Consider the following 55,653-nt stretch of genomic DNA (forward strand, 5'->3'; position numbering starts at 1 on the left):
TCTGGAGGACGACAAATCCGTCCAGCCGGTCTATCAGCCGACGCCGATCATCCGCGAGGCGGCGCTGAAGGAGCATCCCGAGATCGAAACGCTGCTGAAGCCGGTGTTCGAGAAGCTGGACCTGACGACGCTGCAGGAACTGAACGGCCGCGTCCAGGTGGGTGGCGAACCGGCCAAGTCGGTGGCGGCGGACTTTTTGAAGAAGAATGGCTTTCTGAAATAAGCTGCCTCGAGTTCAAGGCCGGTTTCGTGACCGGAACCGGCCTTTTCCACTCTGCAAGGATGCCGGTTTGAGCCTTCGATTGGATAAGTTGGGCGTGGTGATCGCGCTTCTGGTTGCCTATGGCACGCTCGTCGCGCCATTTGCGACCTTTCGCGCAAATCGTATCGTGCCGGGAGAGGCGAAATCGATCCTTGCGGCGCTGCCTGTGGGCGCCGGCGTTGTGCTGCTCGGCCTTATGGTTGTCGCCGCCGCGATCATCCTTCTGAAAACGCCGGCGCTGCTCAGGCTCGCTGCAGCGGCGGTTTCGCTTGGCGCGATTGCGCTTTTCATCGGCTTGACGGCTACGTATCTGACGCCGCCTGAAAACACCTATGCCCGCGTGTCGCCGGCTTCCGGGTTCTGGGTCCTTTTGTTTGCCAACGCCCTGCTCGCCGCCGATTCGATCACGCGGCTGAGGCCGAGGCCGGGCGTACGGGTCCTGCTGCTGCTCGCGACCCTCGCTGGCGCCACCGCGATCCTGGTGTCGGGGCTCTGGGACGGACTGTCGATCCTCAAGGAATATGCCGGCCGCGCCGACGTGTTCTGGCTGGAGGCGGGCAGGCACGTGGCGCTGGCGCTCGGCTCGCTGTTTGCCTCGGTCGTCGTCGGCCTGCCACTCGGCATTCTCTGCCATCGCGTCGAGCCCTTGCGCGCCGGTGTGCTCAACACGCTGAACCTCATCCAGACGATCCCGTCGATCGCGCTGTTCGGCATTCTGATCGCACCGCTCGGCTGGATTGCCGTGAATGTGCCGGGGGCGGCCGCGATCGGCATTCGCGGCATCGGTGCGGCTCCGGCTTTCGTGGCGCTATTTCTCTATTCGCTGCTGCCGGTGGTCGCCAATACCGTGGTCGGGCTTGCCGGCGTGCCGCGCGAGGCCAATGAGGCGGCACGCGGCATCGGCATGACGGACCGACAGCGACTTTTCGGCATCGAGCTGCCGCTCGCCATGCCGGTCATTCTCACCGGCATCCGCATCGTGCTCGTGCAGAATATCGGCCTTGCGACCATCGCGGCCCTGATCGGCGGCGGCGGCTTCGGCGTTTTCGTGTTCCAGGGGATCGGCCAGACGGCGATGGATCTGGTGCTTCTCGGCGCAGTGCCGACGGTGGTGCTTGCCTTTGCTGCAGCCATCGTGCTCGACGCCCTCATCGAAATGAACACTCCGTCGCAAAACCGAGGCAGGACCGCATGATCGAGATCGACGGCATCACCAAGCGCTACGATGGCACCGCGGTCGTCGACAATGTGACGATGACGATTGCGCCGCGCACGGTGACGGTCATTGTCGGCACCTCCGGTTCCGGCAAGACGACGCTGTTGCGCATGATCAACCGGCTGGTCGAGCCGAGCGCCGGCGCCATTCGGCTCGACGGTGACGACAACCGCTCGATGCCGGGCTACGAGCTGCGCCGCCGCATCGGCTATGCCATCCAGGGGCATGGGCTTTTTCCGCATCGCACCGTTGCGCAGAATATCGCCACCGTGCCGGTGCTGCTCGGCTGGGACAAGGGGCGCATAGATGCCAAGGTGAGGGAACTGCTGGCGTTGTTCCAGCTCGACCCCGCTATCTTCGCCGCGCGGTTTCCGCATGAGTTGTCCGGCGGGCAGCAGCAGCGGGTCGGCGTGGCACGGGCGCTGGCGGCGGAGCCGAAGGTTCTCCTGATGGACGAGCCGTTCGGCGCGCTCGACCCGATCATCAGGGCCAAGGCGCAGGCCGATCTTCTCGACATCCAGAGGCTCCTGAAAACGACGATCGTGCTGGTGACGCACGATATGGACGAGGCGTTTCATCTCGCCGACAAGATCGCCGTCATGGACAAGGGCGAACTCGTCCAATACGGCACGCCCGCCGAGCTGGTGACGAACCCGGCGACGGAGTTCGTCCAGACGCTGATCGGCGCCAGCGAGCGGCCTTTCCGGCTTTTGTCGATCGAGACGGCGGGGCAGGCGGTGGAGCCTGGCACAGCCGATGGACAGCCCGTTGACGCGGCAACCAGCCAGCGCGACGTGCTTTCCGAACTGCTGTGGACCGGCCGCGATGCGTTGCCGGTGGCGGCCGCTGACGGCACGCTTATCGGGAAAGTGACCTTGGAAGGGCTCGCCCGGCGCGCAGCAAGGCCGCAATGAGGGCCTGGCTTCCCTCTCTCCTGCGTGCCGCTCTGCTGGCAATCCTGCTTGCATTCCTTGTCTCGCCCGGCTGGTTCGAACCGCTCCTGAAGCCGCTGGTGCAGGACAATGCGCCGGCGATCTACAATCAGGGCAGCCTGCTGACCCTGACGCTTCTGCACCTGCGCACCGTGGCAATCGCCACAATCGCCGCCATCATCGTCGCCGTGACGCTCGCCATTCTCGTCACGCGGCCCTTCGGGGCGGAATTCCTGCCTTTGTCGCGCAGCCTGGTGAATGTCGGCCAGACATTTCCGCCGGTAGCGGTTCTGGCGCTGGCGGTGCCGGCCCTCGGTTTCGGCGAGAAGCCGACGCTGGTGGCGCTGTTTCTCTACGGCCTTCTGCCGATCTTCGAGAATACGCTGACGGGTCTGACGACCCTGCCGCCCTCGGTGATGGAGGCGGCGCGCGGCGCCGGCATGACGGATCGCCAGCGCCTCTTCAGGGTGGAACTACCGCTGGCGATGCCGGTGATCCTCGCAGGCGTTCGCCTGTCGGTGGTGATCAGCCTGGCCACCGCGACGATCGGCTCGACGGTCGCGGCCAAGACGCTCGGCGAAGTTATCATCGCCGGGCTGCAATCCAACAATATCGCTTTCGTGCTACAGGGCGGGCTGATCGTCGGGGCGCTGGCCGTGCTGATCTATGACGGGCTGTCGGCGATTGAGGCCGTCCTGGCGCGACGGGCGGGCCTGTAGATCACGCCCTTTGGTCGTCGACCATTTAGAGGGGTTTGGCTATTGCCGACGTAAAATGGCTTACAGGGGCTGGAGAAATTCGGTTTGCCTCTTAGTTTCAGCGAGAGACGGGAAACCAAGAGCGAAAGGACCCCACGCAATGGCAAAGAACACCATCTGCCTATGGTATGACAAGGACGCTGAAGCTGCCGCCCGATTCTACGCCGAAACCTTCCCCGACAGCGCAGTGGGTACTGTCATTCGCGCGCCTGGAGACTATCCAAGCGGCAAGCAGGGAGACGCCTTGGTTGTTGAATTCACCGTCGCCGGTATTCCTTGTATCGGTTTGAACGGCGGTTCCGCGTTCAAACACAACGAAGCCTTTTCATTTCAGATCGCAACTGACGATCAGGAAGAAACCGACCGTTACTGGAACGCCATCGTCGGCAATGGAGGCCAGGAAAGTGAGTGCGGCTGGTGCAAAGACAAATGGGGTGTGTCCTGGCAGATCACGCCACGCGTACTGACCGAAGCGCTTGCGGTCGGCGGTGATCAAGCGAAGCGTGCTTTTGATGCGATGATGACGATGAGGAAGATCGACGTTGGGGCGATCGAAGCTGCGCGGCGTGGTTGAGACGCCCATCGCGCCGGAGCGTCCGCTTCTGGCCGCGCAAGGCGGGCATCTGCACCGCCTTCAGGTCGGCTGGTGACCCACATGAAATCTCGCACGTCGAGGCCGCCGTCAGGTTCGATCAGCGAGCGGAAGAGCGCCGGATTTCGTGCCGGTCAGCGTCCGGACAATTGTCGCGCTGGCGTTTCGACGGCGGAACTGGCGGGCATCTCTGTCTTCTGGGTAAGCGGCGGTGCCTCATTCATTTCGATCACACTCGGCATGAAAGGAAAACCCCGGAATTGTTGTTCCGGGGTTTCCTCGTCGCGCAACCGGGAGAAGAGTTACGCGGCTTGGACCTTTTTGGAGACCCGGGCCCATTCCGGGATCCACTGGCCGTGTGCGGCCAAAAGATCATCGGTCAGCGACCAGATCTGGTCGAGATCGAGCTCGGCGGCCGTATGCGGGTCCATCATCGCGGCATGATAGAGGTGCTCGCGGTTCTCTGTCATCAGGGCGGCGACCGTCAGTTCCTGCACGTTGATGTTGGTGCGGATCAGCGCCGTCAACTGAGGCGGCAGGTCGCCGATGAAAGTCGGCTGGATGCCGTTTTCATCGACGAGGCAGGGGACTTCGGCGGCGCAATTGTCCGGCAGCGACGTGATGCAGCCATTGTTGCGCAGGTTGCCGTAGATCACCGACGGCTCGCCGGTCCAGACGGAGTTCATGATCGAGGAGGCGTATTCCTTCGACTGAGCGACCTCGATCTTGTCGGCCGTGCGGTAAGCGGCTGCCTCGCCCTTCCATCTCTCGACCTGCTCGATGCAGCGCTTGGGATATTCGTCGAGCGGAATGCCGAATTTCTCGATCAGGTCCTCGCGGCCTTCCTTGATGAAATAAGGTGTGTATTCGGCGAAGTGCTCAGAGCTCTCGGTGACGAAATAGCCGAGCCGGGTCAGCATCTCGTAGCGCACCTTGTTGGGGCAGCGCGGGTTCCAGGTCGGCTTCGGCGCCCGGCCTTCGCGGTAGCCGCGCACGAGATCCGGATAGAGGTTGCGGTAGGAGCCGTCCGGTTGGCGATGCTCGAACTTCAGGAAGAAAGCCATGTGGTTGATGCCGGCCGAGCGGTAGCGGATTTCCTCATAGGGGATGTCGAGGTCGTGGGCGAGTTCCATCGCCGTGCCCTGCACCGAGTGGCAGAGGCCGACCTGCTTGATCTTCGGGTATTTCTCGGCGATCGCCCAGGTGTTGATCGCCATCGGGTTGACGTATTGCAAGAGGATCGCCTCGGGGCAGACCTGCATCATGTCTTCGCAGATCTTCCAGAGATGCGGCACGGTTCTGAGCCCACGCATGATGCCGCCGACGCCGAGCGTGTCGGCGATCGTCTGGCGCAGCCCGTATTTCTTCGGCACCTCGAAATCGGTGACGGTGCAGGGCTCGTAACCGCCGATCTGGAAGGCGACGACGACGAAATCGGCACCCTCGAGAGCTTTGCGCTGGTTGGAATGCAACTCGATGGTTGCCTTTGCACCGAGCGTCGAGATCAGTTTCCTGACGACGATCTCGCTTTCTTCAAGCCGCTGCGGGTTGATGTCCATCAGCGCGATCTTCGCGCCTGATAGCGCCGGACGCTGCAGCACGTCGCCGATGATGTTCTTCATGAAGACCGTCGAGCCGGCGCCGATGAAGGTGATTTTGGGTTGTCTCGCCATGGAATAAGCCTCTTGTCTAGCGATTATGCGGCCACCTCGAAGGCGGCTCTGACGAGCCGTTCGGTGTAGGCGGTCTTGGGATGGGATAGAACGTCTTCGACCGGGCCTTCTTCAACGATCTTGCCGTGCTGCATGACCACCACACGGTGGCAAAGCGCGCGCACGACCTTCAGATCGTGGGAGATGAAGAGATAGCTCAGTCCCTTCTCGTCCTGCAGCTTGCGCAGCAGTTCGATGATCTGCGCTTGCACCGAAAGATCAAGCGCCGAGGTCGGCTCGTCGAGCAGGATGAATTCGGGTTCGAGCGCGATCGCGCGGGCGATCGCGATGCGCTGGCGCTGGCCGCCGGAGAATTCATGCGGGAAGCGTGACAGGATGTTGTTCGGCAGGCCGGCGTTGTTCAGCGCTTCCTTCACCCGCTCCAGCCGCTCGCTGCGGGTTGCGCCGAGCCTGTTGACGATCAGGCCTTCCTCGATGATCTGGCCGACCGACATGCGCGGATTGAGCGACGAGAACGGGTCCTGGAAAACGATCTGCATGCGCGAGCGCAGCGGCCGCATCTCGTCGCGGGTCTTGTCCTGGATCGGTTGGCCGTCGAACAGGATCTCGCCGCCTTCCGCCTTCAGAAGCTTGACCAGCGCCTGGCCGAACGTCGTTTTTCCCGAGCCGGATTCCCCGACGAGGCCAAGTGTCTCGTGGCGGTGAAGCTTGATGCTGAGGCTGTCCACCGCAACGAGCTCCTTCAACTGCGGCCTGAAGAAGCCGCCGGCCTTCAGCATGAACGAAACGCGGACACTTCGCCCTTCGAGAATGGCGGCGGAATCGACCGGCAGCGGGTTGGCATTGCCCTTTGGTTCGGAATTGAGCAGGTGGCGGGTATAGGGATGCTGCGGGTTCTGGAACAGGGACGTTGTGGTGTTGTGTTCCTTCACCTCGCCGTTCTGCATGACATAGACATAGTCCGAGAACTGGCGCACCACGGTCAGGTCGTGGGTGATCAGGATCACCGCCATGCCGAGTTTTTTCTGCAGGTCGCGGATGAGGTTGAGGATCTGCGCCTGAACGGTAACGTCGAGCGCCGTCGTCGGCTCGTCGGCGATCAGCACGTCCGGATTGTTGGCGAGCGCCATGGCGATCATGATGCGCTGGCGCTGGCCACCGGAGAGCTGGTGCGGATACTGGTTGAGGCGGGATTCCGGATCGGGAATCTGCACCTGGCGCAACAGCTCCAGCGTCCGCTCTCTGGCCTGGCTGCGGCTCACCTTCTGGTGCACCCGGATCGCCTCGATGATCTGGGCGCCGATGGTATAGACCGGGTTCAGCGAGCTCATCGGCTCCTGGAAGATCATCGAGATGCGGTCGCCGCGCAGCGCCCGGCGCTGGCGATCGGAGAATTTCAGGACGTTCTTGCCGTCATAGGCGATGCTGGAGCGATCCGAGACGGTGGCGCGCTTGGTCAACAGGCCCATGACGGTGCGCGCCGTCACCGATTTTCCCGAACCGGATTCGCCGACGACGGCAATCGTCTCGCCCCGGTAGAGCTGGAATGAGACGTCCTTGACGGCATCGACCGTGCCATGCTCGACCTTGAATTTCACGCCCACATGGCGGGCGTCGATGATGGGGGTGCCGACTGCAGCGGCATAATCGTGCCGTTGTTCGGGCGCCAAAGTGCTGATGTCCACGAGTGCCATGGGTCGTCTCCTCAGTATGGATCGACGGCGTCGCGCAGGCCATCGCCCAGCGCATTGAACGCAAAGACGGTGACGAGCACGAAGGCCACGGGGGAAAGGATCCAGGGATAGGATCCGATGACGGAATAGGTCGAGGTGTCCTGCAGCATCAGCCCCCAGGAGATCAGCGGCGGCTTTACCGCAAAGCCGAGGAAGCCGAGGAAGGATTCAAGCAGCACCACGCTCGGGATCGCCAACGTGACGGAGACGATCACATGGCTCATGACGTTGGGGAAGATATGCTGGAAGATGATGCGCCGGTCTGTGGCGCCGATCGCCATGGCCGCGCGGACATAGTCGATCCGAGCAAGCGCCAGCGTCTTGCCGCGCACTTCGCGTGACATCTGCGCCCAGCCGAGTGCCGACATCACGACGATGACGAAGGCGAGGAAGACGTTTGTCGGCGCCGTTACCGGGATCAACGAGGTTAGCGCTAGGTAGAGCGGCAATTGCGGAAAGGCGAGCACGAGTTCGACGAAGCGCTGCATCCAGTTATCGAAACGGCCCCCGAAATAGCCCGACACCATGCCGATGGTGGTGCCGACGACCGTGACGATGAAGACCACCGTCAATGCGATCATGAGAGAGACGCGCGAGCCGTAGAAGATGCGTGACAGCACATCGCGGCCGAACTTGTCGGTGCCGAGGAAATTGACCGGCGTGCCATCGACGGCGCCGAAGAAGTGCCGGTCGGTGGGGATCAGACCGAGGAGCCGGTAGCTGAAACCCTTGACGAAAAAGCCGAGGTCTTTCGGATTGGTATAGTCCGGGCCGACGATCGGCTGGAAGGTGATCGGGTCAAGCTCTGTGCCCTCGCCGACCTGATAGGTGCGCGGCCAGACGAGGTTGCCCTCCTGATCGGTGATGCTGATCGTCTGCGGCGGCGCAAAGCCAACGCCTGTCAGCTTCGGATCGACAGGTGAAAAGAACTCGGCAAAGATCGTCATGATCATCAACAGGCACACGAAGATCAGCCCGATCATGCCGGTCCAGGACCGCTTCAGACGGCGCCAGACGAGGGCGCGATACGTTTCGTTGCCGTGATGCGGTGCCGGCACCGGCACTGTGACGGTTGTTTGAACGTCGGCTTTCATGCGTGTGCCCCTCCACCAAGGCGGACCCGAGGATCGAGCATGGCCAAAAGCATGTCGGCGATGATGTTGCCGACGATGAGTGTTGCCGACAGGACCAGCATGAACGTGGCCGTGACATAGACGTCGCCCACCCACATCGAGCCGACGATGGCCGGGCCGACAGTCGGCAGCGCGAAGATGATTGCCGTCTCGATCTCGCCGGTCAGCATGTAAGGCAGCACGACGCCCTGGTACATGACCAGCGGATGCAGCGCGTTCGGGACGGCGTGGCGCAGGATGACGGCGCGTTCGGAGAGGCCCTTTGCGCGCGCGGTTTCGACATATTGGGCGTTCAGCGTATCGAGCAGATTGCCGCGCATCACCCGCATATTGTAGGCGAGGCCGCCGAAGGTGGCGATGGCGATCACCGGCCAGACGTGCTTCACCAGATCGACGAACTTGTCCCAGGACCAGGGCGCGCCGCCGTAGCGGGCCGAGTGGAAACTGTTGATCTCGGTGACGTTGAAATGAAACACCATGATGTAGACGATGATCAGCGCCATCAGGAAGCGCGGCACCGTCATGCCGAGGAACGAAATGCCGGATAGCAGGCTATCGACCCAGGAATATTGCCGGGTGGCGGCGAGAATACCGAAGGTGATGCCGATCACCGAGGCGAGGATATGGCAGACAAGAGCCAGCGCCAGTGTGCGGGGCAGGCGTTCGCCCACAACCTCGGCCACCGGCTTGTTGTAGAACAGGCTATGGCCGAAATCGCCGCGCGTGACGATGCCCGTGACCCAGTTGACGTATTGCACGGGTAGCGGCTTATCAAGGCCGTTGGCGATCCTGTAGGCCTGAGCCTGGGCGTCGGCTTCCTCGAAGGAGGCGCCACCCTGGTTGATCATTTGCGAGCGGATATAGTCGCTGTAGTCGCCCGGCGGCGCCTGGATGATCGCGAAGGTCACGACGCTCAGCACGAAGAGCACCGGGATTGCGGATGCGATGCGCACAAGCAGAAATCGGAACATGGCTGTTGGGTTCTCTTGTGTGTTCGTGGGGCTGCTCCGGCCGAGATCGGCGGCCGGAGCGTGTTTTGGGACAGATCAGTTGATCGGGCCGCTTTCGCCCGGCTTGCCCGGAAGCTGCTCAGGGAACAGTTCGTAGTCTCCCTGCTTGTCGGCGGCGACGAAGACCCGTTCGCGGATGATCGTATCCTCCGCCCAGTTGAACATGAAGATCGGGGCGCCGACGGGAATGTTGGAGAAGCGCTTGTTGATGATCAGCGCACCCGGGTATTCCGTGAGGCCGACCGAATCGACATTCTCAGTTGCGACCTTCTGGTACTGTTTCATCAGTTCGGTACGCTCGGTGTTGTCGTTCGAGGCGATGAACTTGTTGACGATGTCTACGAGTTCCTTCTCATAGGGCAGGAGGTCGACCGTGCCGTCCGTGCCGGCGCGATGATGCCAGCTGGTGCGCGGTCCCGTCGGAGCGAGCTGGGTGGTGTTCTGCACCACCGATGTCAGCTCCGGATCGTTGCGGCGGATCGTCCAGTCGAACTGGCCGGCATAATGGGCATTGTCCTTCTTGGTGCCGTCGAGCGCATTGAGCGTGACTTTCAAGCCGAGTTGCTCCATCTGGCCGATGACGCCCTCCGCAAGATTGCGGTCGGTGCCGTAGTCGCCATTGCTCAAGAGCACGATCTGAACATCCTGACCGCCTTCCGTTCCGGCCGGGAAGTTCACGAAACCGTTGCCGTCCGAGTCCCTCAGTCCGACCTTTTCGAGAAGCGCCTTTGCGCCTTCGAGATCAAAGGGATAGTAAACCGTCGACTGACGGTCGTAGAAACTCGTGCCTGACGACAGGCCGCCGGGATAGATCGCCGTGAACGGACCCTTGACCAGCGATTCCCCGATCTTCTTGCGGTCGAGCGCCATGGTGACCGCCTTGCGGAAGTCCTCGTTGCGGTTCAACTCCCGTACGGCCTTGCCGCGCGAGTCGGGCTCGCCCCAACCGTTGGCGGAGAGATTCATCCGCAGATTGTAGCCGATCAGGCGGGCGCCGAAGGCAAGGCGTGCCGGTGCGGCGTCGGACGCGGCGCGCTTGAGCGATTCAACGAAGTTTTCCGGCTGCTCGAGGTTGGAGAAGTCACCGGAACCGGCAATCGCCTGCACGTCGCGGTCGGCCCAGGTCGACAGCTTATAGTGCATCTCATTGAGGTAGGGCAGCTGATGGCCCTGCTCGTCGACCTTCCAGTAATAGGGGTTGCGGCGCAGCACGATGATGTCGTCGGGCCGATAGGAGACCGGGACCCAGGCGCCCATGACGGGAATGTTCATGTACTCGGCCGGAAATCCGTTCTTGTACTGGTCGTAAGTCACATCCTTGTTATACTTGGGATGCTTGGTCTTCAGGATATGCGCCGGACCGGGGCAGAACGTGCCGTAGGCCATGGCATAGAGATATTGGCGCGGGAAGGCTTCCTTGAACGTCCATTCGACGGTGTTGGCGTCAATGGCTTTCAGCGTCGTGCCTTCGCCGAAGGTTTCAGGCGTCGCTCCATTGAGCGGCGATACGTTGGGATCGACGACATTGTCCTCCCAGTAGAACATCACGTCGTCGGAGGAAAAGGGGACGCCATCGGACCATTTCGCGCCTTCGATCAGGTGCATGGTCAGCTTGTGGCCATCTTCCGACCAATCCCAGCTCTTGGCCAGGTTGGGCAGCGGCTCGACGTCGCTCGCCTCGACTTGATAAAGCGGCGCAGTTCGGGTCAGGCATTCGGATAAGCCGATATCGATGCCGCCCCAGCCTTGAGTCTGGCCGGCCGAATAGTTCCAGCCTTCCGGGCGGCCGCCGATGACGTGGCGCATCGTGTCGCCATAGACGCCAATGCCGTCGGGCATGTTGCCGGTCTTGAAGACCATCGGCTCCTTCGGCAGGCGTTCGGCCACCGGCGGCAGCTTGCCGGTCTTGACGAATTTCTCGGTCACCCAGTCGGGCTCGTGGTATTCCGGCAGCGCCTTGAATTCGACGATCGAATCGCGCGGCACATAGGTGATCTTGCCCTGCGCCGGGAATGGCGGCTGCTCGGGCACGACGGTCGGCTCGGAAGCCCAGGCCGTTACGGCAAATGCCGACACGCCCAAGAGAAGGGCGGTGGTCGTCTTCAGATGGCGAAAGCGTTTCATTGTCGTTGTTTCTCCCTCATGCTTCGGCCTGCCCGGTATGGGCGGCTCTCCTCCTACCAGCACGGCCGGACGGCATCATGCCGCCTGCCGGAAGAGAGCGGGCAACGGATTGCCCACTCCCAGACCTGCCTCCTCCTCAGGAAAACGGGCCTCGCATCTTTCGCTGAAGCCGTTCAGCTTGCCGCTTTCAGCTTGGTTGCTTCCTTTTCGGCGCGCAGTTCCTCGACCGAACGGACTTCGCGACGGGCGACACCGTTCCACTCGCGGGTCTTGATGGTTGCCTTGCTCAGGCGCTCCTTGGCGGCCGGAACGGCATGGGCATATTGCGGCAGCCACTCAGCCTGGGCGACGACCATTTCGTCGACCATCTGCCAGACTTCCTCCGGGGTGCAGATCGCGCCGACCAGCGGATCGTGAAGCACCGCCAGTTTCAGAAGATCGATATCGCCTGACACGGCGGCATGGACAGACATGCGCTGGACGTTGATGGATGAAATGCAGGTGGCGGCGCAGGCTTCCGGAAGCGTAATGCCGGCGACCATGTTGATGCCGAAGCGATCGACGAAGCCAGGGGATTCGATGACCGCGTCCGATGGCAGGTTGGTGATGACGCCATTGTTCCTGACGTTGAAGTGGCCGCGATAGACGCGCCCGGTTTCCAGCGCCTCGAGGATGTGGCTGGCATGTTCGTTGGAGCGGCGGGCCGGATCGATCGGCTTTTCGGCATCCTTGAGGAACTGCGGAAATTCGGTTTCGAACCAGTTGCGGGTCTCGGTCGAATAGCGCAGGTAGCCGCCGGTTTCGCCATGGATCCAGTCGGACATGTCGATCCAGCGGGTAATTTCCTCCGGCCGTTTGCGGTACCAGGGCAGGTATTCCGACAGGTGGCCGTTGCTTTCGGTGGAATAGACGCCGAAACGCTTCAGAACGTCGATCCTGAGCTTTTCCTGCTGCGAGAAGACCGGATGCGCCTCGAAAGCGGCGACGAGCTCATCCTTGCCTATTCTGCGGCCCTTGAGACGCACATCGACGAACCAAGTCTGGTGGTTGATGCCTGAGCAGATGTAGTCGAGTTCGCCATCCTTGGCGCCGAGGATCTCGGCGATCTGTTCGCCGCCGTGCTGGACGCCATGGCAAAGACCGATCGTATCGACCTTGCCATATTCCAGCGCCGCCCAGGTGTTCATCGCCATCGGGTTTGCGTAGTTGAGGAACTTCGCGCCGGGTTCGGCGAGTTCGCGGATATCCTTGCAGAAATCGAGGATCACCGGGATGTTGCGCTGACCATAGAGAATGCCGCCGGCGCAGATCGTATCACCGACGCACTGGTCGACGCCGTATTTCAACGGGATGCGGATATCGTCCGCGTAGGCGGCGAGGCCACCGACGCGCACGCAGGAAATGATATAGCGCGCACCGGCGATTGCCTCGCGACGGTCGGTCGAAGCGGTCACCTTGGCCGGCAGGTTGTTGGATTCAACGATCTTGTCGAGGATCGACTTGATCATGCTTAGATTGTGCTCGCTGATGTCCGTAAGCGCGACCTCGACATCGCGGAATTCCGGAACGCAGAGAATGTCGGTGAAGAGTTTCTTGGTGAAGCCGACACTGCCGGCGCCAATAATGGCAATCTTGAAGCTGCTCATGCTGTCCTCGTCGCTGGTCATTCGGCTGGGAAACGGACAGGGTAAAATCAATGCGCGGGGGGATGAGGCGCTCTGGCGCTCTTATCTCCCAGTCCTCCCTGTCGATGCCGCTCCAACCCGGTCATCTTGCTTTGTTGAGGTGCATTATGCGTATAATGTCCGGTGTCGCCAGAGAGGTATTGTGCTTTCATGGGTAATTCTGTGCTGAAACAGTTGATCGAGAATGGCCCCGTCATGCGGACGGTTTCGCTGCCCCGCGGCCGCCACAGCCTGCACACCATGCCGACCAGCACGGGCTACGAGATCCGCACCGATCCGAGCTATGACTGGGATGGCCGAAAACGTGGCCAGACGCCGTTCACCGTGCTGCAGCACACGATCGCGGGCGCGGGCAATCTTCGCTACGAGAGCCGCAACTACCGGGTTCGCGAGGGTGAGACATTGCTCGTGCTCGTGCCGCACAACCACCGCTACTGGCTCGAACAGAACGGTCGCTGGGAATTCTTCTGGATATCGATGAACGGCGAGGAGGCGCTGCGCATCCACAAGGCCATCCTGTCGATAACCGGGCCGATCCTCACGCTGAAGCCGGAGACGATCGAGCACCTGGCAGATTGCAGCCTGCGGCTCATCTCGGGCGGTGCCGACGCCCCGGGCAGTGCCTCGGCCATAGCCTACGAGGCGGCGATGGCGCTTTATGACGACGTCTTCGGCGCACATCCGGTGTTCAGCCAGGAATACCGCACGATGCAGCACGTCATCGATCACATCATGGCCAATCTCGAGCATCCGCTTCCGGTCGAGAAACTGGCGGATGTTTCCGGCCTCAGTCGCGCGCACTTCTCCCGGGTCTTTGCCGCCAGCGAGGGTATGCCGCCGGCCGAATTCGTGCTGCGCAAGCGGCTGCAGCGGGCGACCAAGCTTCTGACGAAGGCGGCGGACCTGTCGGTCAAGGAAGTGGCGATCATGTCCGGCTTCGAGGATCCGAATTACTTCGCCAAGGTGTTCAGGCGCTACTTCGGCGCGAGCCCGACGGAGTTCCGCACCACCGGCATGTATTCCAGCGTTGCCACCAACGCCCGCAGTGGGTCTGCCTCATCGGCAGCGCAGCCGCAATGAGGTCGGGAAATGAACGGGAAGGTCAGTAGAAAAGGTGCCAGGGCGTGAGAAAGGCGCGGCTCAGTTCCTGATCGCGTTGCTGCTCGATGTCGATGGCTTCCTCCCGGTCCTTGCGCGCCGATATGTCGACGCGAACTGTCTTTTCCGGCTTGGCGGGCGGCGTCAGGTAACCGAGTGTCATTCCACCGTGATAAAACATTCGTTCTCCGCTGTTCCCTTGGATTTGTTAACGGCTGTTAACACAATCCTGCCACAATTGAGGAGGCTGTCAATAGTCTACGAAAATCGTGCCTTATTGCCGGAGGCTGCATTTCGGCAGCACATCACTGTCGCAAAATCCGGCCTCTGCGGGAAAATAATTTAATCTATAAACTTTATGAAGATTGAAAAATCGATCCGGGGCCGCGGGCATGCGCGGGCGTTCTTTGCTTGAGAAAACCGGGCCTTCCGTGCGTAAATCCCGCACCATGGACGAAACGGCAAAAGAGTGGACGCGCATGACCCTTGCCTTGCGAAATACGATCGACCCGGTCGTCACCACACGGGAAAAGCCCTTCGAGCATGTGGCTGATCAGGACGCCCTGAAAGCAGCCATGCGGCGGATGTCGGGCGGCGTATCCGTCATCACCGCCGGGGTCGGTGACGAGCGCACGGGCGCGACCGTAACGTCGGCGACTGCCCTTTCGGTCGATCCGCCGACGATGATCGTCAATATCAACCGCAGCTCTTCCAGCTGGCCGGTGATCAGCCGCTATGGCCATTTCTGCGTCAACATCCTGTCTGCCGACCAGCAGGCGGTTGCCGACCGCTTCGCCGGCAAGGGCGGAGTGAAGGGCGCCGAGCGGTATGATGGGGCCGAATGGTTCACGCTTGCCAGCGGCGCCTCCGTGCTGCGTGGCGCGCTGGCTGGCATCGACTGCGAGGTCGACGAGGTGATCGAGCGGCATAGCCATGCCATTATTCTCGGCCGTGTCGTCTCGATCGTTGCCGGCGACGGTCAGTCGCTCGTCTACAGCAATGGCCGTTACGGCCGGTTTTCTTTCTGAACAGAAGGAAACCCTGCCTATAATTGCGTGAATCGCCCTCCGGCGGTTTCAAAACACTAAGGCGTCCTTTGCTCGTCATGTCTGGCGCGCCGCGGTGTAGCGGCATTGCCTTGTTCTCGTCGGACATGCTCAGGCGGCGCGCGTTTCGTGGCGGCCTTCTTCGATTTCCTCGATGATCTTGTTGACGAAGGGCTGAAGATCGCCCGGGTTGCGGGAGGTAATGATGCCCTTGTCGGTGACGACGGGCTCATCCGACCAGTGTGCTCCCGCGTTTTTCATGTCTGTCTTGATGGAAGCATAGGAAGTTGCGTCAAGGTCGCGCACGGCATCCGCCTCGATCAGCAGCCACGGCGCATGGCAGATGGCCGCCACGACCTTGCCGGATCTCACGAATTCGCGCACGACGCGCATGGCTTCCTCGTCAAGGCGCAAGATGTCCGGATTGATCTGACCACCGGGCAGGACAAGTGCATCGAAATCATCGATGTTCACGTCCTTGGCCAGCAGATCGACATCCACGGTGTCGCCCCAATTCTTGTTGTCCCAGCTCTTGATCGGCTCCTTCTTGACGGATGCGACCTTCACCTGTGCGCCACGCTTTTTCAGTTCGTCCAGCGGCACGCGCAGTTCCGAACGCTCGTAGCCATGAGTCGCGAGAATGAGGATTTTCGATTTGTCGATGAAAGGCATTTCGCCGGCTCCTTCTGACATCATAAGGGAGGATTCGCGCTTACAACGGACGCGTCCGGCAATCGTTCCAGGGTTTGTGAATTTGCCAGTCGAGGGAAAGGGCGGGCAGGGGAAGAGCTGTCAGATCAGCTCCGGAATCTCGCCGGGTTGAAATGTTGCGGGTCGAGTGCCTGCACCTTGAAGCCTTCCGGTTGCGCGCCGCCGGTGAGGAGGCTTGCCGCCAAGGCGCCAAGGGCCGGTGAGGTCAGGATGCCATAGCCGCCCTGGCCGGCCAGCCAGAAGAAATCCGGGCGGTCGGCAGCGGGACCGACAACCGGCAGTCTATCGGGTGAAAAGCTGCGCATGCCGGCCCAGCTCCTGGCCACGCGGCGGACCGGAATGATGGTCGCTTCCTCGACGTAATGCGCGGCCCAGGCGATGTCGATTTCCTCCGGCTGCACGTCGCCCGGTTCACAAGGGGTTGCGTCGGCCGGCGAAGCCAAAAGCCGGCCGGCGTCGGGCTTCATGTAGAAATCCTCGTCGATCTCGTTGATCGCCGGCAGGCACGACGTGTCGATCCCTTCGGGCAGGTCGACGGTGATGGCCGTGCGGCGGTGCGGGACGATACCCAGCCCCTTCACGCCGAAGATCTCCGCCATGGGATCGGCCCAGCCGCCCGCCGCGTCGACGGCGATCCTTGCCCGCACGGTGTCCGACGAGGTCTCGATCACCCAGGCGCTCCCGTCATGGCGCGCGGAAACGACATCGTGGCGCTCGCGGATTTCCGCACCAGAGCGCCGCGCGCCTTTGACATAACCTTGCAGCAGGCTTTCGACCTCGATGTCCCAGAAGTTCGGATCGTAGAAGGCGGCGGCCGCATAACCGGGCTTCAGGATCGGAGCCCGCTGCAGCAATTCCTCCTCTTCAAGCGGTTCGAGTTCCGGCGTGAAGGCAAGGCTTGCGCGAAAAACCTCTGCCAGCCGCGCGGCTTTTTGCGCATTGGCGAACATCACGCCACCGCGCTGCTTCAGGAGCGAGATGTCGCAGAAGCCATCCGGCGGATTGTCGAAGAAGTCCTTGGCGATCGCCGCCAGCGCACAGACTTCATCGGCGTTGTAGCGCAGCACGAATTCCGCAGCGGAGCGGCCGGTGCTGTGATAGCCGAGCGCCGTTTCGCGTTCCAGAACGACGACCGAACGGTGCGGGCTGAGGAAATAGGCGAGCGACAAGCCGGCAATGCCGCCGCCGATGATCGCCACGTCGAAAGTCTGCATGGGTGTGCTCCGCCCCTTGGTCGGCGCAGCTCTCCGGAAGCGTTCTCTGCCGGCTGTTATCTTGCGCTCTTGGTGCGAAGACCTTACGGGCGTCTTTACCGGCGTTCAAATTTATAGTCATAAAGGTGGCTATAAAACTCATTGATGCTGTGCGCTGTGATCCAGCGGCTCGACATCCTCGACATATTTGAGAAAGGCCGCCTCGGCCGGGTTGAGAATGGTATTGGGGTTCGAAATGCGGAAAACATCCGTCGTCGGCAACCGGTCGTAGGGCGGCAACTGCCAGAGTTCGCCGGCCGCCAGTCCCGCCGCTGCCAAGTGGTTCGGCAGCATGCCGATGCCAATATTGGCGACGATCAAGCGCACGACCTCCTCGACATTGCTGGAGACGGCGCGAACCTGCTGGCCGAAGGAGCCGATGGCGCGCACCGCCGTCACCGCGTTCATATGCTGTCCGCCGAGAATATCTGCGGTGAAGGCGACATAGGGATCACCGCGCAGGCATTGAAGCGTCGCGCCCTTGACGCCGAACAGCCTGTGGCCGCGTCCGCAATAGAGGGCATATTGCTCGCGGATGTGGAGAGCCTTGGCGAGACCGTCGGGAATATTGCCGTCGCAGAGGCCCATGGTCGCGATGTTGCGCTCCACCGAGCTGATGACGCTGACGGTGGTCTCGATCGTAATGCTGATCGTCACCTTCGGATGCAGCCGAAAGAAACCTTCGAGTTGCCGGTCCCAGGCGGGGTTGTGAGCATGGCTGACCGAATGGATGCTGACATGGCCCGTCACGTCCTCGCCTGCGGTTTCCAGGGTGTTGGGCAGCCGGACAACGGCGGCGAAGATATCGCGACATTGGCGATGCAGCCTTTCGCCGGCTTCGGTGAGGTCGAAACGCCCGGGGCGACGGTCGATCAGCTTCTGGCCGACGGTCTGTTCCAGTCGTTTCAGCGCCATGCTGACGGCAGGCTGTTGCAGGAGCAGCCGGTTGGCCGCTGCCGTGATGCTGCCTTCCTCGACCAGCACGACGAAGGTTCGCAGGAGGTTCCAGTCGAGGTTGTGGGCGAAGCGTTCCAGGCGATTGTCAGGCATGGCTTGTCCAGCACGGTGTTTCATCGACGACAGCCCCGAAATCCGGGATCGCAGGGCCGGCGGCATTCCGGCAGCGCATGAGGCAGTGCGCCATTTTCGTTTGTATCGTTCCGTCTGGCTTGCCATAACCGTTGCAAGAAGGAAAGCGAAGGGAGGACGGCATGGCCAGACAGGAATTCCAATGGGACGATCCCTTTCTGCTGGAGGAGCAGCTTTCCGAAGACGAGCGGATGATCCGCGATACGGCGCGCGCGTATGCCCAGGAAAAGCTGCAGCCGCGCGTGATCGAGGCCTATCGCAATGAGGCGACCGATCCTTCGATCTTCCGCGAGATGGGCGAACTCGGCCTGCTCGGCGTCACCGTGCCGGATATCTATGGCGGCGTCGGTGCCTCCTATGTCGCCTATGGCCTGGTTGCCCGCGAAGTCGAACGGGTTGATTCCGGTTATCGCTCGATGATGAGCGTGCAGTCCTCCCTGGTGATCTATCCGATCCACGCCTATGGCTCCGAGGCACAGCGCCAAAAATATCTGCCGAAGCTGATCAGCGGCGAATGGATCGGTTGCTTCGGCCTGACCGAGCCGGATGCCGGTTCCGATCCGGGCGGCATGAAGACGCGGGCGGTGAAGACCGAGGGCGGTTACCGGCTCATTGGCTCGAAGATGTGGATCTCCAACGCACCGATCGCCGACGTCTTCGTCGTCTGGGCGAAATCCGAGGCGCATGGCAATGCCATCCGTGGCTTCGTGCTGGAAAAGGGCACGAAGGGACTGAGCGCGCCGAAGATTGGCGGCAAGCTGTCGCTGCGTGCCTCGATCACCGGCGAGATCGTGCTCGACAATGTCGAGGTCGGCGAAGACGCGCTGCTGCCGGAGGTCGAGGGGCTGAAAGGGCCGTTCGGCTGCCTCAATCGCGCCCGCTACGGCATTTCCTGGGGCGTGCTCGGCTCGGCGGAATTCTGCTGGCATGCGGCGCGGCAATATGGCCTCGACCGCAAGCAGTTCGGCCGGCCGCTGGCGCAGACGCAGCTTTTCCAGAAGAAGCTTGCCGACATGCAGACGGAAATTGCCCTTGGCCTTCAGGCCTCGCTCAGGGTTGGCCAATTGATGGATGCCGGCCGCATGGCGCCGGAAATGATCTCGATCGTCAAGCGCAACAACTGCGGCAAGGCCCTGGACATTGCCCGCGCGGCCCGCGACATGCATGGCGGCAATGGCATTTCCGAGGACTACCAGGTGATGCGTCACATGATAAACCTCGAAACGGTCAACACCTATGAAGGCACCCACGACGTGCACGCCCTGATCCTCGGCCGCGCCCAGACCGGGCTGCAGGCCTTCTTCTGAGTGAAGTGATGGAAACGCCGCTCAAGGGCCTGAAGGTCCTCGAACTCGCCCGCATCCTCGCCGGGCCGTGGATCGGCCAGACCCTCGCCGATCTCGGCGCGGACGTCATCAAGGTGGAAAGCCCGGCCGGCGATGATACCCGTACCTGGGGGCCGCCCTTCGTCGAGGGCGATGGCGGCGACCATCTGGATGCCGCCTATTTCCACGCCTGCAACCGCGGCAAGCGGTCGGTCGTTCTCGACTTCACCACCGAGGAGGGGCAGGAGGCGGTGCGCCGGCTGGCAGCGCAATCGGACGTGCTTCTGGAGAATTTCAAGGTCGGCGGCCTTTCGAAATACGGTCTCGACTATGAAAGCCTGAAGAAGATCAACCCGCGGCTGATCTACTGTTCGGTCACCGGCTTCGGCCAGGACGGGCCCTATGCGCACCGCGCCGGCTACGACTTCATCATCCAGGGCATGAGCGGCATCATGGACCTGACCGGAGATCCGCAAGGGGAGCCGCAGAAGATCGGTGTCGCCTTTGCCGATATCTTCACCGGGCTCTATGGCGTCATTGCCGTCCAGGCGGCGCTTCACATGCGCGAACGGACCGGTGTGGGCCAGCAGATCGACATGGCGCTGTTCGACAGCATGACCGGCGTGCTGGCCAACCAGGCGCTGAATTTCCTTGTCTCCGGAAAATCGCCCCGCCGTCTCGGCAATGCGCATCCGAACATCGCGCCCTATCAGGTCTTCCCGGCCTCGGACGGTCACCTGATCGTCGCCGTCGGCAATGACCGGCAATTCGTCAAGTTGTGTCAGTTGCTAGGGCTGGACGATCTGGCGACGGACCCGCGCTACCTGACCAATGCGGCTCGCGTGAAACATCGCGACAACCTGACTCCGCAACTGGCCGCGCGGACGGCAACCTTCAGCCGAGACACGCTGCTTGCCATGCTGGAAGCGGGCGGTGTGCCCGCCGGGCCGATCAATACCGTGGCGGATGTCTTTTCCGATCCGCAGATCGTTCACCGCGGCATGCGGATCGACACGCCGCATACCGGCGCCGCCTCAGGAACGGCGCCAGGCGTGCGTACGCCGTTGATGTTTTCGGGGGCTGAACTCGCTCTCGATCGCGGCGCTCCGCGGCTGGGCGAGCATACGGACGTGGTCTTGACGGAGATCGGGATGGAATCGGATTAATTCAATTAGCGATTGTTCCGTGGTAATCTGCGTCTAAATATTCCCCATGCAGAGATACTTCATCTCCAGATAATCCTCCGCGCCATGGCGGGAGCCTTCGCGGCCGATGCCGGATTGCTTGAGGCCGCCGAAAGGGGCAGCTTCGGAAGACATGCGGCCGGTATTGATGCCGATCATGCCGTATTCCAGCGCTTCGGCCACACGCCAGACCTTTTTCAGTTCGGTTGCGTAGAAATAGGCGGCGAGGCCATAGATCGTGTCGTTCGCCTGCAGGATGACGTCTTCCATCGTCTCGAAGCGGATGATCGGCGCCACCGGTCCGAAGGTTTCGTCGCAGGCGACCAGCATGCTCTTGTCGACATTGGAAAGCACGGTCGGCTCGAAGAAGGCGCCGGAGACACGCTTTCCGCCGCACAGAAGCAATGCCCCCTTCGCGGTCGCATCGTTCACATGCGTCTCGACCTTCTCGATTGCCCGGTCGTCAATCAGCGGGCCGATCGTCACGCCGGGCGAAAAGCCGTCGCCGACCGCAAGCTTGCCGACCTGTGCGGCCAGCTTGCGGGCAAATTCGTCATGAACGCCGCTCTGCACGTAAATGCGGTTCGCCGAGGTGCAGGTCTGGCCGGCATTGCGATATTTCGCCTGGATGGCGCCGTCGACGGCGGCATCGATATCCGCGTCGTCGAAGACGATGAAGGGCGCGCTGCCGCCGAGCTCGAGGCTGATTTTCTTGATCTGGTCGGAGCATTGCCGCATCAGGATGCGGCCGACCTCGGTCGAGCCGGTGAAGCTGATCTTGCGTACCCTGGGATTGGCGCAGAGTTCGCGGCCGATCGCGTCGCCTTGCGAAGCGAGGATGAGATTGAAGACGCCCTTGGGAAAGCCGGCGCGGATCGCCAGCGCGTGCATGGCAAGCGCAATGAGCGGCGTCTGTTCGGCGGGCTTGAGAATGACCGTGCAGCCGACGGCAAGCGCCGGCGATATCTTGCGCGCGACCATCGAGGCTGGAAAGTTCCAGGGCGTGATCGTTCCGACGACCCCGACCGGCTGCTTGATCACCAGCATGCGGCGGTCGGTCGAGGGTGCGGGAATAGTCTCGCCGTAGATGCGTTTGGCTTCTTCAGCATACCATTCGATATAGGCCGCCGCGTGCTGCAGTTCGGAACGGGATTCGGGCAGCGGCTTGCCCATTTCCGCGGTCAGGATTGCGGAGAGATCATCGAGATGGGCAATGACGAGATCATGCCAGCGGCGAAGAATCGCGCTGCGGTCGCCGGCCGGGCGTTCCGCCCAGGGAAACTGTGCCGCATAGGCCGCGTCGATCGCGGTTCGCGTTTCTGCCACGCCCATATCGGGCAATGTCGCCAGCAACGCGCCATTCGACGGATTGTGCACGCCGAAGGTCTTCGCCGCGGTCGTTCCGGCCGCGCTGACCAGCCCGAGCAAATGCGGCTCCTTCACATGGGCGATCAGCGTCTCGGTAAAGATCATCGGTGATCCTTTCTGGCGGTCCACGCGTCAGGGCGCGGCGCGGCACATGTCGTCGCGGGACGATGCCGATAGCCGATAAACGCGGCTTGGTCCACCGGGCAGCGGCAGAACTGCTGCCCGGTGCGATTTTCACTAATGTCGAGTCCGGGTCAGGCTCGCGCTGCCATGATCGACGCTTCGAGGATGTCGAGCGCCTCGGCGAAGACATCGTCCTGGATGGTGATCGGCGCGAGGAAACGGATGACATTGCCGTGGACGCCGCAGGTCAAGAGGATCAGCCCCTTTTCCAGGGCGATCAGGCGCACGCGGTTGGCAAAATCCGCGCTCGGCAGATTGGTCTTCGCATCGTTGAACTCGACGGCGTTCATGAAGCCCGGTCCGCGGATGTCGACGATTTCCGGAGCCTGCTCGCGAATGGCCGCAAGGCGCTGCTTGAGGCGGCTGCCGAGCTGCTCGGCGCGCTCGCAAAGCTTTTCATCCTCGATGACGTCGAGCACGGCGTGGGCGGCGGCGATGCCGATCGGATTGCCGCCATAGGTGCCGCCGAGACCGCCCGGTGCCGGCGCGTCCATGATTTCCGCGCGGCCGGTGACGGCGGCGAGCGGAAAGCCGCCGGCAAGGCTCTTTGCCATGGTCATCAGGTCGGGCGCCACGTCATGGTGCTCCATGGCAAACAGCTTGCCGGTGCGGGCAAAGCCGGTCTGCACTTCGTCGGCGATCAGGAGGATGCCGTGCTGGTCGCAGATCTCGCGAAGGGCGCGCATGAAAGTGGTCGGCGCCGGATAGAAACCGCCCTCCCCCTGCACCGGCTCGAGGATGATGGCGGCAACGCGGCCCGGGTCGACATCGGCGGCGAACAGCTTCTTCAGGGCGGCAATCGACTGCTCGACGCTGACGCCGTGCAGCTCGATCGGGAAGGGGGCATGGAAGACATCGCCAGGCATTGCGCCGAAACCGACCTTGTAGGGCACGACCTTGCCGGTCAGCGCCATGCCCATGAAGGTGCGCCCATGGAAGCCGCCGCCAAAGGCGATGATGGCCTGGCGACCTGTCGCGGCGCGGGCGATCTTGACGGCATTTTCGACGGCTTCCGCACCGGTGGTGACGAAAATCGTCTTCTTGGCGAAACTGCCGGGCGTCAGCGCGTTGAGGCGCTCGGCGAGGTGAACGTAGCTCTCGTAGGGCACGACCTGATGGCAGGTATGGGTGAAGCGGTCGATCTGCGCCTTGACGGCCTCGATGATGCGGGGATGACGGTGGCCGGTGTTGACCACGGCGATGCCGGCGGCAAAATCGATATAGCGGTTGCCTTCCTTGTCCCAGATTTCGGAATTTTCCGCCCGGTCCGCGTAAATCTGCGTGGTCATGCCAACGCCGCGGGAAATGGCTGCATTCTTGCGATCGGTCAAACTGGTCACGGTCGTTATCCTGAGGTGAGAGGAATAATTTGCAATTCCTACATTTTTTCTGTAAGTTTGCAAATCAAATATGGTGATCACAAATACACCGGCTGTGATGCTTTTTCTTGTCACCCGGCGGCATGTGTGGCTACATTGATGCGTGGAGCATTGACGAATATTTTTCTGATAGTTCGGACACTTAGAATTTTCGCATCGATGGCCGAGTGGCCTGTTTCCGGGATTCGCGCCGCATCAGTGTAAAGCGTAGCAACAGGAGAATGATGCCGATGACTGCTGATGCCATTATCCGTGCCCGCATCGATTCCGCAACGAAACAGAAGGCGATCGCGGCACTGGACGCCATGGGCCTTTCCGTTTCGGACGCAATTCGTCTCCTGATGCTGCGCATTGCCGAAGAAAAGCGCCTGCCATTCGAACTGAAGGTGCCGAATGGCGATCCGCTGCCAGCCGGCGAGCGTGGCTCTCGCCATCTGGACAGCGGCGAAGACCTGTTTCGCGATCTGGAACATTGACGGCATGAGAATTCCCAGTGGTGGCCCATGAGCAACGCCATCCCCGTTCGATACAAGGTGGCGGAGGCGGCCCGGCTGGCCGGCGTCTCGGCCTCGACCCTGCGGCTCTGGGAGACGCAGGGGCTCGTGGTGCCGGAGCGGTCCGCCACCGGACACCGGCAATATAGCGAGAGCGATGTTGCCCAGCTGAAGCGTGTTTCCTGGTTCCGCGCCGAGCGCGGCCTCAATCCGGCGGCCATTCGCGAAGCGCTGGAGGCGGAAGCCGGCGAGACCGATGACGCCAGCCCCGCCGCAGATGCCAATCCGGCAGCGCAGGTCGGACGCAAGCTCAGGAGCCTGCGCCACGCGGCGGGCAAAACGCTCGAGCAGGTGGCCGGCGATATCGGTATTGCGGCCTCGGTCCTCTCGACGCTGGAGCGCACCTCACAGGGTGTGTCCGTCGCCGTGCTGCACAATCTTGCCGAATATTTCGGAACGACGGTCTCCAGCCTGTCCGGCGAGGACGAGCCGGAGGTCCGGGCGCTGGTCCGCGCCGGCGAATGGCGCACCTGGCCGCGCACGACGCCGGGCGTGACGGTTCAGCTTCTCGCAGAAGGTCGCAACCAGATGGATTGCCATCGCTTCGTGCTCGAACCCGGAGCTTCCAGCGAAGGCGCCTACAAGCATGAAGGCGAGGAGTTCGTCCATGTGCTGTCGGGACGGGTGGAGTTCGTGCTCGATTCTGATCAGTTCCATGACCTGAACGCCGGCGATTCGCTATATTTCGACAGCCGGCGGCATCACGCCTGGTCGAACCGGCACGACGGCGAGACGGTGCTGTTGTGGATCAACACGCCGCCGACATTCTGACGCGTCTTCCTCGCGTGAAGGCGAAACACCATCATGCTGATTTATACCAGCTATTGTCGTTATCTATTTCGTTTATGCAGTCGTCAGCCCTACAGTTCGTTGAAGCATCGAGGAACGGTGCGCCAAAGGGGAACTGAAGAGATGAGAGAGAAAATCATTGCGCTGGTGCTCGCCTGTGCCGCGGCTTTTTCAGCAACATCGGCAACGGCGGCCGAAAAGTTGAAGATCGGCACGGAGGGCGCCTATCCGCCATTCAATTTCGTCGATTCCGCCGGCAAGATCGGCGGCTTCGACGTCGATATCGGCCTTGCGCTCTGCGCCAAGATGCAGGTCGAGTGCGAAGTGGTGGCGCAGGATTGGGATGGCATCATCCCCGGCCTGATCGCCAGGAAATACGACCTTATCATCGCCTCGATGTTCATCACCGAGGAACGCAAGAAACAGGTAGCCTTCACCGACCCCTATTACCTCGCCGCCATGACCCATGTGGCACCGAAGGGCGCCGGCATCACAGCGTTCACCAATGAAGCGCTGAAGGGCAAGGTGATCGGCGCGCAATCCGGCACGACGCAGGCCGATTTTATCGCCGCCACCTATCCGGACGCCGAGATCAAGCTCTACCCGACGCAGGACGAAGCCAATCTGGACATGGTCAATGGCCGCCTCGACATGCAGGTGGGCGACATGCTGCCTATGCTCGACTGGGTGAACAAGAACGATGACGGCAAGTGCTGCGAACTGATCGGCACACCGATCACCGATCCGAAGTTCGTCGGCGAGGGCGTCGGCATCGCCGTGCGCCAGGATGACAGTGATCTGCGCGAAAAGCTGAACAAGGCACTGGCCGATATTCGCGCCGACGGAACCTACAAGGCGATCAACGACAAGTATTTCACCATCGACGTCTATACGATGCAGTGAGCGGTCGGCCATTTTCGGCCGTGGAGCCTCGGCCAGCCCCCGGCTGATCCATGGTGGCGGTTGCCAGAACTAGTTTAATAGCCGGAGTTGCCTCCGCCAGACCCGTGGTCGGCGGGGCGGCTACCGTAGCTCGGCCCGCTCTGGCATGCAGATACCGAGACAATCGAAAGTGCTATCGCGAGCGCAGTGACAAAAGACCGGAGCTTCATGGTGGTCTCCATAGATAGCAGGCATGGCGGCCGGCGCGACGCCACACCAAGGATTGTCACCCCGCTGCGCACCAAAGGCAATCGCTCCGGCGCCGTCCGTCGACGCGAAATTCCCACGGCATCACCGGCGCCACCGTCGCTGCCGGCATCTGCCGCCTATCCAGCCAGATGCCGGAAAGCCGCCACCACGTCCTCATAGACCTTGCGCTTGAACGCGACGATCAGGCCGGGCAGCTCGTGCATCGGTTTCCAGGCCCATTCGTCGAATTCCGGATCGTGATCGCCAGGCGGCGGGTTGATGGCGATTTCGGACTCGTCGCCCTCGAAGCGGAAGGCGAACCAGCGCTGGGTCTGGCCGCGGTATTTGCCCTTGAGGCCGATGCCGATCAGATGGTCGGGCAGGTCGTAGTTGATCCAGTCCGGCGCTTGCGCAAGCAGCGAGACGGAGCGCATGCCGGTCTCCTCATAAAGCTCGCGGTAGGCCGCCTTCAGCGGGTCCTCATGTTTGTCGATGCCGCCCTGCGGCATCTGCCAGAGCTGGGCGGAGCCGTCATATTCGGAGTTGCCGACAGCAATGCGCCGTCCGACCCAGACCAGACCGTTGCTGTTCAGCACCATCATGCCGACGCAGGGGCGATAGGGAAGATCTTCCGCCCTGACCGGTTTCGACTTGTCCTTGCTCATCCGAGTGTTCCTTGCTGATCATGTTTTCGGGCGCCGATGAGGCCGGTGCGGATTTCGCCCGTCTCGCAGGCTTAGGCTATTGTTGTTGCGGATCTTTGACGAGCGCCGAGACGCCGACGAATTCGATGCCGCGGGTGCCCGCCTCGTCAGCCCATTGGGAAATTGCCTCGACGCTCTCGTCGAAGGCCGAGGCGACGCCGATGGCGCTGCCATTGCGGCGGGCGATGCGCTCGAGTTCGTCGAGCTTCTTGAGGATGGCGGTCCGCTCGAGCTCGGTATCGATGACCATGTCGGCAAAACCATGCGGCACACCGATCGTTTCTGCGAGCGTGCCTGTCAGTGATTGGGCCGAGGTGCCGTCGTCGAGAAAGAGCAGGCCGCGCCGGCCGATATCGCGCATCACCGGCTCGAGCGAATCGGCGTCCGAGAGGAAACGGCCGCCGAGGAAGTTCATGATGCCGGTGTAATTGGTGATCCTGGCAAGTGACGAGCGCAGTTCGGACAGATTCTTCCTGGCATCCATGCCGACGCGCAGCGTATGGGGGCCGGGATTGTTCTCCGGGTAATCGAAGGGCTCGAACGGTACCTGCAGCAGGATTTCATGGCCGTTGCGGCGCGCTTCCTGCATCCAGCGCTCCAGGCTGTTGCCGCTGGCTGCAAAGGCCATGGTGATTTCGGGTGGAAGCTGGCGCAACGCGTTTTGCGTGCCGGTCTGGCTCAGGCCGAGGCCTCCGACGACCAGCGCGATGCGCGTGCCCCGTGCGCCCGACCACGGCCGCGCATATTGGTCCATCGGTCTGAGGCCATCGGGACCGGTGATCGGCAGGCGGCCTTCCGGCGCATCCTCAAGCAGGGCGTCGTTGGGAAAGGCGGCCATGCGCGGATTCTGCCCCTTGGTTCCTCCCACCTCGATGAAGGCGGGGCCGTCGCCGTCGCGGCGCTTGGGGGAGAATGTCGTGACGACCGATCCGTCGTCGGTCAGCGTTTCCTTGACATGCGCACCCGACAGCGCTCCGCTCGTCTGTGGTTTCGTCCGTTTGCTGCCGGCCGGGGTTGCGCCGCTTTCCTCAGCCGTGTTCTCCGCATCGGCCACCGCTTCCGCTGCAGGCTTCGGTTCGATCAGGCCGGTCGGCCGCAACACGGTCCATGCGGAGACGCCGATCAGCACTGCCACGCCAGCGCCCAGAAGAATGCGGCCGAGAGAAAGGGCGGATTTTTGCGGTTCGTTAGGGCGCGCCTTGCGGTTCTGACCAAGAGGAGCGTTGAGGTCTGTTCCCAAGAGGGCCTCTGTCGATCTGGGTTGCGAGGGGCGGAAGCCTAGAGCCTTTCCGTTTTCTTCGAGTCACGGAAATGCTCTATCTCCTTGTTTTGACACAAATCCGGACGGAAAACCGCTTCGCACTTTTCCTGGATTTGCTCCAGCAGGCCGCTGGTTCAAGAATCGAAACCGCCGCCCGGCCAGAGCCAGGCGGCGAGATGTTTATCGGCGTCCGCACAACACACGGACGAGAGGCTTACGGCTTCAGTTCTGCCTTTTCCGGATTGGCCGGGAAGGCCGGATCCGACTTCTTGCCGCGCAGGAGGTCGAGCGCATAGTTCAGCTGCAGGTCGTCCTTGGCTTCGGGCGGTACGTAGGCAACCGAACCCGATCCTTCTTCGTTCTCGTTCTGCCCCTTGATGTGGCCACGCAGGCTGGATTCACTGGTCGTCTCGACCTTGCCAAGCAGTTCCGGCGGCAACGGCTGCTCGACCTTGATATCGGGCGAGATGCCGGTTCCCTGGATCGACTTCCCGGAGGGGGTATAGTAGAGCGCAGTCGTCAGACGAAGCGCGCCGGCATCACCGAGAGGAATGATGGTCTGGACCGAGCCCTTGCCGAAGGAGCGCGTACCGAGAACCGTGGCACGCTTCAGGTCCTGCAGGGCGCCGGCAACGATTTCCGAGGCGGAAGCCGAGCCGCCGTTGACCAGAACGATCACCGGCTTGCCATCCGTCAGGTCACCCGGCGTGGCATTGAAGCGGCGGGTTTCGTCCGGATTGCGGCCGCGGGTGGAGACCACTTCGCCACGTTCCAGGAAGGCGTCGGAGACATTGATCGCCTGGTCGAGCAGGCCGCCCGGGTTAAGGCGCAGATCGAGCACAAAACCCTTCAGCTTGTCGGCCGGGACCTGGGCCTTGATCTTCTCGATGCCGTTCTTCAGGTCGTCGTAGGTCTTTTCCGTGAAGGAAATCACCCGCAGGTAACCGACATCACCCTCGACGCGGAACTTGACGGCGCGCACCGCGATGATGTCGCGGATGATCGTCAGTTCGATCGGCTTTTCAGCACCCTTGCGCAGGATCGTCAGCTTGATCGGCTTGCCGACGGCGCCACGCATCTTGTCGACGGCTTCCTCGAGCTTGAGGCCGCGCACGTCCTGCCCGTCGATTTTCGAAATGAAGTCGCCGGCAAGAACGCCTGCCTTGGCAGCCGGCGTGTCGTCGATCGGGCTGGTCACCTTGACGAGATCGTCTTCCATGGTGACCTCGATGCCGAGACCGCCGAATTCACCCTTGGTCTGGGTGCGCATGTCCTCGGCGTCGGTGGAATTCATGTAGCTGGAATGCGGATCGAGCGAGGAGAGCATGCCATTGATGGCATTCTCGATCAGCTTGTCGTCCTGCGGCGGCGTCACATATTGCGCACGAACCCGTTCGAAGACATCGCCGAAGATCGATAGCTCGCGATAGGTGGACGCGTTGGCCGCGACCGCCGGGACGATGGAGGAATATACAACGCCCGTGGCCGCTGCACCCATGAGTGCCCCGACCAGAACAAGTGACGTTCTACGAATCATTGCGTGCCTTTCCGGTGTCTGCTGCGGTCCACCACGGTCGGGAATCAACCGGTTTCCCGTCTTTCCTGAATTCAATGTAAAGCGTTGGACGCTCGGTTTCCAGCGCCAATGCGGTAGCGCTTGCCACTCTTTTGTTACCCATGGTGCCGAGCGGCTCGCCGGCGACGACGAACTGCCCCTGCTGCACCGTTACGCCTTCGAGCCCGGACAGGACGATGTGGTAACCGTCGCCGGGATTGAGGATGATCATCTGGCCGTAACTGCGAAACGTTCCGGCAAAGACGATCCATCCATCGGAAGGCGCCGTCACCAAGGCTCCCGCATTGGTCTCGAGCATCATGCCCTGAAGCGAATGCCCAGTACCGTCCGCGTCGCCGAACCGGCGCAGGATCGAGCCGGCAACCGGCAATGCGAGCTTCTTCTGCAGGTCCGAAAATGCATATGCAGGCGCAATGCGGTTTTTGTCGGGCGTAACGCTGTTGGCCAGTTCGCGGGCCTGAGCCCGCTGTTCCTCCGACATCCGCCTGCGGTTTTCCGCTTCGGCCCGGGCCGCAGCCGCGGCATCGCGCACCGAGGCGATCTGGCTCTCGATCGAGCCGATCAGGCCTTCGAGGCTGATCGCCTGTGAAGCCAGCTGCTCGGCCTTGTGGCGCTCGGCGGCCAGCTCGGTGGCGCTGCGCTGCTTCAGTTTCTGCTTTTCGGCGATCAGCATGTTCATGCGACGCTCTTCCTCGAGCCTCGATGCCATGTCGTCACCGAGCGCCTTTTTCTGCGCGGTGATTTCCTTGCTGAGACCCGCAAGGGCCTGCAGGTCGGCGACCAGGTCTTCCGTCTCATGGCGGATACCGGGAACGACGGCACCGAGCAGGATGGCGCTGCGAACGGAGGCCAGCGCATCGTCTGGCGTCACGAGCAGGGCGGGCGGCGGATTGCGCCCCATCCGCTGCAGCGCCGCCAGCACCTCGGCCAGCACGCTGCGCCGGGCGCGCAACGACCTGTGAACGGCATCCTGCTTCGTCCGCAGCGCGGTCAGCTTCTCTTCGCCGTCGACGATCTGCTGTTCCAGCGCCTTGCGCTTGTTCGCCGAGTCGACGATCGCCGCTCTCAGTGACTCGCTGGTCTTTTCAAGCTCGGCGATGCCGGCCTGCAGCGCGGCTGCCCGGTCCTTCGAAAGAGTGATGGTTTTCGACAAGGCCTCCAGTTCGCTGCGGGTACTGTCGCGCCTGAGTGCGAGATCGGCGATGGGATCGGCCTGCGCGGGCGCCTGTCCGGCGTCCGACTGGGAGACCCGATCCGTCGTTTCGGCGGTCTGCGCGGCCGCGTCGCCGGCAAGCAGGAGACCGACGGTCAACAGGCCCGTGCACAAGCCGCGCCAGCCGGCATGGGCCGGCTGCCCCCTGTTTCCCCGCCTCTTCAACCCTGTCGTCATTCTGCCATTCGTTGTCAGCCACCTGTCGGGCAAAACCCTACGCTGATTTGGCCGTCGCCGCCAACAGCCATCCCCGGCAATTGCGGCATCCGCATGGCGGGCGGTTGCGCCTAGACCCTGTGATAGGGATGGCCGGAGAGAATGGTGACGGCGCGGTAGAGCTGTTCGGCGATCAGGATGCGCACCAACTGGTGCGGCCAGGTCATCTTGCCGAGGCAGATGACGGCATCCGCTTTGCCGTGCAGCGAGGGGTCGAGGCCGTCGGCACCGCCGATCGCCAGCACCATGTCGCGTTTGCCGCTATCGCGAAACGAAGCGATGAGCGAGGCGAAACCTTCCGAATCCAGCGCCTTGCCGCGCTCGTCAAGCAGGATGAGGAGGCTGGCATCCGGAAGGGATTTTTCAAGCAGGGCCGCTTCTTCGCGCTTGCGCGTCTCGGCGCTCGAGGCGCGGCTCTCGGGGACTTCGGTGACCCGCGACAATTCAAGGCCGATCGCCGGTCCCGCCTTGGAAAAGCGGTCGAGATAGCGGGCCGCGAGATCTTTCTCCGAACCGCCCTTGAGGCGCCCGACGGCAAAGAGACCAACCCGCATGTCATTTCCTCGATTTATCGGCGCGCCAACAGTCATGCAGGCATTTCCGCGACGGCCGCCTGACACGCAGTCGATTTTCTCCGGCAAACGCCGGCGCGCGATTCGGTTCTGCTACCTGCCGCAACCAGATGGTTTCACCTGCGCGACCATCACAGGATCCAAAACTTCCACTCTCACCTGCCGCGCTTTGTGAAGGCAGCCCGGCGCCTAGAGCATGATGCCGAAAAGTGTAAGCGTTTTCGGCCGAAAACATGCTCTACTTCTTCTTTAATTCTAGAGCGGATTCAGATTTTAGGTCGATTCGACCTAAAATCACCCGGCTCTAGTGCAGCCTGCCGTCTTCCATATCCGGCGCGGCCCACATCTTTTCGATGTTGTAGAATTCGCGGATTTCCGGACGGAAGACGTGAATTATGATGTCACCGCTGTCGATCAGCACCCAGTCACCGGTTTCCAGGCCTTCGACGCGGGCATTGCCATGGCCTTCGTCCTTCAGGTCGGTGATCAGGTGATCGGCAATCGCCATGACATGCCTGTTCGAGCGCCCGGAGACGACGACCATGTAGTCTCCCAGCGCCGATTTTCCGGCAATGTTGATGGTGACGATATCTTCTGCTTTCGAGTCCTCGAGACTGTTGAGGACCAGGTGGAGAGCACGGGCAGCGGCTTCGTCGCTGCGATCCGGGCTTTGCGGGAAAATGCGTGTGACATTTCCCTTCGCGTGTACTGTTGTCAGGGTCTTTCCTTTCCAGTTGAACAGAACAGGCACCACGATTCGAATATCGGTCGAACCGCTACGGTAAATGTAGGCACCAATGCCTTAACGTTTCAAGACGTGAGAAGTAAATGACGGTTAATCATTGTTCACGATTGCGCCCTGAGCGCCGTCGAACTGAGCGGAGAGCGTGGTCCGTGAATGAAGGTCCAGGCCGGCGCCTCGCGCCAGGCGAGACTTGCGGCATGGGCTTCGTCGACGCGCGCATAGTCAAAGGTCTTCGCCATCTTTGAGGAGAGATAGGACAGCGTGTCGCCCGGCCGGTCGATCACGGCGATCGGATAGGTGCGGGCGATTTTCTGCCAGTCCTGCCAGAGATGGAAGTTTTTGAGGTTATCGGCGCCCATGACCCAGACAAAGCGGATGTCGCGGTTGCGCTCACGAATCTTTTCCAGCGTGCGGGCCGTATAGCTTTGCCCCAGCGACTGCTCGAACGCGGTCACCTTGATGCGGGGGTCATGAGTGATCGCCTGGCTGAGGCTGATCCGCTCGGCGAGCGGAGCGAGATGGTTGCGGTTCTTCAACGGGTTGCCTGGTGTCACCATCCACCAGAGCTGATCGAGGCCAAGCCGTCTGAGCGCGATATCGGCGACCAGCACATGCCCGTCATGCGGCGGATTGAACGAGCCGCCGAACAGGCCGACCGTCATGCCGCTCTCCACATGCGGCATTTTCAGGTAGAACGGATCGACCCGGTCAGGCTGCACAGGATGCACTTAAGGCCGCACCTGTCCGGTGCCGCGCACCCTGTATTTGAACGAGGTGAGCTGCTCGACGCCGACCGGGCCGCGCGCATGCATCTTGCCCGTGGCGATGCCGATCTCGCCGCCCATGCCGAACTCGCCGCCATCGGCAAACTGTGTCGAGGCATTGTGCAGGAGGATGGCCGAATCGACTTCCGAGAAGAAGCGCTCGACGACGGCCGGATCCTCGGCGATCACCGCCTCGGTATGGGACGAAGACCAGGTGGCGATATGATCGACGGCGCCATCGATGCCATCCACCAGCTTCACCGAGATGATTGAATCGAGATATTCGGTCGCCCAGTCCTCTTCCGTCGCCGCAACCAGGTCCGGAACGATGGCGCGGATGTCTTCGCTGGCGCGGACTTCGCAGCCGGCATCGCACAGCGCGGCGATGAGGGGCGCAACGAACGTGTCTTTCGCCTTGCGGTCGATCAGCAGCGTTTCGGCCGAGCCGCAAATGCCGGTGCGGCGCATCTTGGCGTTGACGACGATCTTCTTTGCCATTTCCAGGTCGGCCGAAGCATCGACATAGACATGGCACAGGCCCTCGAGATGGGCAAAGACAGGCACGCGCGCCTCGTTCTGGACGCGGGCCACGAGGCTTTTGCCGCCGCGCGGAACAATGACGTCGATCGTGCCGCCCAGCCCGGTCAACATGGCGCCCACGGCGGAACGATCGGCCACCGGCACCATCTGGATCGCATGCTCTGGAAGGCCGGCATCCTTCAGACCCTGCACCAGGCAGGTATGGATAGCCTGCGATGAATGCAGGCTGTCGGAACCGCCGCGCAGGATGACGGCATTGCCGGCCTTGAGGCAGAGCGCACCGGCATCCGCCGTGACATTGGGGCGGCTTTCATAAATCACGCCGATCACTCCGAGCGGCGTGCGGACGCGCTCGATATGCAGTCCGTTCGGCCGGTCCCATTCGGCGATGACGTCGCCGACCGGGTCCGGTAGCTCGGCAATTGCGCGGATCGCGTTGGCCATGTCGAGAACGCGGCCTTCCGACAGCGTCAGGCGGTCGAGGAACGAAGCGGCGACGCCGGTTTCGCGGGCATGCTCCAGATCGAGCGCGTTGGCGGCAAGGATGTCGTCCTTGGCTGCGACGATGTTGCTCGCCATGCTGACGAGGGCGGCGTGCTTTCGTTCGGCGGAAGCGGTGGCGAGCGGCCGGCTGGCGGCAAGGGCCTGCTTGCCGATCACCGTCATCAGCTCTTGAATTTCCTTTTTCCGCACGTCGTCAAGCATGCGCGTCGCTCCTTGCCGCATCCATGTCCCGTTTTGCCGGGGTCGTCATCACCATATCGTCGCGATGCACCATTGCCGCACGGCCTGCGTATCCCAGAATAACGGCGATTTCAGCCGATTTCTTGCCGGCGATCTGCCGCGCTTCGTCGGCGTCGTAGCCGGCGAGCCCACGGGCGATCTCACGGCCTTCGGCACCGATGATGGCGATCGTATCGCCACGGCTGAAGGAACCGGTGACCTGGCGGACGCCGGCCGGAAGCAGGCTCTTGCCGGAGCGCAGGGCGGTTTCGGCGCCCGCGTCGATGGCGAGGTTGCCGGCCGGCAACAATTGACCGGCAATCCAGGTTTTCCGCGCCGTGACCGGCGATCGCGACGGCGCGAACCAGGAGGAGCGGGCACCAGTGCCGATCGCCGAAAGCGGATGATCGGCCTTGCCGGAGGCAATGATCATGGCGCAACCGGCACCGGTGGCGATCTTGCCGGCATCGATCTTGGTGCGCATGCCGCCGCGCGACAGCTCGGATGCCGCACCGCCTGCCATCGCCTCGATCTCCGGGGTGATTTCCGCGATGGTCTCCAGGAAGCGGGCGTTCGGATCGAGGTGCGGCGGCGCCGTATAGAGGCCGTCGATGTCGGAGAGAAGGACGAGCAGGTCAGCACCGGTCATCGTCGCGACCCGGGCTGCCAGCCGGTCGTTGTCGCCATAGCGGATTTCGGTGGTGGCGACCGTGTCGTTCTCGTTGATGATCGGCACGGCGCCCATCTTGAGAAGCTGGTTGATGGTCGCCCGGGCATTGAGGTAGCGGCGGCGCTCTTCGGTGTCGCCGAGCGTCAAAAGGATCTGGCCGGCGACGATCTCGCCGCTCGACAGGCTTTCCGACCAGGCGCGCGCGAGCGCGATCTGGCCGACGGCCGCGGCCGCCTGGCTTTCCTCGAGCTTCAGCACGCCGGGGGCGAGATCGAGCACCGAGCGGCCGAGGGCGATGGCACCCGAGGAGACGACGAGAACGTCGACGCCCTTGGCCCTCAGCGCGGCGATGTCGGCGCACATGGCGTTCAGCCATTGTTTCTTCAGGCCGCTCTTGCGATCGACGAGCAGGGCTGAGCCGATCTTGATCACAATCCGGCGGTATTTTTCCAGCGGTTTGCGGGTGGTGGCCATATCAGTTTTCGTCCCCGTGGGTCTGAGCGCGGACGATGACGTCGCGCAGCGCCCGCAGCGTATCGGTCATGCCGGTGCCGACGACGGCCGATAGAAGCAGCGGCGTCTGGCCGCTCGCCTTGGCCAGCGCCTTCTGTTTTTTCTTCAGTTCGCCTGGATCGAGCACGTCGATCTGTGACAAGGCGACGATTTCGGGCTTGTCGGTGAGCTCGCCGCCATAGGCTTCGAGCTCATGCTTCACCGTCTTGTAGGCCTTGGCGACATCCTCTTCCTGCGCCGAGACGAGATGCAGGAGGACGCGCGTGCGTTCGACATGGCCGAGGAAGCGGTCCCCGAGGCCGACACCGTCATGGGCGCCCTCGATCAAGCCGGGAATGTCGGCCAGGATGAATTCGCGGCCGTCGATTGTTGCGACGCCGAGGTTGGGATGCAGCGTCGTGAAAGGATAGTTGGCGATCTTCGGCCGGGCGCGTGTGGTTGTTGCCAGAAACGTCGATTTTCCGGCATTGGGCAGCCCGACGAGGCCGGCGTCGGCGATCAGCTTCAGCCTGAGCCAGATGGTCTTTTCCTCGCCCTCCAGGCCCGGATTGGCCCAGCTCGGCGCCTGGTTGGTCGCGGACTTGAAATGCGCATTGCCGAAGCCGCCATTGCCGCCGGCCGCAAGCCGGAAGCGCTGGCCCTCGGTGATCATGTCGATGATCAGCGTCTCGCCGTCTTCCTCGAAGATCTGCGTCCCGACCGGTACCTTCAGCGTCACATCGGCGCCGCCGGCGCCCGTGCGGTTGCGACCCATGCCGTGAACGCCGGTGCCGCCCTTGAAATGCTGCTGGAAGCGAAAATCGATCAGCGTGTTGAGGCCGTTGACGGCCTCGACCCAGACATCGCCGCCGCGGCCGCCGTCACCACCGTCCGGGCCTCCGAACTCGATGAATTTCTCGCGCCGGAACGACACAGCGCCAGCCCCGCCATCGCCGGAGCGGATATAGACTTTTGCTTCGTCGAGAAATTTCATCGCACTGCCATCTGTTGGGTGTATTTGCCTGCCGTATTTGCCGCCATCGATATAGGCGCTTACCCCGGAGGTCAAAGAATATCGTGAAGTTTTTGAGCTACAATATCCAGTACGGCATCGGTCTCGACGGCCGTTTTGATCCTGAGCGCATTGCCAGAAGCCTCGAGGGCGCCGACGTCATCGCGCTGCAGGAAGTGACGCGGAATTTTCATCGCAACGGCAATGCCGATCTCGTCGCAATTTTCCGCGACCTCAAGCCGCAATACTTCTCGGTCTTCTGGCCGGCATGCGAGATCGATGCCGGATCGGCGATCGAGAACGGCCGCGCCGTCGACCGGCGCTTCCAGTTCGGCAACATGATCCTGTCGCGCTTCCCGATCCTGTCGACGCGCCTCATTCCCCTGCCGCGCACCCGCACGATCTCGCCGATCAACCCGCAGCGGGGTGCAACCGAGGCTCTGATCGATACGCCAAGCGGTCCGCTGCGCGTCTATTCGGTGCATCTCGACCATGTCTATCCCGCCGAACGCATTGCCCAGATTTCCTACCTGAAGGCCAGGGCAATTTCCTACAGCATCGAAGGCGGCGCCATGACCGGAGGCGCCGATTTCGGTTTCGACGAGTTGCCACATCCCGACGATTTCGTCCTGATGGGCGATTTCAACATGGTGCCGGAGAGCCCCGAATATTGCGCGATGGCCGGCACGCGCGACGCCTTTTACGGACGCTCGCTGCGTCTTGAAAACCCGGTCGATGCACTGGCGCATCTCGGCCGGCTTTCGCCGGACAGCTATAGCTGGATCGATCCCGCCGATCATGGCAAGCGCATGCATCTCGACTATTGTTTCCTGAGCAGCGGGCTCGTGCCGCGATTGAAGGATGCCTGGGTGGATTTCGAAGCGTGCGGCTCCGATCACCTGCCCGTCGGTTTCGAACTCGCATGACGCAAAATGCCCGCGGCATCGCTGCCGCGGGCTTCATCTCTCACGGCTTGCGCAGGTCGCCGGCCGTGATGCGGGTTTCGATATGGCTCACCAGCCCGTTGCGGGCGAGCGCGTAGATCTGGGTGCAGCCGGTTATCTCGAAACCGAGCTTCCTTTGCAGCTTCAGCGAGGCTGCATTGTCGGCAAACACGCCGGAATGAAGCGCTGTGCCGGGCATGCGCCGGAAGAACCGCTCGACCGCCGCATGAACGGCTTCGCTGGCATAGCCGCGGCCCCAGTAGTAGCGGTTCAGCCAGTAGCCCAGATGCCATTGGCCATGCCGAAGCTCGATGCCGACGCAGCCGATATGGACGTCGTCGCCGGTGGTGATCGCCAGCGCCCAATCGCCGTTGAGGCCTGCCGTCTGGCGCACCAGCCAGTCGAGCGCATCCTGCCGATGATATGGCACCGGCACGCGGGCCAGCATGCGCGAGATCTGGTAGTCGCCAAGCGATTGCGCCACCGCGTCCGCGTCGGAGAACCGGTGGGGACGCAGGGTCAAACGCGCGGTCTCGATGACCGGGCAGGCGCCGGGATCGGGACGGGCCGCAATCTTCGGCCGTTCGCGAAGATGAGCGGTCATCGCAGACCTCCCCAGCTTCTGAGCGACATCCAGGTCTTGCGGTCGAGCCGGTACCATTCGACAGACATCATGCCGCCGAGCGCCAGGCTGCCGACCATGCCCGATCCCTGGAACTGGAAACCGCATTTCTGGATGACCCGCCGCGAGGCGACGTTCATGACCCGGCAGCGCGCATCGATCTGGTCGATATCGCGGGTGCGGAAGGCCATGTCGGTCAGTGCCTGCGCTGCTTCGGTGGCATAACCCTTGTTCCAGTAGGGCTCGCCCAGCCAGTAGCCGAGCTCTGCCGTCTTGCCATCGGGATGCGGCTCGATACCGCAGCAGCCCAAGAATGCGCCGTTGTCCGCTTTGGTAATCGCATAGACGCACTTGCCAATCGCGCCCGTCTTCGTACGGCGTACGAAATCCGCGGCATCGGCCACCGTGTACGGGTGCGGCATGCGCGAAACCATGGTGGCGATATTGGCGTTGTTGGCAAGATGGGCAAGGGCGTCGATATCGTCTTCATGCGGCGCGCGCAAAACGAGCCGGGGCGATAACAATATCGGGCAATCGGTCCTTGACCGCTGAGGCCTTAGCCTCTCCTGAGAAGATTCCAGGGAATCTTCCCGGGGAGACCGCGATTGGCTCTCCCTCAACAATTCGCTCTGCATGGTCAGTCCTCCAAGACGTGAAAAAGGGGAGTTGGGTCTTGCCCCATCTCCCCTTTTGATCTTGGCCTGAACCAGGTGCGGTCAGCCGGGTCGATGAGACGCCGGCTGTTTTAGAGCGCTACCGGCTTATTCCGCTGCTTCGGCTTTCGGCATTACAGATACGTACACGCGGCCATTGGCCTTCGTACGGAAGTCCACGTTGCCCGCCGTAAGCGCAAAAATCGTGTGATCCTTGCCGAGGCCGACATTGGCGCCCGGATGCCACTGCGTACCGCGCTGACGCACGATGATGTTGCCTGCAACGACGGTTTCGCCGCCGAACTTCTTCACGCCAAGGCGCTTGGATTCAGAATCACGACCGTTGCGCGATGAACCGCCAGCTTTTTTGTGTGCCATTGGTGTTCTCCTTTAAACCTTAGATCCGTTGTCTCAGTTTGCAGCTTCGGCGGCGGCTTCGGACTTCTTGGAAGCCTTCTTCGCCTTGCCGGCGGAAGCGATGTCCAGGATGCGGACAGTCGTCTGATGCTGGCGATGACCGCGCGAACGCTTCGAGTTCTGGCGGCGGCGCTTCTTGAAGGCGATGACCTTCTTGGCGCGACCCTGTTCCACGACCTCGGCGCTGACAACGGCACCTTCGACAAACGGAGCGCCGATGGTTGCGTCTGCGCCGACGCCGACCATCAGGATCTCGGTGAATTCAATCTTGTCGCCTGCTGCGCCGTCGAGCTTTTCGATCGTGACGACATCGTTGGCGGCCACGCGGTACTGCTTACCGCCGGTCTTGATGACTGCGAACATTTTTTTATCCTTTCATGTTCGTTCCGGCTCTCCACCTTGAGAAGTGGGGCCGTCTTTTTGCCAGTCGGACATGACAAGACCACAGGGACCTTGCCGGTGAACGGGCGCAATGGACACCCGGCGCGGTGAGGACATGCCACACCACTTCAGTTGCGCGGATTAATGGAAGCCGGGAAAACTGTCAAGGCAGGGGTGACGAATTCGTCAAATATTCCTTGCCCCTACCCCTTGTCATCGCGCGAAACTGCCGCTATGAACCGCCTCGCGCCGACAAGCGCCGACCCATCAAGCCGGAGAGGTGGCAGAGTGGTCGAATGCACCGCACTCGAAATGCGGCATACCTGCAAGGGTATCGTGGGTTCAAATCCCACCCTCTCCGCCATTCCACACCATCGCTACTCAATGAGCTCAACCGGCTCGATGAGGTGATCGAAGATCGTCAGCACCTGTCCGCTGCTGAGTTGCTGCGGATACCCGGGATGGGCGGGCACTGCTATTGGAAGATATAAAAGCATTGGGTCGAGATCCGTACCCTGAAAAGGAGAAGCGTCGATGACGTTTGCCCCTTGATCCCGCTTTCGCCCTCACTATCTCAGTAGCAGTAAGCGACGTTCGAAGCGGTTCCCTTGGATGGAACAGGGCAAGAGAGCCCAAACGAATTTTGTATACGTCGCGATCGGAGCTGCAGCGGACCCGGCCAGTTCGCCTGCAGCTCTGTTGCTGTTAGGGGATTTTTGCGCCGCGGGGGTTCACGTCGGCTGCAACTCCGGTCTGCACGCGGGGGTGTCGTTGCCGCCTGTTTGCATTGCATCTTTCTCAATCCACATGACTTGGCGAGTTCGACGAACCTGCGGTGATCGGTTCGTCGTCAATTGCCAATCCAGCGCGAGGTTGACTCGTCTATGCGACGTTGGGACAATCGCAACCGGGAGGCGCGATGTGTGGAGTAAGTCGCACGCCGGGATTGATTTATTGCCCCTTGAGAATATCTTTCAACTTGTCCAGGAGAGAGGTAACGAATGCTGCATCATGTCGAAATCTATGTCTCCAAACTCGATGCATCGCATGCGTTCTGGGCAGATATCCTCGCCAGGATCGGCTGGGAACAATCGGGCCGTTGGAAGGACGGATTTACGCTCGTCAATGGTGATGGTGCCTACCTTACCTTTGTGCAGGTAGCCACGAAGTATAAATCACATACATACCTACCATCGATGCGGCGTCGGGCTTAACCATCTGGCCTTTAAAGTTAAGGCCAGGGACGAAGTCGATGCATTGAGACAATACTGCATTGAGAATAATATTCCCAACCTGTATGACGACAAATATCCTTTCGCGACTGGCGGTAAGGATTATTACGCTTTGTTTGTTGAAGATCCGGATCGAATAAAGGTTGAGTTCGTCGTGTCCGAGTGAAGGCGGACGTGGCTGCCGGCAACAACAAAGGCCCGCCTCCTGACCGGAAGCGGGCCTTCAATTTGAAACGCGTTTTCCCGCCCTTACCTGTCGCGGTTGCGGGCAGCCAGCGTGCGCAGGCGCAGCGCATTGAGCTTGATGAAGCCGGCGGCGTCCTTCTGGTCGTAGGCGCCCTGATCGTCTTCGAAGGTGACGAGCTTGTCGGAATAGAGCGACTTGTCGCTCTCGCGGCCGATAACCATGACGTTGCCCTTGTAGAGCTTCAGCGTCACTTCGCCCTCGACATGTTCCTGGCTCTTGTCGATCAGCGCCTGCAGCATCTCGCGCTCCGGCGAGAACCAGAAGCCGTAATAGATCAGCTCGGCATAGCGCGGCATCAGCTCGTCCTTGAGGTGGGCTGCACCCCGATCAAGGGTGATCGATTCGATGGCGCGATGGGCGCTGAGCAGGATGGTGCCGCCGGGGGTCTCGTAGACGCCGCGCGACTTCATGCCGACGAAGCGGTTTTCGACCAGGTCGAGACGGCCGATACCGTTGTCGCGGCCATACTCGTTGAGCTTGGCCAGCAGGGACGCCGGCGAGAGGCGGACGCCGTTGATCGACACCGCATCACCCTTTTCGAAACCGATCTTGATGACCGTCGCCTTGTCAGGAGCGGCTTCCGGCGAGATCGTGCGCATATGCACGTATTCGGGAGCTTCCTGGGCCGGGTCTTCGAGCACCTTGCCCTCGGAGGAGGAGTGCAGGAGGTTGGCGTCGACGGAGAAGGGCGCTTCCCCCTTCTTGTCCTTGGCGACCGGGATCTGGTGCTTTTCGGCGAATTCGAGCAGGTCGGTGCGGCTCTTGAACGACCAGTCGCGCCAGGGCGCGATGATCTTGATGTCGGGATTGAGCGCGTAAGCCGACAGCTCGAAACGGACCTGGTCGTTGCCCTTGCCGGTGGCGCCATGGGCGATCGCGTCGGCGCCGGTTTCGCGGGCGATCTCGATCAGGTGCTTGGAGATCAGCGGCCGGGCAATCGAGGTGCCGAGCAGGTAGACCCCTTCATAGACGGCATTGGCGCGGAACATCGGGAAGACGAAATCCTTCACGAACTCCTCGCGGACGTCCTTGATGTAGATTTCCTTGATGCCGAGCATCTCCGCCTTCTTGCGGGCCGGCTCCAGCTCTTCGCCCTGGCCGAGATCGGCGGTGAAGGTGACCACTTCGGCGCCCAGTTCGGTCTGCAGCCATTTCAGGATGATCGATGTGTCGAGACCGCCGGAATAGGCGAGAACGACCTTTTTCACTTGCTTTGCCATGTTAATCTGCCCGTCTTGTCGGAAAGGCACGGGATCGTGCCACAAAAAATTCTGCGGCACTTTTAGCGAGATTGCCGGGGTGTGCAAGCCTCTCGGCCAAGGGAATTGCTGGAGCGCGCCTTTGCTTGCGAAGGATTGGGCAGGGTGCGCGTGTCGGCCGAGACAAAAAGAGCAAACCCGCCGCCAGGGAACGGTGGCGGGCGCTGATCGGGTCACGCTATCTCACGCCTTCTTACCAGTCGCGATAATAGCCTCTGCGGCCATAATAAGCTCTGGGACCATAATAGTAGCGTGGACCATAGTAGGCCCTGCGGCCATAATAGCCTCCGTAGCCATAATAAGCTCGCGGGCCATAGTATGCCCTGGGACCGTAAAATGCGCCCGGGCCGTAGTAAGTTCCGGGGCCGTAGTAGCCGGACCCGTAGTAATACGGGCTGGCAAGCAGGCCGCCAAGGATCATACCGGTCGCGAAACCGCCGATGATCGCGCCGCCATAATGGTGCCCGTGGCCGTGGTGCCCGTGGTGGTGCCCGCCGTGATAACGCCGGTAACGGACGTCGATGACATCCGGATTTTTAACGGCGCTGGCCATGTTGACGCGTGGAAAAGCCTGTGCCGGTGCTACGCTCATGAAGGCTGTGATCAGCGAAATAATCACTATCGCGAGTTTTCTCATCCGCTTCTCTCCTGTTTCAGCCCTTCTCCTTTTCCTGTCTCCATCTATAAGGATACCTGAAAATACAAGGACGTTCCACTAGCCGCAGAGCGCGTTTTCCCGCGAAAGAACTGGTGGCATCGTTGTGTTTTCGTTACATGCTCAAGGGATCGCGCCCGTTGCCATTCGAGGATCTTACGCCATGGATTTTCTGCCCAGCCTGCCGACGCTTCTTGCCTTCACCGCCGCGACATTGCTTCTGGCGGCGACGCCGGGTCCCGACATGACGTTATCGATCAGCCGGGCGCTGTCGCAGGGCAAGGCCGCCGCCTTCTTCGTGGTGATCGGCACGAGCCTTGGCTGCGTCGTGCACACGCTGCTTGTTGCCTTCGGCATCTCGGCGCTGATCACCGCCTCGCCGACGGCCTTCATGGTGCTGAAGACCGGCGGCGCCGCCTACCTGTTCTGGCTGGCAGTGCAGGCGATCCGTTACGGGTCGAGCCTGTCGGTGCGGAAGGTGGAGGATACCGGCGGATCCGCCCTGGCCAATATCTCGACCGGGCTATGGGTCAACCTGCTCAACCCCAAGGTCATCATCTTCTTCATGACCTTCCTGCCGCAATTCGTCACCGCCAACGATCCGGCCGTGACGCAGAAGCTCCTGTTCCTCGGCTTCTTCTTCATTGTGGCCGCGATGCCGGTCAATATGCTGGTCATCCTGACGGCCGACTGGCTGTCCGGCTGGCTGCAGCGCAAGAAGAGCGTCATGCGCGGCATCGACTATGCGTTTGCCGGCGTGTTCTCGATCTTCGCGGTGAAGATCCTGTTGACGCAGACGCGCTGACCGGCGTCAGCCGATCAGCAGCGCGTCGTCGTCCAGCGTCTGGCCGCGGATGCGGCGGAACATGGCGATGAGATCCTCGACCTGCAGCGTCTTGCGGCTGTCGCCGGAAACGTCGAGCACGACTTCGCCGGCGTGCAGCATGATCGTGCGGTGACCGAAATCGAGCGCCTGGCGCATCGAGTGGGTGACCATCAGCGCCGTCAACTTGCGTTCGGAGACGATCTTCTGGGTAAGGTTCATGATGAACTCGGCCATGCCGGGATCGAGCGCTGCCGTGTGTTCGTCGAGCAGCAGCACTTCGGAGCCGGCGAGCGTCGCCATCACCAGCGAGACGGCCTGGCGCTGGCCGCCCGAGAGCAGGTCCATGCGGTCGCCCATGCGGTTTTCGAGGCCGAGGTTGAGTTCGGCGATGCGTTCGCGGAAATGCGCGCGGCGTTTGGCCCCGAGTGCCGGCGTCAGCCCGCGGCTTTCGCCGCGTCTTGCGGCAAGCGCCAGGTTTTCCTCGATCGACAGCGCGCCGCAGCTTCCCGCCAGCGGGTCCTGGAAGACGCGGGCAACGAGCCCGGCGCGGGCGGCGGTTCCCTTGCGGGTGACGTCCACGTTGCCGATCGTCACCTGCCCGGCGGTCGGCAGCACGTCGCCGGCGAGAACGCCAAGCACGGTCGATTTGCCGGCGCCGTTCGAGCCGATGACGGTAACGAAGGTGCCTTCCTCGATGGTGAGGCTGACGCCATTCAGCGCCTGCTTCTGCAGCGGCGTGCCCTTGCCGAAGACGACCTGGATATTGTCGAGCTTGATCATGCGGCACCTCCGCGGCGCAGGCGGGGAAGAACGAGGGCGACGGTGACGAGTGCTGCGGTGACCAGGTTGAGGTCGGAGGCCTGCAGCCCCAGCATGTCGGTCGACAGCGCGAGCTGGATGGCGATGCGATAGAGGATCGAGCCGAGCACGCAGCCGGCAAGCGCGATCAGGATGCCGCGGCTGCCGAGCAGGGTTTCACCGATGATGACTGCAGCAAGCCCAACGACGATGGTGCCGACGCCGGATGTGACATCGGCAAAGCCGTTCGTCTGGGCAAACAGCGCGCCGCCGAGTGCGACCAGCGCGTTCGACATCGCCATGCCGAGATAGATCTGGCGGCTGGTGTCGACGCCCTGCGCCCGGGCCATGCGCGCATTGGCGCCGGTTGCCCGCATGGCAAGCCCGGCGTCACTTTCAAGGAAGCGCCACACGGCAAGCGCCGCGACCACCACCAGCAGGCCGACGAACAGCGGTCGGACATAGAAATCGCGCAGTCCGAGGCCGTAAAAGGGCGAAAGCATCGTGTCGGCATTGATCAGCGCGACGTTCGGCTTGCCCATGACGCGCAGATTGACCGAGAACAGCGCAATCATTGTCAGGATCGAAGCCAAGAGATTGAGGATGCGGAAGCGCACGTTAAGGATGGCCGTGACGATCCCGGCGCCGGCACCGGCAGCCATGGCGACGCCGGCGGCAAGCCAGGGATTGACGCCGGCGATGATCAGCACAGCGGTCACTGCGGCGCCGAGTGGAAATGAGCCATCCACGGTCAGGTCCGGAAAGTCGAGCACGCGGAAGGCGAGGAACACGCCGATGGCGACGAAGGCATAGACGAGCCCAAGCTCCACCGCTCCCCAGAAGGCAATTTGGCTCACCGCTGTTAGTCCTCTTCTCTTGACGTCTTTAAAACAAAATCCACGACAGCGGTCGCCCCCTCTGCCCTGCCGGGCATCTCCCCCTCAAGGGGGGAGATGGAGTGGGGTTGGCCTCTCGCTCCCGATCTCCCCCCTTGAGGGGGAGATGTCACGAAGTGACAGAGGGGGGTATTCTTGACGCCGTCGTGTGAAACGGCGCTTGTTTACAGATGAACCGCCCCCGTATGGAAGGTGGGCGGTTCGAAATCAATCCGATTGTGCCAGGCGTGAGGCGATGCGCGCCTATTCGATGACGCGCGTGGCGCGGCCGAGCACGCTTTCGGGGAAGGTCACGCCCATCTTCGAGGCGGCAGCCTTGTTGATGACGAGATCGGTGCCGGCCGCGACCTTGACGGCGATATCGCCCGGGTTTTCACCCTTGAGGACACGCACGACGACATCGCCAGTCTGCTTGCCGACATCATGGTAGTTGAAGCCGAGAGCAGCGACCGCGCCGCGGGAAACGGAGTCCGTATCGGCCGTGAAGAGCGGCAGCTTGGCTTCCTCGGCGACGGCGACAGCACCTTCGAGCGCCGAGATGATGGTGTTGTCGGTCGGGATATAGATGACGTCGGCGCGACCGACGAGGGCGCGAGCGGCGCCCTGGACTTCAGCGGACTTCGTCGCGGCGGATTCGACGACGGCCAGGCCGGCCTTCTCGGCTTGCGTCTTCAGAACGGCGAGCAGCGACACCGAGTTCGCCTCGCCGGAATTGTAGAGATAGCCGATCGATTTCACGTTCGGCAGGATTTCCTTGATAAGCGCGACATGCTCGGCAACCGGCGACAAATCGGAGAGACCGGTGACGTTGCCGCCCGGCTTGTCCATGTCGTTCACGAGCTGCGCGCCGAGCGGATCGGACACGGCGGTGAAGACGACCGGAATGTCGCGCGTCGAGGAGACCACCGCCTGCGCCGAGGGCGTCGAGATCGGAACGATGACGTCCGGTCCTTCGCCGGCGAACTGGCGGGCGATCTGTGCTGCCGTCGCCGGATTGCCCTGGGCGGACTCATAGAGGAACTTGAGGTTTTCGCCTTCCTTGTAGCCGGCGCCGGCCAGTGCTTCCTTGACACCGTCACGCACGGCATCGAGCGCAGGGTGTTCGACGATGGCGGTGACGGCGACGGTCACTTCGTCTGCCCGGGCGGGAAGGGCAAGGGCGACGGTTGCTGCGAGAGCAAGCAGGATTGAGCGCATGGGTATCCTCCGGGACTGATTTTTGGCCTTCTTTAGGAAGCGCGACAGGCTAAATCAATCGAATTGGAGACCGGCATTCATCAAATTTGCTGATCAATCCTCGCCGTGATTGGCGATCATCATGGCCTCGAAGGCCATGCGGTCGACCTTGCGCATGCGCTCGGATTCGGATTTCAGCTGGCCGCAGGCGGCGAGAATGTCGCGGCCACGGGGCGTGCGGATCGGCGAGGCGTAGCCGGCGGCGTTGATGAAGTCGGCAAATTGTTCGATGTGCTCCCAGGAGGAACACTGGTAGTTCGTGCCGGGCCAGGGATTGAAGGGGATGAGGTTGATCTTGGCGGGAATGCCCTTCAGGAGCCGCACCAGTTCCTTGGCATCTTCAAGCGAATCGTTGACGCCCTCGAGCATCACATATTCGAAGGTGATGCGGCGCGCGTTCGACAGGCCGGGATAGGCGCGGCAGGCATCGAGCAGGTCCTTCAGCGGATATTTCTTGTTGATCGGCACCAGCATGTCGCGCAGGTCGTCGCGCACGGCATGCAGCGAGATCGCCAGCATGACGCCGAGCTCTGCGCCGGTGCGGTGGATTTCCGGAACGATGCCGGAGGTCGAGAGCGTCACGCGCCGCTTCGACAGCGAGAGCCCATCCCCGTCGGTGGCGATCAGAAGCGCCGTCTTGACGTTTTCGAAATTGTAGAGCGGCTCGCCCATGCCCATCATGACGACGTTGGAGACCTTGCGGCCCTCGGCGGGCACGATGGCGCCGGCCGGCGTATCACGGTCGGGGAAATCGCCCAGCCGGTCGCGGGCCAGCAGAAGCTGCGCCAGGATTTCCTCGGCCGTCAGGTTGCGCACCAGCTTCTGCGTGCCGGTGTGGCAGAAGGAACAGGTGAGCGTGCAACCGACCTGGCTCGATATACACAGCGTGCCGCGGCCTTCCTCGGGAATGTAGACGGTCTCGATCTCGACGGGCCGACCGGCGCCGCGCGGGGGGAAGCGCAACAGCCACTTGCGGGTGCCGTCGGTCGAGATCTGCTCCTCGACGATTTCCGGCCGGGCGATGGTGAAATGCTTCTTCAGCATCTCGCGCATGTCCTTCGACACATTGGTCATGTGGTCGAAGTCGGAGACGCCGCGTACATAGAGCCAGTGCCAGAGCTGGCTCACCCGCATCTTCACCTGCTTCTGCGGAACGCCGATCTCGAGCAGGGCCGTACCCATGTCCTCGCGCGAGAGGCCGATCAGCGACGGCATTTCGGCCGCCATGGCCGGGCGGATCGGCGCCTTCAAGGGGTGGTCCAGATTGAGTGCTTCAGTCGCGGCCATTCTCGCCAGTTCCTGTGTCCGAGATACGCAAGGACCGTTCAAGCGCTTTCGCTTGCATCAATGCGTAAATTACTGAGATCAGAGTTCGGTTGCCGCGTTCTGGGATCGTCGGGCGTCCGCGCAGCCATGTTGGAGCGGGCCTTTAGCATGGTTTTCGCCCGTCGTCACCCTCCCGCATATCAGGGTAGATCTGCGAAAACACGAACCTCAACGGCAAAAGGCCGGCAAGCCGGCCTTTTTAAACGTTCAGCAGGTGCGAAACCCCTTACTTGCAGCCTTCGATCTGCTTCAGCGCGGCCGAAATGCCCGACAGGGAATAGGAGTAGGCCGTCGGCGTGCCCTTGCGCGATTTTGCGGCAACCGACATGGCCTTGCCGGATTTCATCGCGGCGACGAGCGCCGGCTCTTCGGCGGCATTCTCGACCCAGGCGGAATTGCCCTTGGTGAACATCACGAAATCCTTGGCGTCGATGGTGACGGTCACCTTCGAATTCTCCTGCAGCGGATAGCCCATCATGGCCTGCGGCTCGTAGGAGATGTTCTGGCCCGGACGCTGCGACACGAGGAAGAAGATATCGCCATGGTCGACATTGGCCGGGCTCTTTTCCTTCGGTACCGAAAGAACGTAGCAGACCTTGCTGGAACCGGAGGTATAGGAATAGGCACCCCAGGCATTGAACTGCTGGATACGGGTCGGCGACTGGGCCGAGGCCACGCCGGCCAACGCCGTCACGAGTGCGAGTGCGGTGATGAGCTTTCTTACAAACATCTTGTCCTGCCGGTTTCTTGGGCGCCGGTGCCCGATCAGCATCAGCCGGGCAACGCATGGTCATGATTTGATTTATTTTGACTTAATTCAGGTTACCAAACCGTCAACATTCTCTGAATTCACTGCGCACCCGCTTTAATACGGAACACATTGCGACGCAAATCCTGCTTCACGTCCGGCTTTGCAAGATCTTCCGGCCAGCCAGGGCGCGCCCGAACGATGCCAGCCCGGTTGCTTCACGGTTTTGCGAAAATCCAGGGAACGGTTCCCGGCGAGAACTGCCGAATTCCGTCTGCCGTGCGCGCGTGGCTTGCTGAGCCTTTGCCCATCAGCCAAAACGTGCCCGACGCGCGTTTATGTCATAAAGAATCAGGCAAGAGTTTGACCTTCGAAAAAAGCCTCGTGTCTGGCAGAAGTTAGCCAGAAAACATGGGGAGCAGGGCGGGTAGCAGGCCGGCATTTCGTCAGGCGCGCGAGCGGCTCAGTCGGGCAGTCTGTCCTGCAAGGCCTCGTCCGCCCTTACGTAGTGCTGTTCCTTGATCTGGCCGCTGATCGCGGCAAAAGCGGCCGTCAGCACGGCGATGTCATCCGAAAAGCCGACCATGGCCAGAACGTCCGGAATGAAATCGAACGGCAAGACGAAATAGGCGAGCGCGCCAAGAAGGATGCCGCGGGTGCGCATCGGCGTCGCCGGGTCCATGGCGCAATAATAGGCGGCAACGAGGTCGCGGCTGAACGGCACCTGCCGCATCGCGCGCTTGAGAGTCGGCCAGAACCGGCGCTCGACCTTGCGGGCCTTTGCCTCCTGCTCGCTCTCCTCGCCAGGCAGCAGAATCTCGCCGATCTTGACGTCATCCATCTTCTTCGTCTCGTCCTTCATGGAAAAGCATATGGGTGAGCGGGGCGCCTATTTCAAATGGGCTTCCTTCATATGGTCGGGCATGCGCCCGGCTGCCGCGCGGTCCATTCTGCCGGCGAGCTTGAAGTCCAGTTCGGTCAGCCCGCCCGTATCATGGGTGGTCAGCGTCACGTCCACCTTGTTGTAGACATTGAACCATTCGGGGTGATGGCCGAACTTCTCCGCCGCAAGCGCGCATTCGCTCATGAAGCCGAAGGCTTCGACAAAGCTCCTGAACCGGAAGGTCTTCCAGATCGAAAGGCCATCTTCAGCAAGCACCCAGCCCTCCATCTTGTGCAGGTTCTCGGTAACGGTCTCCGGGCTGAGCTTTTCCTGTTTCATGACGATCCCCTTTTGTGACGGCAACATTGCGGTTTCACAACGCGACAGCCTTGGATAGGTTCAATTTTTCTCCTGCCGGTTGGATAGCATGAAACCTGTCAGAATTCTCTTTGTCTGTCTCGGCAATATCTGCCGTTCGCCGCTGGCCGAAGGCATTCTGCGGCATCTGTCGCTGGGTTACCCCGTCGATATCGATTCCGCCGGAACCGGCGGCTGGCACATCGGTGACCTGCCGGATCCTCGCTCGATTGCGGTCGCACGGCGCCACGGCGTCGATATTGCCGGCCAGCGCGGCCGCAAGATCGATGCCGGCGATTTTGCGGCCTTCGATCTGATCTTTGCAATGGACCGGAACAATCTGGCGACGCTGCGCGCGCTCGCACCGCCGGCCGCGCAGCACAAGCTGCATCTCTTCCTCGGCTATACGCTGGGCGTCGAGCGCGACGTGCCCGACCCCTATTATGGAGGCCCGGAAGGCTTCGATGCCGTCTACAGCATGCTCTTCGAAGGCTGCTCTTCGCTGATCGGCAGGCTGGAAGAAATCGGCTCGTAGAGCGGGAAGACCTCCTCGGTGATGTAGGGGCCGCCGCCGATCGAATCGCGCGACGAGAGGAGCACGAAGCGCGAGACGGTGAAGGGGTTGGTGTAGAAGCCGCCGCGTCCTGACAGGTACCCGACGACGTCCTCGACCCGCGACGAGCGCAGCCGCGCGAGCGTCACATGCGGCGTGAACTTGCGCGGGTCGGCCGGAAGGCCCAGCCTCTGGCAGATACGCTCGATTTCGGCCTGGAGGGCATAAAGTTCCGGCGGGTTGCTGACCCCGGCCCAGACGGAATGCGGCTTCTTCGAACCGAAGGCGCCGGTGCCGGTCAGCTGCAGCTGGAATTCCGGGCGTTCGATGCGGTCAAGCCGGTCGACGATCTCGTCTGCGGTCCGGTTGTCGACGTCACCGATGAAGCGGAGTGTGATGTGGTAATTCTCCACATCGATCCAACGGGCACCGGGAAGACCACCACGTAACAATGAAAGGCTCATTGCGGCATTACGCGGAATCTCGAGGGCGGTGAAAAGTCTCGGCATAACGAGCTCCCCGAATCTCTGGCAGATATCGTCAGCGAATCACGCTTGACATCTGCACGCAACTATAATTTCGCACCTGCAATATTTATCCAACTCAATTATCAGTCGTTGAACAAGAGATTGTTTGTTTTGTTCCTCAGCCTCCCGTTGAAAGCGATTGTACGAAGCGTTCGGCGACCGGCAGGAAGCGCTCGACCATGACGCCGATGCCGTCGCCGTTCGGATGCATGCCATCCTCGATCTTCAGCTTCGCATTCTCCACGACGCCGTCAAGAAAAAACGGATAGAGTTCCGCACCATAGGCCCTGGCGAGCTCCGGATAGATCGGATTGAACCGGCTCGCATAGTCGTCGCCCATGTTCGGCGGCGCCAGCATGCCGACCAGGAGAACCGGGATGCCGCGCGATTTAAGCTTCTCGATCATGGCTATCAGGTTCTTGCGGCTTTCTTCGGGCGGGATGCCGCGCAGCGCGTCGTTGGCGCCGAGTTCGAGGATCACGCCCTTGGTGCCGTCCGGCACCGACCAGTCGATCCGCGCCAGCCCGCCCGAGGTCGTGTCGCCGGAAACGCCGGCATTGGCGATCGTCACGTCATGGCCCTTCGCGCGCAGGGCCTTTTCCAGACGGGCGGGAAAGGCGTCTTCCGGCGGCAATTGGTAGCCTGCCATCAGGCTGTCGCCAAAGCCGACGAGATTGAGCGTGGCGGAACGGGCCGGGATCGAGGTGATCACAATTGCCGTGATCGCCAACAAAAAAACCATCAAACCTTTTATTCGCATGAATGCGCCCTTAAATCGGTACAACATCAGCCGCTCCGGCAATTCCCATATCCTGAATATAGGACAGTTTCCCTTGGCAAAAACCATGATCGAACTGAAAAATGCGGATCTGACACTCGGCCAGGCCGCCGCGTCCGTTCATGTGCTGAAGGGAATGGACCTGACCATCGGAGCCGGTGAGTCTGTCGGCATCGTCGGTCCCTCGGGCTCCGGCAAGTCGACGCTGCTGATGGTTCTTGCCGGTCTGGAGCGTCTCGACAGCGGTGAAATCATCATCGACGGCACGCCGCTGCACGGCTTGAGCGAAGACCGGGTGGCGGAATTCCGCGGCCGCAATATCGGCATCGTCTTCCAATCCTTCCACCTCATCCCGAACATGACGGCGCTCGAAAATGTCGCCGTGCCGCTCGAGCTTGCCAATGTCCGCAACGCCTTTGAAATCGCTCGTCACGAGCTCGCCTCCGTCGGCCTCGGGGAGCGGCTGTCGCATTATCCCGGCCAGCTCTCCGGCGGCGAGCAGCAGCGCGTGGCGATCGCGCGCGCCCTGGCGCCGGCGCCGAAACTGCTGATCGCCGACGAGCCCACCGGCAATCTCGATGCCGAAACCGGCCGCCAGGTGGCCGATCTCATCTTCTCCAAGCAGGCCGAGCGCGACATGACGCTGGTCCTCGTGACCCATGATGCCTCGCTTGCCGCCCGCTGCTCGCGCCAGGTGCGGGTTCGCTCTGGTGAGATCGTTTCCGGCTCGGGTCATGACCCGGCTCTTGCCGCATCGCTGTCGAAGGCGGTTTCCGCATGACGGGCCGTGCTGCCAACGGTTTTCGTCCTGGGCTCGCCTTTCGCCTGGCGCTGCGGGAAATGCGCGGCGGCCTGAAAGGTTTCTACATTTTTCTCGCTTGCGTTGCGCTCGGCACGGCGGCGATTGCCGGCGTTAATTCGCTGTCGCAGTCGATCACCAGCTCGATCGCCAGCCAGGGCCGCGAGCTGCTCGCCGGCGATATCCGCTTCGAACTCAACAACCGCGTCGCGACGCCAGAGGAAAAGGCCTTCGTCGACGACATGGGGACGGTCGCGGTATCCGCCAGCCTGCGCTCCATGGCAAGGCTGCCCGATGGCTCCAACCAGGCGCTCGTCGAGCTGAAGGCGGTCGATGGCGCCTATCCGCTTTACGGCAAGCTCGAAAGCGAGCCGGCGGCACCGCTCGGCGAGCTTCTGGCCAGTCATGGCGATGTCCATGATGCGCTGGCAGCCCCGTTGCTTCTGGAACGGCTCGGCATCGAGACCGGCGACGAAATCCTGCTCGGCACGGCCCGCATCCGGATTTCCGGCCTGATCGTGCGCGAACCGGACGCCTTGTCGGACGGGTTCGGCTTTGCGCCGCGCCTGCTCTTGTCAGCAGACGCGCTTGCTGCCTCCGGCCTGGTACAGACGGGAAGCCTGGTCGAGCATGTCTACAAGGTGAAAGTGGATGATCCCTCCAGCGTTCCCGCCTTGCGCCGACAGGCCGAGGAGAAATTCCCGCAGGCCGGCTGGTCGATTCGCACCAGCCAGAACGCGGCGCCGGCGCTGACGGCCAACATCACCCGCTTCTCGCAGTTCCTGACCCTCGTCGGCCTGACCGCGCTGATCGTCGGCGGCGTCGGCGTTGCCAATGCGGTGCGCTCCTACCTCGATTCCAAGCGCGGCGTCATAGCAACGTTCAAATGCGTCGGCGCGCCCGCCGCGATGGTCACCGCCATCTATCTCATACAGATCCTGATGATCGCCTTGATCGGCATCGTCGTCGGCCTCGTGCTCGGTGCACTTATCCCCTTCGTCGCCGCTCAATTCCTGGCAAACATGCTGCCGGTGTCGACTGCGTTCCAGCTCTACCCGCAAGCGCTTGGCCTTGCCGCCATGTTCGGCCTTCTGACGGCGCTCGCCTTTGCCATCCTGCCGCTCGGCCACGCCCGCGAAGTGCCGGCGACCGCGCTCTTCCGCGAGCAGAGCTTCGAACGGTCGCGCCTGCCGTCCTGGCCCTATCTGCTTGCCGCCGCTCTCTGCCTTGCAGCGCTTGCCGGCCTTGCCATCCTGACCGCCTATGACCGGCGGATTTCCCTCACCTTCCTCGGTGCCATCGCCTTCGCCTTTATCGTGCTGCGCGGCGTCGCCGTTCTCGTCGCCGTGCTTGCCCGCCGGGCGCCGCGTGTCAGCTCGCCGGCCTTTCGGCTCGCCATCGGCAATATCCATCGTCCCGGCGCGCTGACGCCGTCGGTGGTCCTGTCGCTCGGTCTCGGGCTTGCACTTCTCGTCACGCTGGCGCTGATCGACGGCAATCTGCGGCGCGAGCTCACCGGCAGCCTGCCGGAGCGGGCGCCGAACTTCTTTTTCGTCGATATTCAGGGTGCCGAGGTGGAGGGGTTCCGCTCGCTGCTGCAGAAAAGCCTGCCCGAGGGCAAGATCGTCGAAGTGCCGATGCTGCGTGGCCGCATCCTTGCGTTCAACGGGCAGGATGTCAGCAAGATGACCGTGCCGCCGGGCGGACAATGGGTGCTGCGCGGCGACCGGGGCATCACCTATGCCGAGAACCGACCGGAAAATTCGTCTCTGACGCAGGGCAGCTGGTGGGCGCCGGACTATTCCGGCGAGCCGCTCGTCTCGTTTTCGGCGGAGGAAGCCGGCGAACTCGGCCTGAAGCTCGGCGATACGGTCACCGTCAACGTGCTCGGCCGTAACGTCACGGCCCGGATCGCCAATTTCCGCAAGGTGGAATGGGAATCCCTGTCGATCAATTTCGTCATGGTCTTCTCGCCGAACACCTTTGCCGGCGCTCCGCATGCCTGGCTCGCCACGGTTATCGATCCCAACGCCACGGCGGCCGATGAGGCGGCAGCGCTGAAGGCGGTGACGAATGCCTATCCGACGATCACCAGCGTGCGCGTCAAGGATGCGCTCGATATCATCAATCAACTGCTGGGGCAGCTCGCGACGGCAATCCGCGCCGCCGCCGCCGTGGCGCTGATGGCCTCTGTTCTGGTGCTGGCCGGCGCTCTTGCCGCCGGCAACCGGGCCCGCACCCACGATGCCGTCGTCCTGAAGACGCTCGGGGCGACACGTTCGACACTGATCCGTGCCTTCTGCTACGAATACGCGATGCTCGGCCTGTCCACGGCCGTCTTCGCGCTGTTCGCCGGCGGCGTGGCGGCCTGGTACGTGGTGAGCCGGGTCATGACCTTGCCCTCGTCCTTCCTGCCGGATGTCGCCCTGGCGACGATGGCTGTGGCGCTGGTCGTCACGGTCGGTTTCGGCCTTGCCGGTACCTGGCGGGTGCTCGGTCAGAAGGCTGCGCCGGTGCTGCGGGAACTCTGATCGGCCAGTTAACCGTTAAAGCCATGGCGCAAAAGGCGTTCGCAGCGGCTTTTCGAACGATTCGCAGCCCTGCCGGTCTTGTGCAAGTCATATTTCGACATCATATTCTACCAAGGCATGCTGGAGCCCCGCAGCGGCGCCTGGGCCGAGTAGCCGGCATCTTGAATGATGCGCCCTCGTTGCCTGACACCGTAAACTTAACCGGGGCTTATAAGAGGAAACAATGGCTGATCTTAGAAACTACCAAACCCGGACGGCGCAGACTGGTG

Annotated in this window: 56 protein-coding genes, 1 tRNA gene and 1 pseudogene (2 of these 58 only partly in view); 21 read left to right on the forward strand and 37 right to left on the reverse strand. The window is 62.1% G+C overall.

Features of this window, described 5'->3' with window-relative positions; translation table 11 throughout:
- From osmF to JNB71_RS20130, 5 genes are all read left to right on the forward strand, one after another.
- A protein-coding gene (gene osmF, locus JNB71_RS20110; protein WP_222857358.1) for a glycine betaine ABC transporter substrate-binding protein OsmF crosses the window boundary here: on the forward strand, nt 1-223 show its 3' end. The gene continues 728 nt to the left of window position 1, outside the view; the window shows 223 of its 951 coding nt (coding positions 729-951); the start codon falls outside the window, past its left edge; the stop codon is at nt 221-223.
- A gap of 67 nt (nt 224-290) precedes the next feature.
- Nucleotides 291-1,457 (forward strand): ABC transporter permease, encoded by a 1,167-nt coding sequence (locus JNB71_RS20115; RefSeq protein ID WP_220373563.1) that lies wholly within the window; start codon nt 291-293, stop codon nt 1,455-1,457.
- Nucleotides 1,454-2,392, forward strand: coding sequence for an ABC transporter ATP-binding protein (locus JNB71_RS20120; RefSeq protein WP_220373564.1), 939 nt, complete (start codon nt 1,454-1,456; stop codon nt 2,390-2,392). The genes JNB71_RS20115 and JNB71_RS20120 overlap by 4 nt, the downstream gene beginning before the upstream one ends.
- The gene (locus tag JNB71_RS20125; RefSeq protein ID WP_220373565.1) at nt 2,389-3,129 is read left to right on the forward strand and encodes an ABC transporter permease; all 741 of its coding nucleotides are present in this window, start codon (nt 2,389-2,391) and stop codon (nt 3,127-3,129) included. Before JNB71_RS20120 ends, JNB71_RS20125 begins: the two co-directional genes overlap by 4 nt.
- A 139-nt stretch (nt 3,130-3,268) precedes the next feature.
- Nucleotides 3,269-3,742, forward strand: coding sequence for a VOC family protein (locus tag JNB71_RS20130; RefSeq protein WP_220373566.1), 474 nt, complete (start codon nt 3,269-3,271; stop codon nt 3,740-3,742).
- A 320-nt stretch (nt 3,743-4,062) separates the two neighbouring features.
- On the opposite strand, the gene JNB71_RS20135 is transcribed toward JNB71_RS20130, so the two are convergent.
- The 6 genes from JNB71_RS20135 to JNB71_RS20160 form a co-directional block, all read right to left on the reverse strand.
- A complete protein-coding gene (locus tag JNB71_RS20135; protein ID WP_220373567.1) occupies nt 4,063-5,433 on the reverse strand; it encodes an alpha-glucosidase/alpha-galactosidase in 1,371 nt (456 codons plus the stop codon).
- 23 nt (nt 5,434-5,456) lie between these two features.
- A complete protein-coding gene (locus JNB71_RS20140; protein WP_220373568.1) occupies nt 5,457-7,127 on the reverse strand; it encodes an ABC transporter ATP-binding protein in 1,671 nt (556 codons plus the stop codon).
- An 11-nt stretch (nt 7,128-7,138) separates the two neighbouring features.
- Entirely contained in the window at nt 7,139-8,260 is a 1,122-nt protein-coding gene (locus JNB71_RS20145) for an ABC transporter permease (protein WP_220373569.1), read from the reverse strand.
- The gene (locus JNB71_RS20150; RefSeq protein ID WP_220373570.1) at nt 8,257-9,270 is read right to left on the reverse strand and encodes an ABC transporter permease; all 1,014 of its coding nucleotides are present in this window, start codon (nt 9,268-9,270) and stop codon (nt 8,257-8,259) included. The genes JNB71_RS20145 and JNB71_RS20150 overlap by 4 nt, the downstream gene beginning before the upstream one ends.
- A gap of 75 nt (nt 9,271-9,345) precedes the next feature.
- Nucleotides 9,346-11,433, reverse strand: a complete 2,088-nt coding sequence (locus JNB71_RS20155; RefSeq protein WP_220373571.1) for an ABC transporter substrate-binding protein — start codon at nt 11,431-11,433, stop codon at nt 9,346-9,348.
- A gap of 173 nt (nt 11,434-11,606) precedes the next feature.
- Nucleotides 11,607-13,079, reverse strand: coding sequence for an alpha-glucosidase/alpha-galactosidase (locus JNB71_RS20160; protein WP_220373572.1), 1,473 nt, complete (start codon nt 13,077-13,079; stop codon nt 11,607-11,609).
- Nucleotides 13,080-13,268: 189 nt separating this feature from the next.
- Between JNB71_RS20160 and JNB71_RS20165 the strand changes: the two genes are divergently transcribed.
- Nucleotides 13,269-14,198, forward strand: coding sequence for an AraC family transcriptional regulator (locus tag JNB71_RS20165; protein ID WP_220373573.1), 930 nt, complete (start codon nt 13,269-13,271; stop codon nt 14,196-14,198).
- A gap of 22 nt (nt 14,199-14,220) precedes the next feature.
- Here JNB71_RS20165 and JNB71_RS20170 read toward each other — a convergent pair whose 3' ends face one another.
- Nucleotides 14,221-14,397: a hypothetical protein gene (locus tag JNB71_RS20170; RefSeq protein WP_220373574.1), complete on the reverse strand. Its 177-nt coding sequence runs from the start codon at nt 14,395-14,397 to the stop codon at nt 14,221-14,223.
- 298 nt (nt 14,398-14,695) lie between these two features.
- Between JNB71_RS20170 and JNB71_RS20175 the strand changes: the two genes are divergently transcribed.
- Entirely contained in the window at nt 14,696-15,244 is a 549-nt protein-coding gene (locus JNB71_RS20175; RefSeq protein WP_220373686.1) for a flavin reductase family protein, read from the forward strand.
- Nucleotides 15,245-15,373: 129 nt separating this feature from the next.
- On the opposite strand, the gene JNB71_RS20180 is transcribed toward JNB71_RS20175, so the two are convergent.
- The 3 genes from JNB71_RS20180 to JNB71_RS20190 form a co-directional block, all read right to left on the reverse strand.
- Nucleotides 15,374-15,934 carry a DJ-1/PfpI/YhbO family deglycase/protease gene (locus JNB71_RS20180; RefSeq protein WP_220373575.1) on the reverse strand — a complete coding sequence of 187 codons (561 nt, stop codon included), beginning with the start codon at nt 15,932-15,934 and terminating at the stop codon, nt 15,374-15,376.
- Nucleotides 15,935-16,059: 125 nt separating this feature from the next.
- Nucleotides 16,060-17,187, reverse strand: a complete 1,128-nt coding sequence (locus JNB71_RS20185) for an NAD(P)/FAD-dependent oxidoreductase (protein ID WP_220373576.1) — start codon at nt 17,185-17,187, stop codon at nt 16,060-16,062.
- Nucleotides 17,188-17,325: 138 nt separating this feature from the next.
- On the reverse strand, nt 17,326-18,276 hold the full coding sequence (locus JNB71_RS20190; RefSeq protein ID WP_220373577.1) for a LysR family transcriptional regulator: 951 nt from the start codon (nt 18,274-18,276) through the stop codon (nt 17,326-17,328).
- A 161-nt stretch (nt 18,277-18,437) separates the two neighbouring features.
- Between JNB71_RS20190 and JNB71_RS20195 the strand changes: the two genes are divergently transcribed.
- Nucleotides 18,438-19,622, forward strand: coding sequence for an acyl-CoA dehydrogenase (locus JNB71_RS20195; RefSeq protein WP_220373578.1), 1,185 nt, complete (start codon nt 18,438-18,440; stop codon nt 19,620-19,622).
- Between the two features lie 8 nt (nt 19,623-19,630).
- Entirely contained in the window at nt 19,631-20,806 is a 1,176-nt protein-coding gene (locus JNB71_RS20200) for a CaiB/BaiF CoA transferase family protein (protein ID WP_220373579.1), read from the forward strand.
- A gap of 33 nt (nt 20,807-20,839) precedes the next feature.
- Here the strand turns inward: JNB71_RS20200 and JNB71_RS20205 are convergent, their stop codons facing one another.
- Complete coding sequence (locus JNB71_RS20205) at nt 20,840-22,297, reverse strand: NAD-dependent succinate-semialdehyde dehydrogenase (protein WP_220373580.1); 1,458 nt, start codon at nt 22,295-22,297, stop codon at nt 20,840-20,842.
- A 149-nt stretch (nt 22,298-22,446) separates the two neighbouring features.
- Nucleotides 22,447-23,715 carry a 4-aminobutyrate--2-oxoglutarate transaminase gene (locus tag JNB71_RS20210; protein ID WP_220373581.1) on the reverse strand — a complete coding sequence of 423 codons (1,269 nt, stop codon included), beginning with the start codon at nt 23,713-23,715 and terminating at the stop codon, nt 22,447-22,449.
- A 269-nt stretch (nt 23,716-23,984) separates the two neighbouring features.
- Between JNB71_RS20210 and JNB71_RS20215 the strand changes: the two genes are divergently transcribed.
- The 3 genes from JNB71_RS20215 (at nt 23,985) to JNB71_RS20225 (ending at nt 26,000) form a co-directional block, all read left to right on the forward strand.
- The gene (locus JNB71_RS20215) at nt 23,985-24,230 is read left to right on the forward strand and encodes a type II toxin-antitoxin system RelB/DinJ family antitoxin (RefSeq protein ID WP_220373582.1); all 246 of its coding nucleotides are present in this window, start codon (nt 23,985-23,987) and stop codon (nt 24,228-24,230) included.
- Nucleotides 24,231-24,257: 27 nt separating this feature from the next.
- The gene (locus tag JNB71_RS20220; RefSeq protein WP_220373583.1) at nt 24,258-25,079 is read left to right on the forward strand and encodes a MerR family transcriptional regulator; all 822 of its coding nucleotides are present in this window, start codon (nt 24,258-24,260) and stop codon (nt 25,077-25,079) included.
- Nucleotides 25,080-25,220: 141 nt separating this feature from the next.
- On the forward strand, nt 25,221-26,000 hold the full coding sequence (locus JNB71_RS20225; protein WP_220373584.1) for an ABC transporter substrate-binding protein: 780 nt from the start codon (nt 25,221-25,223) through the stop codon (nt 25,998-26,000).
- A 365-nt stretch (nt 26,001-26,365) separates the two neighbouring features.
- Here the strand turns inward: JNB71_RS20225 and JNB71_RS20230 are convergent, their stop codons facing one another.
- The 10 genes from JNB71_RS20230 to obgE all read right to left on the reverse strand — a co-directional run bounded on the left by JNB71_RS20230 (nt 26,366) and on the right by obgE (nt 36,698).
- Nucleotides 26,366-26,893 (reverse strand): RNA pyrophosphohydrolase, encoded by a 528-nt coding sequence (locus JNB71_RS20230; protein WP_220373585.1) that lies wholly within the window; start codon nt 26,891-26,893, stop codon nt 26,366-26,368.
- Between the two features lie 76 nt (nt 26,894-26,969).
- Complete coding sequence (locus tag JNB71_RS20235; protein ID WP_220373586.1) at nt 26,970-28,172, reverse strand: divergent polysaccharide deacetylase family protein; 1,203 nt, start codon at nt 28,170-28,172, stop codon at nt 26,970-26,972.
- Nucleotides 28,173-28,407: 235 nt separating this feature from the next.
- Complete coding sequence (locus tag JNB71_RS20240; RefSeq protein ID WP_220373587.1) at nt 28,408-29,730, reverse strand: S41 family peptidase; 1,323 nt, start codon at nt 29,728-29,730, stop codon at nt 28,408-28,410.
- Nucleotides 29,720-31,159 carry a murein hydrolase activator EnvC family protein gene (locus JNB71_RS20245; RefSeq protein WP_431029419.1) on the reverse strand — a complete coding sequence of 480 codons (1,440 nt, stop codon included), beginning with the start codon at nt 31,157-31,159 and terminating at the stop codon, nt 29,720-29,722. The genes JNB71_RS20240 and JNB71_RS20245 overlap by 11 nt, the downstream gene beginning before the upstream one ends.
- Before the next feature lie 110 nt (nt 31,160-31,269).
- Complete coding sequence (gene rlmH, locus JNB71_RS20250) at nt 31,270-31,752, reverse strand: 23S rRNA (pseudouridine(1915)-N(3))-methyltransferase RlmH (protein ID WP_220373588.1); 483 nt, start codon at nt 31,750-31,752, stop codon at nt 31,270-31,272.
- Between the two features lie 322 nt (nt 31,753-32,074).
- A complete protein-coding gene (gene rsfS / locus JNB71_RS20255; RefSeq protein ID WP_220373589.1) occupies nt 32,075-32,521 on the reverse strand; it encodes a ribosome silencing factor in 447 nt (148 codons plus the stop codon).
- A 95-nt stretch (nt 32,522-32,616) separates the two neighbouring features.
- The gene (locus JNB71_RS20260; RefSeq protein WP_220373688.1) at nt 32,617-33,198 is read right to left on the reverse strand and encodes a nicotinate-nucleotide adenylyltransferase; all 582 of its coding nucleotides are present in this window, start codon (nt 33,196-33,198) and stop codon (nt 32,617-32,619) included.
- A gap of 45 nt (nt 33,199-33,243) precedes the next feature.
- Nucleotides 33,244-34,524, reverse strand: a complete 1,281-nt coding sequence (locus JNB71_RS20265) for a glutamate-5-semialdehyde dehydrogenase (RefSeq protein WP_220373590.1) — start codon at nt 34,522-34,524, stop codon at nt 33,244-33,246.
- Nucleotides 34,517-35,686, reverse strand: a complete 1,170-nt coding sequence (proB, locus tag JNB71_RS20270) for a glutamate 5-kinase (RefSeq protein WP_220373591.1) — start codon at nt 35,684-35,686, stop codon at nt 34,517-34,519. Before proB ends, JNB71_RS20265 begins: the two co-directional genes overlap by 8 nt.
- A 1-nt stretch (nt 35,687) precedes the next feature.
- Nucleotides 35,688-36,698, reverse strand: a complete 1,011-nt coding sequence (gene obgE, locus JNB71_RS20275) for a GTPase ObgE (RefSeq protein WP_220373592.1) — start codon at nt 36,696-36,698, stop codon at nt 35,688-35,690.
- Nucleotides 36,699-36,781: 83 nt separating this feature from the next.
- Here obgE and JNB71_RS20280 point away from each other — a divergent pair, with 83 nt between their 5' ends.
- Complete coding sequence (locus JNB71_RS20280; protein ID WP_220373593.1) at nt 36,782-37,642, forward strand: endonuclease/exonuclease/phosphatase family protein; 861 nt, start codon at nt 36,782-36,784, stop codon at nt 37,640-37,642.
- 40 nt (nt 37,643-37,682) lie between these two features.
- Here the strand turns inward: JNB71_RS20280 and JNB71_RS20285 are convergent, their stop codons facing one another.
- The 4 genes from JNB71_RS20285 to rplU all read right to left on the reverse strand — a co-directional run bounded on the left by JNB71_RS20285 (nt 37,683) and on the right by rplU (nt 39,715).
- Nucleotides 37,683-38,264, reverse strand: a complete 582-nt coding sequence (locus tag JNB71_RS20285; protein ID WP_220373594.1) for a GNAT family N-acetyltransferase — start codon at nt 38,262-38,264, stop codon at nt 37,683-37,685.
- The gene (locus tag JNB71_RS20290; protein ID WP_112845359.1) at nt 38,261-38,917 is read right to left on the reverse strand and encodes a GNAT family N-acetyltransferase; all 657 of its coding nucleotides are present in this window, start codon (nt 38,915-38,917) and stop codon (nt 38,261-38,263) included. Before JNB71_RS20290 ends, JNB71_RS20285 begins: the two co-directional genes overlap by 4 nt.
- A 126-nt stretch (nt 38,918-39,043) precedes the next feature.
- Nucleotides 39,044-39,313, reverse strand: a complete 270-nt coding sequence (gene rpmA / locus JNB71_RS20295) for a 50S ribosomal protein L27 (RefSeq protein WP_220373595.1) — start codon at nt 39,311-39,313, stop codon at nt 39,044-39,046.
- Between the two features lie 33 nt (nt 39,314-39,346).
- Nucleotides 39,347-39,715 (reverse strand): 50S ribosomal protein L21, encoded by a 369-nt coding sequence (gene rplU / locus JNB71_RS20300; protein WP_220373596.1) that lies wholly within the window; start codon nt 39,713-39,715, stop codon nt 39,347-39,349.
- 292 nt (nt 39,716-40,007) lie between these two features.
- Between rplU and JNB71_RS20305 the strand changes: the two genes are divergently transcribed.
- From JNB71_RS20305 to JNB71_RS24555, 3 genes and pseudogenes are all read left to right on the forward strand, one after another.
- Nucleotides 40,008-40,097: transfer RNA gene (locus JNB71_RS20305), tRNA-Ser, on the forward strand.
- A pseudogene (locus JNB71_RS24855) lies at nt 40,057-40,271 on the forward strand (hypothetical protein). The gene JNB71_RS20305 and the pseudogene JNB71_RS24855 overlap by 41 nt, the downstream one beginning before the upstream one ends.
- Nucleotides 40,272-40,734: 463 nt before the next feature.
- Nucleotides 40,735-40,947 (forward strand): VOC family protein, encoded by a 213-nt coding sequence (locus JNB71_RS24555; protein WP_223215930.1) that lies wholly within the window; start codon nt 40,735-40,737, stop codon nt 40,945-40,947.
- 267 nt (nt 40,948-41,214) lie between these two features.
- Here the strand turns inward: JNB71_RS24555 and JNB71_RS20315 are convergent, their stop codons facing one another.
- Complete coding sequence (locus tag JNB71_RS20315; RefSeq protein WP_220373597.1) at nt 41,215-42,432, reverse strand: argininosuccinate synthase; 1,218 nt, start codon at nt 42,430-42,432, stop codon at nt 41,215-41,217.
- Nucleotides 42,433-42,664: 232 nt separating this feature from the next.
- Nucleotides 42,665-43,108 (reverse strand): BA14K family protein, encoded by a 444-nt coding sequence (locus JNB71_RS20320; protein ID WP_220373598.1) that lies wholly within the window; start codon nt 43,106-43,108, stop codon nt 42,665-42,667.
- A 181-nt stretch (nt 43,109-43,289) separates the two neighbouring features.
- On the opposite strand from JNB71_RS20320, the gene JNB71_RS20325 reads away from it, so the two are divergent.
- Complete coding sequence (locus JNB71_RS20325) at nt 43,290-43,931, forward strand: LysE family translocator (protein ID WP_220373599.1); 642 nt, start codon at nt 43,290-43,292, stop codon at nt 43,929-43,931.
- A 6-nt stretch (nt 43,932-43,937) separates the two neighbouring features.
- On the opposite strand, the gene JNB71_RS20330 is transcribed toward JNB71_RS20325, so the two are convergent.
- From JNB71_RS20330 to JNB71_RS20360, 7 genes are all read right to left on the reverse strand, one after another.
- Nucleotides 43,938-44,732 carry an ABC transporter ATP-binding protein gene (locus JNB71_RS20330; RefSeq protein WP_220373600.1) on the reverse strand — a complete coding sequence of 265 codons (795 nt, stop codon included), beginning with the start codon at nt 44,730-44,732 and terminating at the stop codon, nt 43,938-43,940.
- Nucleotides 44,729-45,607 (reverse strand): ABC transporter permease, encoded by an 879-nt coding sequence (locus tag JNB71_RS20335; protein ID WP_220373601.1) that lies wholly within the window; start codon nt 45,605-45,607, stop codon nt 44,729-44,731. The genes JNB71_RS20330 and JNB71_RS20335 overlap by 4 nt, the downstream gene beginning before the upstream one ends.
- Before the next feature lie 282 nt (nt 45,608-45,889).
- Nucleotides 45,890-46,843: an ABC transporter substrate-binding protein gene (locus tag JNB71_RS20340; protein ID WP_220373602.1), complete on the reverse strand. Its 954-nt coding sequence runs from the start codon at nt 46,841-46,843 to the stop codon at nt 45,890-45,892.
- Between the two features lie 93 nt (nt 46,844-46,936).
- Entirely contained in the window at nt 46,937-48,109 is a 1,173-nt protein-coding gene (rlmN, locus tag JNB71_RS20345) for a 23S rRNA (adenine(2503)-C(2))-methyltransferase RlmN (RefSeq protein ID WP_223215936.1), read from the reverse strand.
- Between the two features lie 325 nt (nt 48,110-48,434).
- On the reverse strand, nt 48,435-48,938 hold the full coding sequence (locus JNB71_RS20350) for an invasion associated locus B family protein (RefSeq protein WP_220373604.1): 504 nt from the start codon (nt 48,936-48,938) through the stop codon (nt 48,435-48,437).
- 481 nt (nt 48,939-49,419) lie between these two features.
- Nucleotides 49,420-49,797, reverse strand: coding sequence for a YkvA family protein (locus tag JNB71_RS20355; protein ID WP_220373689.1), 378 nt, complete (start codon nt 49,795-49,797; stop codon nt 49,420-49,422).
- Nucleotides 49,798-49,845: 48 nt separating this feature from the next.
- The gene (locus JNB71_RS20360) at nt 49,846-50,178 is read right to left on the reverse strand and encodes a 4a-hydroxytetrahydrobiopterin dehydratase (RefSeq protein WP_220373605.1); all 333 of its coding nucleotides are present in this window, start codon (nt 50,176-50,178) and stop codon (nt 49,846-49,848) included.
- 88 nt (nt 50,179-50,266) lie between these two features.
- On the opposite strand from JNB71_RS20360, the gene JNB71_RS20365 reads away from it, so the two are divergent.
- Nucleotides 50,267-50,731 (forward strand): low molecular weight protein-tyrosine-phosphatase, encoded by a 465-nt coding sequence (locus JNB71_RS20365; RefSeq protein ID WP_220373606.1) that lies wholly within the window; start codon nt 50,267-50,269, stop codon nt 50,729-50,731.
- Here JNB71_RS20365 and thpR read toward each other — a convergent pair.
- Together thpR and JNB71_RS20375 are read right to left on the reverse strand one after the other, a co-directional pair.
- Entirely contained in the window at nt 50,668-51,258 is a 591-nt protein-coding gene (gene thpR, locus JNB71_RS20370; RefSeq protein WP_018328537.1) for an RNA 2',3'-cyclic phosphodiesterase, read from the reverse strand. The two genes, JNB71_RS20365 and thpR, sit on opposite strands and share 64 nt — an antisense overlap.
- A 136-nt stretch (nt 51,259-51,394) precedes the next feature.
- On the reverse strand, nt 51,395-52,036 hold the full coding sequence (locus tag JNB71_RS20375) for an arylesterase (protein WP_220373690.1): 642 nt from the start codon (nt 52,034-52,036) through the stop codon (nt 51,395-51,397).
- Nucleotides 52,037-52,109: 73 nt separating this feature from the next.
- On the opposite strand from JNB71_RS20375, the gene JNB71_RS20380 reads away from it, so the two are divergent.
- The 3 genes from JNB71_RS20380 to JNB71_RS20390 all read left to right on the forward strand — a co-directional run.
- Nucleotides 52,110-52,835, forward strand: coding sequence for an ABC transporter ATP-binding protein (locus JNB71_RS20380; RefSeq protein ID WP_220373607.1), 726 nt, complete (start codon nt 52,110-52,112; stop codon nt 52,833-52,835).
- Nucleotides 52,832-55,384: an ABC transporter permease gene (locus tag JNB71_RS20385; RefSeq protein ID WP_220373608.1), complete on the forward strand. Its 2,553-nt coding sequence runs from the start codon at nt 52,832-52,834 to the stop codon at nt 55,382-55,384. Before JNB71_RS20380 ends, JNB71_RS20385 begins: the two co-directional genes overlap by 4 nt.
- A gap of 223 nt (nt 55,385-55,607) precedes the next feature.
- On the forward strand, nt 55,608-55,653 hold the beginning of the coding sequence (locus tag JNB71_RS20390; protein WP_220373609.1) for a Bax inhibitor-1/YccA family protein. The gene runs 698 nt beyond the window's last position; 46 of the gene's 744 nt are visible here — the first part of the coding sequence; its start codon is at nt 55,608-55,610; the stop codon falls past the right edge of the window.

It is taken from the genome of Rhizobium herbae (assembly GCF_019511375.1).
GTDB classification, from domain to species: Bacteria; Pseudomonadota; Alphaproteobacteria; order Rhizobiales; family Rhizobiaceae; genus Pararhizobium; species Pararhizobium herbae_A.

Coding starts and splice junctions, on each gene's coding strand:
- JNB71_RS20120 (WP_220373564.1), top strand. CDS start 1,454: ATGATCGAGATCGACGGCATCACCAAGCGCTACGATGGCACCGCGGTC.
- JNB71_RS20125 (WP_220373565.1), top strand. CDS start 2,389: ATGAGGGCCTGGCTTCCCTCTCTCCTGCGTGCCGCTCTGCTGGCAATC.
- JNB71_RS20130 (WP_220373566.1), top strand. CDS start 3,269: ATGGCAAAGAACACCATCTGCCTATGGTATGACAAGGACGCTGAAGCT.
- JNB71_RS20135 (WP_220373567.1), bottom strand. CDS start 5,433: ATGGCGAGACAACCCAAAATCACCTTCATCGGCGCCGGCTCGACGGTC.
- JNB71_RS20140 (WP_220373568.1), bottom strand. CDS start 7,127: ATGGCACTCGTGGACATCAGCACTTTGGCGCCCGAACAACGGCACGAT.
- JNB71_RS20145 (WP_220373569.1), bottom strand. CDS start 8,260: ATGAAAGCCGACGTTCAAACAACCGTCACAGTGCCGGTGCCGGCACCG.
- JNB71_RS20150 (WP_220373570.1), bottom strand. CDS start 9,270: ATGTTCCGATTTCTGCTTGTGCGCATCGCATCCGCAATCCCGGTGCTC.
- JNB71_RS20155 (WP_220373571.1), bottom strand. CDS start 11,433: ATGAAACGCTTTCGCCATCTGAAGACGACCACCGCCCTTCTCTTGGGC.
- JNB71_RS20160 (WP_220373572.1), bottom strand. CDS start 13,079: ATGAGCAGCTTCAAGATTGCCATTATTGGCGCCGGCAGTGTCGGCTTC.
- JNB71_RS20165 (WP_220373573.1), top strand. CDS start 13,269: ATGGGTAATTCTGTGCTGAAACAGTTGATCGAGAATGGCCCCGTCATG.
- JNB71_RS20170 (WP_220373574.1), bottom strand. CDS start 14,397: ATGTTTTATCACGGTGGAATGACACTCGGTTACCTGACGCCGCCCGCC.
- JNB71_RS20175 (WP_220373686.1), top strand. CDS start 14,696: ATGACCCTTGCCTTGCGAAATACGATCGACCCGGTCGTCACCACACGG.
- JNB71_RS20180 (WP_220373575.1), bottom strand. CDS start 15,934: ATGCCTTTCATCGACAAATCGAAAATCCTCATTCTCGCGACTCATGGC.
- JNB71_RS20185 (WP_220373576.1), bottom strand. CDS start 17,187: ATGCAGACTTTCGACGTGGCGATCATCGGCGGCGGCATTGCCGGCTTG.
- JNB71_RS20190 (WP_220373577.1), bottom strand. CDS start 18,276: ATGCCTGACAATCGCCTGGAACGCTTCGCCCACAACCTCGACTGGAAC.
- JNB71_RS20195 (WP_220373578.1), top strand. CDS start 18,438: ATGGCCAGACAGGAATTCCAATGGGACGATCCCTTTCTGCTGGAGGAG.
- JNB71_RS20200 (WP_220373579.1), top strand. CDS start 19,631: ATGGAAACGCCGCTCAAGGGCCTGAAGGTCCTCGAACTCGCCCGCATC.
- JNB71_RS20205 (WP_220373580.1), bottom strand. CDS start 22,297: ATGATCTTTACCGAGACGCTGATCGCCCATGTGAAGGAGCCGCATTTG.
- JNB71_RS20215 (WP_220373582.1), top strand. CDS start 23,985: ATGACTGCTGATGCCATTATCCGTGCCCGCATCGATTCCGCAACGAAA.
- JNB71_RS20220 (WP_220373583.1), top strand. CDS start 24,258: ATGAGCAACGCCATCCCCGTTCGATACAAGGTGGCGGAGGCGGCCCGG.
- JNB71_RS20225 (WP_220373584.1), top strand. CDS start 25,221: ATGAGAGAGAAAATCATTGCGCTGGTGCTCGCCTGTGCCGCGGCTTTT.
- JNB71_RS20230 (WP_220373585.1), bottom strand. CDS start 26,893: ATGAGCAAGGACAAGTCGAAACCGGTCAGGGCGGAAGATCTTCCCTAT.
- JNB71_RS20240 (WP_220373587.1), bottom strand. CDS start 29,730: ATGATTCGTAGAACGTCACTTGTTCTGGTCGGGGCACTCATGGGTGCA.
- JNB71_RS20245 (WP_431029419.1), bottom strand. CDS start 31,159: ATGACGACAGGGTTGAAGAGGCGGGGAAACAGGGGGCAGCCGGCCCAT.
- rlmH (WP_220373588.1), bottom strand. CDS start 31,752: ATGCGGGTTGGTCTCTTTGCCGTCGGGCGCCTCAAGGGCGGTTCGGAG.
- JNB71_RS20260 (WP_220373688.1), bottom strand. CDS start 33,198: ATGCCGCATGTGGAGAGCGGCATGACGGTCGGCCTGTTCGGCGGCTCG.
- JNB71_RS20265 (WP_220373590.1), bottom strand. CDS start 34,524: ATGCTTGACGACGTGCGGAAAAAGGAAATTCAAGAGCTGATGACGGTG.
- proB (WP_220373591.1), bottom strand. CDS start 35,686: ATGGCCACCACCCGCAAACCGCTGGAAAAATACCGCCGGATTGTGATC.
- obgE (WP_220373592.1), bottom strand. CDS start 36,698: ATGAAATTTCTCGACGAAGCAAAAGTCTATATCCGCTCCGGCGATGGC.
- JNB71_RS20285 (WP_220373594.1), bottom strand. CDS start 38,264: ATGACCGCTCATCTTCGCGAACGGCCGAAGATTGCGGCCCGTCCCGAT.
- JNB71_RS20290 (WP_112845359.1), bottom strand. CDS start 38,917: ATGCAGAGCGAATTGTTGAGGGAGAGCCAATCGCGGTCTCCCCGGGAA.
- rpmA (WP_220373595.1), bottom strand. CDS start 39,313: ATGGCACACAAAAAAGCTGGCGGTTCATCGCGCAACGGTCGTGATTCT.
- rplU (WP_220373596.1), bottom strand. CDS start 39,715: ATGTTCGCAGTCATCAAGACCGGCGGTAAGCAGTACCGCGTGGCCGCC.
- JNB71_RS24555 (WP_223215930.1), top strand. CDS start 40,735: ATGCTGCATCATGTCGAAATCTATGTCTCCAAACTCGATGCATCGCAT.
- JNB71_RS20315 (WP_220373597.1), bottom strand. CDS start 42,432: ATGGCAAAGCAAGTGAAAAAGGTCGTTCTCGCCTATTCCGGCGGTCTC.
- JNB71_RS20320 (WP_220373598.1), bottom strand. CDS start 43,108: ATGAGAAAACTCGCGATAGTGATTATTTCGCTGATCACAGCCTTCATG.
- JNB71_RS20325 (WP_220373599.1), top strand. CDS start 43,290: ATGGATTTTCTGCCCAGCCTGCCGACGCTTCTTGCCTTCACCGCCGCG.
- JNB71_RS20330 (WP_220373600.1), bottom strand. CDS start 44,732: ATGATCAAGCTCGACAATATCCAGGTCGTCTTCGGCAAGGGCACGCCG.
- JNB71_RS20340 (WP_220373602.1), bottom strand. CDS start 46,843: ATGCGCTCAATCCTGCTTGCTCTCGCAGCAACCGTCGCCCTTGCCCTT.
- rlmN (WP_223215936.1), bottom strand. CDS start 48,109: ATGGCGGCCGAAATGCCGTCGCTGATCGGCCTCTCGCGCGAGGACATG.
- JNB71_RS20350 (WP_220373604.1), bottom strand. CDS start 48,938: ATGTTTGTAAGAAAGCTCATCACCGCACTCGCACTCGTGACGGCGTTG.
- JNB71_RS20355 (WP_220373689.1), bottom strand. CDS start 49,797: ATGGATGACGTCAAGATCGGCGAGATTCTGCTGCCTGGCGAGGAGAGC.
- JNB71_RS20360 (WP_220373605.1), bottom strand. CDS start 50,178: ATGAAACAGGAAAAGCTCAGCCCGGAGACCGTTACCGAGAACCTGCAC.
- JNB71_RS20365 (WP_220373606.1), top strand. CDS start 50,267: ATGAAACCTGTCAGAATTCTCTTTGTCTGTCTCGGCAATATCTGCCGT.
- thpR (WP_018328537.1), bottom strand. CDS start 51,258: ATGCCGAGACTTTTCACCGCCCTCGAGATTCCGCGTAATGCCGCAATG.
- JNB71_RS20375 (WP_220373690.1), bottom strand. CDS start 52,036: ATGCGAATAAAAGGTTTGATGGTTTTTTTGTTGGCGATCACGGCAATT.
- JNB71_RS20385 (WP_220373608.1), top strand. CDS start 52,832: ATGACGGGCCGTGCTGCCAACGGTTTTCGTCCTGGGCTCGCCTTTCGC.